This window comes from Methylobacterium sp. yr668, assembly GCF_900116245.1.
Lineage (GTDB): Bacteria > Pseudomonadota > Alphaproteobacteria > Rhizobiales > Beijerinckiaceae > Methylobacterium.
Genome location: NZ_FOZY01000034.1, coordinates 1 through 46,931, shown reverse-complemented (window position 1 = coordinate 46,931; position 46,931 = coordinate 1). Strand labels below are relative to the sequence as shown.

Below are 46,931 nucleotides of genomic sequence, written 5' to 3'. Positions count from 1 at the left end.
GTCGCCGGGCAGCCGATCGAGATGGGCGACGAGCCCTGCATGCTGTTCACCTTCGCGGACCTGGAACTGCGCCGGAAGGCCGAGGCCGCCCTGCGCCAGAGCGAGGAGCGCTTCGCCAAGGCGTTCCGGATGACGCCGATCCCGACCGTGCTGGTGCGGGCCGAGGACGGCCAGGTCACGGGCGTGAACGAGGCGTTCAGCCGGGTCTTCGGCCTGGGCGAGGACCGCGTCGTCGGCCGCTCGCTGGAGGAGGCCGGCCTGTGGGTCGCCGAGAAGCAGCGCCTGCAGGTCGAGGCCGCCCTGGAGCGGCAGGGCTACGTGCTGGGTCTCGAGGTGTGCCTGCGCCACGAGAGCGGCGCGAACCTCGACTGCCTGGTCTCGGCCGAGCGGGTCGAGATCAACGAGACGGCCTTCGTTCTGCTGGTGCTGCAGGACATCACCGAGCGCAAGCACTCGGAGCGGGAGCTGTTCGACGCGATCGAGACGGTGATGGCCGACACGTCGTGGTTCAGCCGCGGGCTGATCGAGAAGCTGGCGAACCTGCGCCGGCCGGCCCGGGAGGGCGGCGACGCGGCGGCGCCGAACCTGACCGTGCGCGAGCGCCAGATCCTCAACCTGATCTGCTCGGGGCTCAGCGACGACGCGATCGCGCGCAAGCTCGGGCTGTCGCGCAACACGGTGCGCAATCACGGCGCCGCACTGTACCGCAAGATCGGCATCCACAAGCGCAGCGAGGCAGTCGTCTGGGGGCGCGAGAACGGCTTTCCCCTGAACATCTCTGACGAATGAATACCGCCATACTGGTACAACCACACCATTGATCCGGCGCGCCCGGCGTACATCTTCTGCTCGGCAAGGGTTTTCTCACGCATGACGAGGCGCCCATGACCGAAGACAGGAAGACACCGTCCGCCGAGCACCTCAAGGGCTCGGTGAAGGAGGCCATCGGCAAGCTGACCGGCGATGCCCGGACGGAGACCGAGGGCCGGCGCCAGAAACGCGACGCGCCCGGATCGAAGGCCGGCTCCGGGCCCGCGGGCTCCGGCCCGCGCTGACGGACGTCACCCGGCGCCTCACGGTGAGGCGCCCCCACCACGAGCGCGATCGCGGAGGCGGTCGCCGACGCGACGACGAAGGAGAACGACATGGTCGATACCAATCGGATCACGGGCGCGGCCCGGGAACTCGGCGGCAAGGTGCAGGGCGCGTTCGGCGACCTGACCGGCTCGCGGCGGGACTCGGTCGAGGGCCGCGCCCGCGAGGCCGCCGGACAGGCCGAGACCCTCTACGGCCAGGCCAAGGACACCGTGCGCGACGCGGCCGACCACGTGGCCGACGCGGCCCGCGACCTCGGTGGTCGGGTCCGCGACGCCGTCGACGATCTCGGGGCCGACGACGTCGAGGCCCGCGCCCGCCGCGCCCAGGGCGCCGCGCAGGATCAGTACGCCCGCGCCGAGCGCGGCGTCCGCCACGCCGCCGAGGAGGCGTACGACTACGCCGAGGACGCCTACGCGCGCGGCAGCCACGCCCTGCGCCGCGGCACCCGCGAGGTCGGCCAGCAGGTCGCCGAGTACCCGCTCGCCGCCCTGCTCATCGCCGGCATCGCGGGCTTCGGCCTCGGCCTGCTCGTCAGCGCCCGCCGCGACTGAGCCGCGTCCCGGCAGCCCCCGGGCCTTCCGGGCCTTCCGGGGGCCGGCGGCCCCACGAATTTCAGCGATCCACCACCGGAGTGACAGCGTGACCACCATCCAGACCGTTGCAACGCCCCTCGCGCCGGACGCGCACGCCGACACGCGCGCCGTCCTGCTCAACCAAGTCTCCTGGGGCGCCATCTTCGCCGGCGCCGTGACCGCGCTGGTCACCCAGGTGATCATCAACCTCGTCGGCGTCGGCGTCGGGCTGGCCTCGGTCGGCACGACCGCCGCCGACAACCCCTCCGCCTCCACCGTCTCCATGGGCGCGGGCGCGTGGTTCGTCGCCTCCGGCCTCGTCGCCTCGCTGGCCGGCGGCCTCATCGCCGGGCGGCTCTCGGGCAAGGCCCTTCCGGGCGCGGCCGCCCTGCACGGGCTGGTCTCCTGGGCGGTCACCACCCTGGTGGTGCTGTACATGCTGACCTCGGCCGCCAGCGGCCTGGTCGGCGGCACGCTCGGCACCGTCTCGAGCGCGCTCGGCGGCGCCGGCAACCTCGTCGGCGGCACGGTGCAGACCGCCGCCCAGGCGGCGGCGCCGTCGCTGTCGAAGATCTCGAACCCGCTCGACGGCATCGAGGACAAGGTCCGTCAGCAGGCCGCCGGCCAGGACCCGCAGGCCGCCAAGGACGCGGCCGTGGCCGCGGTGAAGGCCGTCCTGACCGGTGACCCGGCCCAGAAGGAGCAGGCCAAGACCCGCGCCGCCGACGCCCTGGCCAAGGCGCAGAGCATCACGCCGGATCAGGCCAAGGCGCAGATCGACGACTACCAGAAGCAGTACGAGCAGGCGGTGGCCAGCGCCAAGCAGAAGGCCGAGGCCGCTGCCGTGACGGCGAAGTCGGCGGCCACGCAGGGCGCGTTCTACGCCGCGCTGGCGCTGATCCTGGGTGCGCTGGCGGCGTATGTCGGCGGCCGGATGGGCGCGCCCAAGCCCGCGACCCTGCTGGGCGCCTACGAGACCCGGCGCGTCTGACACCTCCCTCTGACACCTTCACCGGCCCCCGCGCCGATCGCGGGGGCCACCACCGGCCGGGGAGACCGGCCTCACCAGCGAAGCAGGAGCACACGCGATGAGCAGCACGACCGACAAGATCAAGGGCCTGGCCAACGAGGCGGTGGGCAACGTCAAGCAGGCGGCCGGCAAGGCGACGGGCAACGACAAGCTGGTGGCCGAGGGCAAGGCGCAGGAGCTGAAGGGCGAGGCGCAGAAGACCGTCGGCGACGTCAAGGACGGCGCCAAGTCCGTCGCCGACAAGATCACCGGCAAGCACTGATCCGTCCCGCGGCGCCGGCTCCCCGGCGCCGCCGCCCCCGCCGAGGCGGGGCTCCATTCCCCCGACACCAGGAGAGCTGCATGAACCGCGACCAGATCCGCGGCGCGTCCCGCCACCTCAAGGGCCGCGCCCAGACCGCCCTGGGCGGCCTGACCGGTGACCCGGGACGCCAGGTGCGCGGCGCCGTCAACCAAGTGGCCGGCGGCGCGCAGTACGCCTACGGCCGCGCCCGCGACCGCGCCGAGGACCTCACGGAGGACCTGGCGGAGAACGGCCGCCATCTGGCCGAGGCCGCCCGGAGACGGGCCGACCACCTGATCGACGAGGGCCGGGACCGCGCCCGGGATGCGCGCCGCCGCGGCGCCGATTACGGCCGGCAGGCGATCCGCACGGCCGACGCCAACCGCACCAACACCCTGCTGGGCCTGGCCGCCGTCGCTTTCGCGGCGGGATGGCTCGTCCGCCGCACCCGCTGACGGAGGCTTTTCCGATGCTGCGCAAGCTCCTGACGGCCTTCATCGTGCCGAAGCTCATCGCCTATCTCGGGCGCCGCTACGACCGGCGCCGGGGCACCGGCCGCACCTACTGACGCCCGGATCTGGAGCCCGGGATCGCTAGCCCGGGGCCTTCCAGATGCCGGCGGCGATCCGTGTCGTCTCGACGAGCGCGGCGTGGAGCGCCGCGTCCCCGTCGCGCCGGCCGGCGCGGAGCGCCGCGACCAGCTCGGCCGGCGATCCGGCGCCGCCCAGCGCCCGCTCCCAGGCCCCGGCCGCCGCGCCGGCCTGCGCGATCTCCCGCATGACCACGCCCATCGCGTTGGCGGCCATCAGCAGGACGTAGCGCTGGCGCCCCGACAGGGCCGGCGCGACCTCGTCGAGGAGGCTCTGCCGGGCGACCGACAGGAGGGCGGCGCCCGCGGGCGCGTCCGGGAAGGATTCGCTCATCGGGCTCCCCACCGCTCGGGCGCGGTCTCGCGCAGGATCGCGGCCTCGAGTTCGGGGACCATCCGGCCGGTCAGCGCCAGCTCCAGCGACGTCTCCTGACCGGAGACGTGGCGGTGGCCCTGCTCCAGGGCGATCACCGCCCAGCGCAGATGCGCCATGACCTCCCAGTAGCGCACCGCCTCCGGCTCGATCGCGCGCCCGCTCTCGGCCTCGTAGCCGCGGTAGAAGGCGGCCCGCGGGGCGATGCCCCCGGCCTCCAGGTCGGGCCGGCCGAAGCGCCAGCAGGCGGCGCAGAACCAGCCGATATCCTGGACCGGGTCGCCCCAGCCGGCGAATTCCCAGTCGAGGATCGCCGTCAGGCCCTCGGCATCGACCATGTAGTTGCCGGTGCGGAAGTCGCGGTGGACCAGGACCGGCCGGGGACAGGGCGGCGCGTGGAGCTCGGCCCAGCGCAGGCCCCATTCGAGGGCCGGGCGCGCGGCGCCGATCCCGTCGAGACTCGCCCGGAGCGCGCGGATCTCGGCCAGGGCCGGCTCCGGCTCGGGCGCGCCGAGGAAGGCGAGGTCGTCCGCCGGGGCGGTGCCCGGGCCGGCCGCCGGCAGGATGCCGTGCGTCCGGGCGAGCTCGCGGCCGAGCCGCTCGGCCAAGGCCGCGCGGTCGCCGCCGAGGCTCGTGTCCTTGACCACCCGCGGCCCCAACCCGATCCCGGAGACGAGGCCCATCAGCGCGAAGGGCGCCCCGACCACCCCCGGATCCGCGCAGAAGCCGACCGGCTCCGGCACCCGCACGCCGGCCGCGAAGGCGGCGCGCAGGATCCGGAACTCCTCCGCCCGCGAGCGGCTCGACGCGATGGTGGCGGCCGCGTCCTTGCGCAGGACGAAGCTCCGGGGCGCGCCGTCGACCCGGCACGACAGCATCCAGTTCTCCTGGATCGAGCCGCCGGTCAGCGGCCGGGCGTCGTCGAGCGCGACCGACCCGGCCCCCAGGGTCCGGCCGATCCAGGCGCAGAGCGCCGTCCTCTGATCCGCGTCCAGCATGGTGCCTCAGGGCCGCGTCACGGGACGCGCTCGAGGGCCATGGCGATCCCCTGGCCGCCGCCGATGCACATGGTCACGAGCCCGTAGCGGCCGCCGGTCCGGGCCAGCTCGTAGAGGGCCTTGACGGTGATGATCGCCCCCGTGGCGCCGATCGGGTGACCGAGGGCGATGGCGCCGCCGTTCGGGTTGACCCTGTCGGGATCGAGGTCGAGGGCGCGGGAGACCGCGCAGGCCTGCGCCGCGAAGGCCTCGTTCGACTCGACGACGTCGAAATCCGCCGCCCGCAGGCCGGTCCGCTCCAGCAGCCGCCGCACCGCCGGCACCGGGCCCATGCCCATCTCGGACGGGTCCACGCCGGCGTGGGCGTAGCCGACGATGCGGGCGAGGGGCGTCGCGCCGTCGCGCGCGGCCCGCGCGGCGCTCGACAGGACGAGGGCCGCCGCGCCGTCGTTCAGCCCCGAGGCGTTGCCGGCCGTGACGCTGCCGGTCTTGGAGAAGGCCGGGCGCAGCTTGGCGAGGTCCTCGGCGGTCGTGGCCTTCGGGTGCTCGTCGGTGTCGAAGGCCACCGTCTCGCGCTTGCGCTGGATCTCGATCGGCAGGATCTGGTCGCGGAACCGGCCCTCGCGGATCGCCCGCGCGGCGCGGGCCTGGCTCTCGGCCGCGAAGGCGTCCTGCGCGTCGCGGGGGACGGCGTAGCGCGCGGCCACGTTCTCGGCGGTGACGCCCATGTGGCCGTTGCCGAACGGGTCGGTCAGCGCGCCGAGCATGTAGTCGACCAGCACGGCGTCGCCCATGCGCGACCCGGTCCGCCCGGTGGTCAGCAGGTGGGGGGCGCGGCTCATGCTCTCGGCGCCGCCGGCCACGGCCGTCTCGGCGTCGCCGAGCAGGATGGACTGCGCGGCCGAGACGATCGCCTGCAGGCCGCTGCCGCAGAGGCGGTTGACCGTCATGGCCGGCACCTCCTCGGGAATCCCGCCCTCCATCGCCGCGACGCGGGCGATGTAGGCGTCCCGGGGCTCGGTCGGGATGACGTTGCCGAGGACCACGTGCCCGACCGTCTCGGGCGCGGTCCCGGCGCGGCGCAGCGCCTCCGCGACGCAGCGTGCGGCGAGGACGGAGGGCGGCGTGCCGGCCAGCGCGCCGCCGAACGTGCCGATCGCGGTGCGCACCGCGCCTGTGATCACGACCTCGGTCATACTCTCGGCTTCCTCTCGGCTTCCCTGTCTGGCTCGGCCTGCCGACGCGCCCCGCGCGGCGGGCGGACGGTGTCGGCCCCGCTCAGGCCCCGACGCTCAGGCCCCGACGTCCCACGACCAGAAGGCGTCGCCCTCGGCCTCGAGATTGCGGTTCAGGACCATCTTGTGGACCTCGTCGGCCCCGTCCACGAGGCGCGCCTGCCGGGCGTAGCGGTAGATCCACTCGAGGGGCGTGTCGGTGGAGTAGCCCCGCGCGCCGTTGATCTGGATCGCCGTGTCGGCGGCCGCGTGCAGGAGGTTGGCCACGTGGACCTTGGCCATCGACACCTCCTTGCGGGCGAAGCTGCCCCGGTCGAGGGCCCAGGCAGCCTTCATCACCAGGAGGCGCCCGATCTCGATCCGCATCGCGAGGTCGCCCAGCATCAGCTGGATGCTCTCCCGGTCGGCCAGCCGGATCCCGAAGCCGTGCCGCTCGGCCGCGTAGGCCCGGGCGATCTCGACGCAGCGCTTCGACAGGCCGAGCCAGCGCATGCAGTGGGTCAGCCGCGCCGGCCCGAGGCGGATCTGGGTGAGCTTCAGGCCGTCGCCCTCGTTCATCAGGACGTTCTCGGCCGGGATCTCCAGGCCCTCGAACAGCAGCTCGCAATGGCCGCCATGCTCCTCCGGCCCCATGATCGGGATGCGGCGCAGGATCCGCCAGCCGGGCTGGTCCCGGTGGAACAGGAAGGCGGTCAGCCCTTTCCGCGCGTCGTCGGAGGTGCGCGCCATCAGGATGAAGTGCTCGGCCTCCTCGGCCCCGGTGATGTACCACTTGCGGCCGGTGACCACGTAGCTGTCGCCCCGCCGCTCGGCCCGGGTCTGGATCATGCCGGGATCGGAGCCGCCGCCGGGATGCGGCTCGGTCATGGCGAAGGCCGAGCGGACCCGCCCCTCCACGATCGGCGCGAGCCAGCGCGCCTTCTGGTCCGGGGTCGCGACCTTCTCCAGCACCATCATGTTGCCGTCGTCGGGCGCGGCCGAGTTGAACACGACCGGGCCGAAGATCGAGCGGTTCATGGCCTCGTAGCAGACCGCCATGCCGACCTTGTCGAGCCCGGCGCCGCCGGTCTCGGGCCGCAATTGCAGGCACCACAGGCCCTCTGCGCGGGCGAGTCCGCGCAGCCGCGTCAGCTCGGTGAGGCTGATGTTGCCGTGGCCGTCATAGGCCGCCGGATCGGCCTCCAGCGGCAAGATGTACGCGTCCACGAAGGCCGCGATCCGGGCGCGGTAATCCTCGACGCGCGGGGAGATGGTGAAATCCACGGGCCCACCTCCTGGGTCGGTGCCGACGACAAAAATCGAGCGAGCGCTCGCTTTTTATCGCCTGGATTCGCGCCTGGCAACGGGCTAGACCTCGGGAGTCGCTCCCGGTCGTGGCCACCGCGGGCTGGCGCGACGACGAAACGACGACGGCGCGACGACGGAGCGACGATGGATCGATGAGCCCCGCAGACGCTCTTCCGGCGAACTTTCCGGCGCACCTGCCGGCGAAAGACGCCTACGCCACCGAGGCGATCTGTGCGCGGATCCTGGCGCGGCACCGGGACCGAATCAGCGTCCGGAAGGACCACGTCGCCGTCGCCAACCTCGCGCGGATCATCGAGGCGGTACTGAAGCTGTCGAGCCGGCAGGGCTTCCACGAGACGAGCCTGCGCGACCTCGCCCGGGCCTCCGGGCTCAGCATGGGCGGGCTCTACTCGTACTTCGACAACAAGAACACGCTGCTGGTGATGATCCTCACCGAGGTGGCCGAGACGGCGGAGGCGGTCCTGCGGCAGGCCCCGGCGGGGCTCGCGGCGGATCCGGCCGCGCATCTGCGCTGGCTGATCGAGACCCATATCCGCCTGACCGAGGCGATGCAGCCCTGGTTCGTCTTCGCCTTCATGGAGGCGAAGGGCTTCCCGGCCCCCGCCCGGACGATGGCGACGGAGAGCGAGGCCGCCACGGAGCGCATCTTCGCCGAAGTCCTCGCCCGCGGCGCGGCGGCGGGCGTCTTCGCGGTCGCCGACGTCGATCTCACCGCGGCGCTGATCAAGCCGCTCCTGCAGGACTGGTACGTGAAGCGGGCCAAGCACCGGAAGCGCGGGATCCCGATCCAGCGCTACATCGCCGGCGTGACCGCCTTCGTCGAGAAGGCCATCGCGGCGGGCTGAACCGGCGCGGCGGACGAACAACCCCTGGTCGAGGCCGCCGCGCGCCCTTATGCCGGGCCCGGAGGGCATTCCGGAGCGCGGGGAGCATGGCCGGACCGATCGGGCGCCGCGCGGACGCACACGGAACCGCCGGAATCGACGATCCGCTGAGCGGCCTCGCGCCGCTGCTGCGCGTGCGGCCGCACCTGGACGACGTCTGCCGGTTCGGCGGCGCCTGGGCCGCCCCGCACGCGCCGGAGCCGACGCGGCAGGCCTATTTCCACCTCGTGACGCGCGGCCGCGCCACGCTGCGGCGGCCCGGGGGCGCGCCGCTGCAGGTCGCGGCCGGGGACATCCTGCTCCTGCCGCGCGGCGACGCGCACCTGTTCCACGGCGCGGGGCCGCCGCCGTCGACGCCCCTGCCCGTCGCGGTCCGCCACGCGCACGATCTGCGGTTCAAGACCACCGTCGGGGCCGAGCCTGACGTCGAGCTGATCTGCGGCCGCCTGGCCTTCGAGGCGGCGCCCCAGACCCTGATCGTGACCGCCCTGCCCGACCTCCTCGTCCTGAGCGTCGGCACCGAGCCCCTGGCCACTCGGTTCGCGCCGCTCCTGGCGGGCATCCGCGAGGAGCTGAACGACCTCCGCGCCGGGTCGGTCGCGGTCGCCGAGAACCTCGCGAGCGCGCTGTTCATGATGATGCTCCGCGCGCATCTCGAGGCGTCGGCCCCGGCCGAGGGCCTGCTGCGCCTCCTGGGGCAGCCGCTCACCGCCCGGGCGGTGCTCGCGATGGTGCGCGACCCGGTGCATCCCTGGACGCTGGATGAACTGGCCGCGACGGCCGCCGCGTCGCGGGCGAGCCTCGTGCGCGCCTTCCGTGGGGCGGCGGGCGTCGCCCCGCTGGAATTCCTCACCGACCTGCGGCTCGGGCTCGCCCATCACCGCCTGCGCACCGAGACGGTCCCGCTGGACCGTCTGGCCGCAGAGGTCGGCTACCAGTCCGCGCCCGCGCTCAGCCGGGCGTTCCTGCGCAAGTACGGGATCCGCCCCGGACAGGCGCGGCAGGCCGAGGCGCCCCCGCAGGCGGTTTGATCCGCCCGGTCATCGGCCTGCGCCGTGCGGTCATCGAGGGCGCGGCCTGCCCCGACTACCTTCCTCGTCATCACGAAGGAGGTCGTCATGCACATGATCGATTGGAACAGCTACCGCCAGCAGGTCACCGCCGGCGTCGGACACTTCGCCAAGCTCAGCCCCGACACGGTGCGGGGCTACGGCACCCTCAGCACGGCGGGCCAGAAGACCGGCCAGCTCGACGCCAAGACCCGTGAGCTGATCGCGGTGGCGGTGGCGATCTCCCTGCGCTGCGACGGCTGTATCACGGTCCACACCGACGCCGCCCGCAAGCTCGGCGCCACCGAGGCCGAGCTGGCCGAGGCCCTCGGGGTCGCCACCAGCCTCAATGCCGGTGCCGCGGTCGTCTACGCGACCCGCGCGCTCGACGCCTTCGCGGCCTCCGCCGAGGCGTAGCCCCTCCCCCCATCCGATTGAGCAAGGAATCGTGCCATGAACACGCAGGTTCGCCGCGTCCTCGGCCTCGTCTCCGGGCCGGGCTCGAACCGCCTCGGCCTCCAGGCCATGCGGGTCGCCATCGCGGTCATCTTCCTCTGGATCGGCGCGCTCAAGTTCGTGCCCTACGAGGCCGACAGCATCACGCCCTTCGTCGCCAACAGCCCGGTGATGGCGTTCTTCTACGCCCACCCCGACCAGTACGCGCAGCACCTCACCCACGAGGGCGAGCTCAACCTCGCCGCCCGCGCGTGGCAGACGGCCAACCACACCTACGCGTTCTCCCGCGGCCTCGGCACGGTCGAGCTGCTGATCGGCCTGCTCGTCCTCGTCGGGATGGTATCGCGGCGGCTGGGTCTGGCCGGCGCGGTGCTGGCCTTCCTCACCCCGGTGGTGACCCTGTCGTTCCTCGTGACCACCCCCGAGGCCTGGGTCGCCGCGCTCGGCGACGCCGAGCACGGCTTCCCCTACCTCTCGGGCGCCGGCCGTCTCGTCCTCAAGGACGTCACCCTCATGGCCGGCGCGTGGCTCGTCCTCGCCGACAGCGCCCGCGCCGTCCTCGAGCGGCAGGCCCGGGCGCCGGGCGCCCCCGCCCGCCTCGACCTCGCGGCAAGCCGCTAGGAGTCCCCTAGGAGGCCGGGGTGCCGCCCGCGGACAGCGCCCCGATCATCGCCCGCAGGCCGCCGATGTCGTCGAGGACGGCGTCGGCGGTCCGCGCGTCGTCCGGGCGCCCGTAGCCGTAGCGGGCCAGGATGGCGGCGGTGCCGGCGGCGCGGGCGGCCGCGATGTCGTGGTGCATGTCGCCGACCATGACGGCCCGCCCGGGCTCGACCCGCAGGCGACGCAGGGCCTCCCGCAGCGGCGCGGGATCGGGCTTGCGCTCGGGCAGCGTGTCGCCGCCCACGACCGTGTCGATCAGCGGCGCCAGCCCCACCGCGTCGAGGATCAGGCCGGTGGCGCAGGCCGGCTTGTTGGTGACGATCGCCAGCGCGTAGCCCGCCGCCCGGAGGTCGCGGACCGCCGCGGCGGCGTTGGGGAACAGGGCGGTGCCGGCGGCCGCGAGCGGCTCGTACACGGCCAGGAAGGCCGGGAGCAGGTCCGGCGCCCGCTCCGGATCGCCGCCCGAAGCCCGCAGGGCGCGCCGCAGCAGCGCCACCGCGCCGTCGCCCACCATGGCCCGCATCGCGGCGGTCCCGACCGGCGGCAGACCCTCCCGCGCCAGGGTGGCGTTCAGGGCCGTCCGGAGATCGGCCAGGCTGTCGACGAGGGTGCCGTCGAGGTCGAGGAGGACGGCGTCGAAGCGCGACGGGGGCGCGGGCGCGGGCAAGGAACGTCTCCGCGTCGCGGGCGACGCGCGGCGGGACGCCGACGCCTCAATCTCCGGGACGGGCGGTTCCTAGCGGGTCCGGCGCTGCCGGGCCAGGGTCCGGCACGCGCCCCGAGCATCCCCCGGGCAGCCTAGCGCGGCTTGGCGTCGGCCGGCGTCCGGTCGGTGCAGGTGACCGGCGTGCCGGCGCCGTCGGTCCACGTGACCGACCGCCCCTTGCCCCGCAGCTCGTGCGTGGCGTCGGCGTAGCGGAACCCCGACCCGCTGAGCTGCACCGGCAGGGTGACGGCGGCGCCGTTGTCCGGCCGGACAACCGCCCGCTCCGGCCCCGCGGCGTTCAGGAAGGTGACGGCCAGCGTCCGACCGTTCGGACAGGCGAAGGTCACGTCGATCGTCTCGGCCTGCGCGGGCGCGGCGGCCACGAGCAGCCCGCCGACGAGGATCGCCAGCCGGGCGACGCGGACACGGATTCTCATCGGCCTCTCCTGAGCCCCGCGGCCGCGGCCGCGACGACGATCATCGCCGGGATGTCCTGTCCGGGCAATCGGCGCCGACGGCACGCGAGGCGGCCGGCCGACCCCCATCCACCAGTCCCTGGAAGAGCAGATGGAGCAGCGAGGCAATTGTACGATCCTCGATACAAGTCGAACCGGATCACTTCCCGCTCAACTTGGGACGGAATCGGTAAATCGTCGGCTCGCCCGCCCGGCGGATTGTCTCCCGAGCGCCGCGATGCGGCGGTCCGGCGCGGGGAATAGAGCCGTGGACGACCGCCGTGACAGCTCGCGGCTTAAATATCTCTTTAATGTTAGGAGTATAATAATACGGCAATCTCTCAGACGCAGCTTCGATGAACCGTCCGAAATATCCTTTCTCGATATTGATCGGGAGGTCGACCGCATCCGCCCCGGGTCTGACGGCCATGCGTCAGCTCGCGGAACTGCAGAAGCATATCCCGTCCCTCTACGGACTGCTCTCGGTCAATGCCGGCGCCCTCGCGGTGACGCATTACGGTCTGGCGCCCGCCTACCTGACCCTCGGCATCCCGGGGACCGTGATCGCGCTGTGCCTCCTGCGCGCGATCCACTGGTGGCGCTTGAGGCCCGAGACCCTGGACGAGGCGCAGGCCGCCCGCCACCTGCGGCGGACGACGGTGCTCACGGTCTTCTTCTCCGTCGCCTTCGTGATCTGGGCGATGGTCCTGAACACGTTCGGCGGCCCCTACGAGCAGGGCCACGTCGCGATCTTCGTGGCCGTCACGGTGATCGCCTGCATCTTCTGCCTGACCTACCTGCCGCTGGCGGCCTTCCTGGTCACCGGCATCGTCATGGGCGTGTTCCTGTTCTGCTGCGTGACGAGCGGGAACCACGTGTTCCTCGCCATCGCGGCCAATACGGCCTTCGTCACGGCCGTGATGGTCCGCATCCTCAACACCAACTACCGGGCCTTCGTCGCCCTCGTCGCGTCCCAGGCCGTGGCGAGCCGGCTCTCGGAGGAGAACGCGCGCCTCGCCCAGACCGACAGCCTGACCGGCCTCCCCAACCGGCGCTACTTCTTCCAGAAGCTCGACGAGGCGCTCCGGTCGTCCTCCGGGGCGGACACGCCCTTCGCCCTGGCGATCTTCGATCTCGACCGGTTCAAGCCGATCAACGACACCTACGGGCACAATGTCGGCGACCGCGTCCTGGCGGAGGCCGGCCGGCGCCTCGCGGCCTTCGCGGGGGCGGACGTGGTGGTGACGCGGCTGGGGGGCGACGAGTTCGGCGTGATCCTGCGCGCGCCGGCTTCGGCCGCGGCGGCGCTCGCCTTCTGCGACGGCGTCTGCACGGCGCTGCAGCGGCCGATCCGGATCGGCGACATCCAGGTCGTCACCGGCTGCTCGGGCGGGCTGGCGCTGCCCTGCCGGATCTCGCACGACGCCGACGCCCTGTTCGACCGCGCCGACTACGCGCTCTACCACTCCAAGGAGCAGCGGCGCGGCGCGACGACCCTGTTCTCGCAGGAGCACAAGGACGCGATCCGCGCCGAGCAGGCGGTGGAGACGGCCCTGCGGACGGCGGACCTCGCCGCCGAGATGGTGCTGCACTACCAGCCGGTCCTCGACCTCGCCACGGGGCGGACCGCCTTCGTGGAGGGTCTGGCGCGCTGGACGAGCCCGACGCTGGGCCGCGTCGCGCCGGACCGGTTCATCGCGGCCGCCGAGCGCGGCGGCATGATCCACACGGTGACGCTGCTGCTCCTGCGCAAGGCGCTCGCCGACTGCGCGCAGCTCCCGCCCGGGACCGGCCTGTCCTTCAACCTGTCCGCCCACGACCTCGCCTCGCCCGAGACCGTCCTGTCGATCCTGGCGGCGGTGCGGGGCAGCGGCATCGACCCGCGCCGCCTGACGCTCGAGCTGACCGAGACCGCCCTGATGCGCGACTTCGACCACGCCAAGGCGGCCATCACCACCCTGCGCAGCCTGGGCATCAAGATCGCGCTCGACGATTTCGGGACCGGCTATTCCAGCCTGGGCTACGTCCACCGCCTGCCGCTGGACAAGATCAAGATCGACCGCGGCTTCATGGCCGACATCGACACCGACCGGGGCTGCAGCCTCGTCTCCACGATCCTGGACCTGTGCCGCAACCTCGGCCTCGACGGGATCGTCGAGGGGATCGAGACGGAGGCGCAGCTCGACGTGGCGCGGCGGCACGGCAGCCGCTACGCCCAGGGCTACCACATCGGCCGCCCGATGCCCCTCGGCGACCTGCTGGAGCGGCTGGAGCGCGAGGGCGCGGCGGAAGCGAAGGTAGCGGCAGAGGCAGAGGCAGAGGCCGGCACGGTGCGCCGGAGGGCCTGAGGCGGCCCCGGCGCGAGGCGGAGCCGCCTCAGGCGCGCCGGAGGTTCCAGAGGATCGGGAAGCCCGGGAGGCGGCCCGTGAGGTCGCGCCGGTAGGACGTCATCGAGCGGTAGGAGCCGACCGGCACGAACACGACCTCCTCGAGGGCGATCCGCTGCATGTCGGCGCAGATCGCCCGGCGCGCCTCCGCGTCGGGGGCCGCGAACCACGCGGTCCGGAGCGCCTCCAGCCGCGGCACCGACGGCCAGCCGAACCACGCGTTCGGCCCGCTGGCCCGGAGCGGCTGCAGGGCGGCGGGGTCGGCGTTGTCGAAGGACGAGAAGGTGGTGAGCAGCACCGACCAGCCGCCCTTCTCGACGGGCTCGCGGGAGACGCGCCGCTGGATCACCGTGCCCCAGTCGCTCAGGGCCAGGTCGACGTTGAAGCCGATCCGGGGGAGCAGGTCGGCCGCGACCTGGGTCAGCGCCGCGGGCGCCAGCAGGTCCGTGGGGCCGATGAGCCGGATCTTCGCGCCGTCGTAGCCCGAGGCCCTGAGCGCCGCGCGGGCCGCCTCCAGGCTGCGCGGCCCGGTGAGCGCCTCCAGGCCGACCTGGCTCGCCATCGGCGTGCCGGGCGTGAAGATCCCGCAGCGGTCGTCGTAGGCCCCGGGATCGTCGCCGACGATCGCCGCCATGAAGTCGCTCTGGACGATCGCCGGCAGCACCGCCCGGCGCACCGCGACGTCGTCGAAGGGCGGCTGCAGGTGGTTCATCCGCAGGATCGCCGGGTTGGTGAGCCGGTCGAGGCCCTCCACCACGATGTCGCGGTTGCGGGCGAGCAGCTGCTGGAGCTCGGGCGGCGGCTGCTCGTACCAGTCGATCTCGCCGTTCTGCAGGGCCGCCGCCGCGGTGGCGCCGTCGGCGATGATCCGCCACTCGATCCGGTCGAAATGGGCGACCTTGCCGCCGGCCGTCAGGCTCGGTGTGCCGGGCGCCGGCACGTAGCCGGGGTGGCGCTCGTAGACCATCAGGCTGCCCGAGTTGAACTCGTCGGCCTTCCAGCGGAACGGCCCGGAGCCGGTGGCGTCGGTGATCTGCTTGTACGGGTCGGTCCGGGCGACCCGCTCGGGCATGACGAAGGCCGGCTGGCTGACACTCGCCAGCGCCTGCGGCAGGAGCGGGAACGGTGCCTTCAGCCGGAACACGATGTCGGTGTCGCCGTCGTGGGCGAGCTCGTCGGTGGCGGCCATCAGGGTCTGGCCGAAGCCGTTGCGCGCCGCCCAGCGCCGGATGCTGGCGACGCAGTCCCGCGCCAGGACCGGCGTGCCGTCGTGGAAGCGCAGGCCCGCGCGCAGGGGGATCGTCACCCGGCGCCCGTCCTGCTCGACCTTGAGGCCGGCCGCCATCTGCGGCTGCGGCCGCAGGTCGGCGTCGAGGCCGAACAGCGTGTCGTAGACCACGTAGGCGTGGTTGCGGGTCACGATCGCCGTCGTCCAGATCGGATCGATGGAGGTGACGTTCGCCTGGGGGACCATGCGCAGGACCCGGGCGCCCTGCGCCCGCCCGACGGAGGGGGCCGCCAGGGCCGCGGCCCCCGCGGCCAGGAAGGTGCGTCGCCTCATCGTCACTCCCCGAACGGTGAATCCCGGCGTCGCAAACGCCGGACCAGGGGGCGCCCCGCCTCAGCTCAGCGGGACGGCGAAGCCCCGCTGCACGGCGGGGCGCTCCATCATCCGGTCGTACCAGCGCCGGACCTGCGAGTAGTCGGCGAGGTCGACCTGGTGGCGCTCGTGGCGCCACGCCCAGCCGAGGATCGCGAAATCCGCCACCGAGAGCGGCCCCGCGACGTACGCGACCTGCGCGAGGCGCCGGTCCAGCACGCCGTAGAGCCGGTGCGTCTCCTTGCTGTAGCGGGCGAGCCCGTAGGCGCGGTCGGCCTCCGCGACGGACAGGAAGTGGTGGACCTGGCCGGGCATCGGCCCGAAGCCGCCCATCTGCCACATCAGCCATTCCAGGGCGGCGACGCGCTGCCGCCGGTCCTCGGGCAGGAAGCGGCCGGTCTTCTCGGCGAGGTAGAGCAGGATCGCCCCGGACTCGAACACCGGGATCGGGGACCCGTCCGGCCCGTCCGGATCGACGATGGCGGGGATGCGGTTGTTCGGGCTGATCGCCAGGAAGTCCGGCGCGTGCTGCGCCCCTTGCGTGATGTCGACCGGGATGACCCGGTAGGGCAGCGCCATCTCCTCCAGCGCCACGCTGATCTTCCGGCCGTTGGGGGTGTTCCAGGCGTAGAGATCGATCATCGCGGGCGCCTCCGCTGTACCGAGGGAAGCTAGGGCCCGTGACGGGATCCGGCAATTCGGCCGGCGCTCAGGCGGCGACCGGGGCCGGCTCCGGCTCCGGCAGGCCGAGATGCCGGTAGGCGTGTCGGGTGAGGACGCGTCCGCGGGGTGTGCGCTGCACGAAGCCGCGCTGGATCAGGTAGGGCTCGATGATGTCCTCGATCGCGTCCCGCGGCTCCGACAGCGCCGCCCCGATCGTCTCGATGCCCACCGGCCCGCCCCCGAACGAGCGCGCGATCAGGCTCAGGTACTTGCGGTCCATCACGTCGAGACCCGCCCCGTCCACGTCCAAGAGCTGCAGCGCCCGGTCGGCGATCGCCCGCGTCACCGTCTCGGCCTCCGCCACCACCGCGAAGTCCCGCACCCGCCGCAAGAGCCGCCCCGCGATCCGCGGCGTGCCCCGCGCCCGACGGGCGATCTCGTTGGCGCCCTCCGCCGACATGCCCAGACCCAGCACCCGCGCGCCGCGCGCCACGATCTGCTCCAGCTCGTCGATCTCGTAGAACTCCAGCCGGATCGGGATCCCGAACCGGTCGCGCAGCGGCGTCGTCAGCAGCCCCGCCCGCGTCGTGGCGCCGACCAGCGTGAACTTCGGCAGCTCGATCTTGACCGAGCGCGCCGCCGGGCCCTCGCCGATGATCAGGTCGAGCTGGTAATCCTCCATGGCCGGGTAGAGGATCTCCTCGACCGCCGGGTTGAGCCGGTGGATCTCGTCGATGAACAGGACGTCGCGCTCCTCCAGGTTGGTCAGCTGGGCGGCCAGATCCCCGGCCTTGGCGATGACCGGCCCGGAGGTCGAGCGGAAGTTCACGCCGAGCTCGCGCGCCACGATCTGCGCCAGCGTGGTCTTGCCGAGCCCGGGCGGCCCGACGAACAGCACGTGGTCGAGCGCCTGCCCGGTCTTCCTCGCCGCCTCGATGAACACCTGCATGTTCGCCCGCGCCGCGCGCTGACCGATGAACTCGGACAGGCTCAGGGGGCGGATCGTCTGATCCGGCTCCGCGGCCGCCGCACCGGACCCCTGCGCGACCGTCCTGATCGGCGTCGCCATTCAGGCCGCCCTGGCGCGACCCGACGCCTTCTCGAAGGGCTGCACGAAGGGCTGCACCAGGACCCGCCGGCCCGAGAGGTCGTGCACGCTCACCCGCCACTCGGCCCAGTCGGTGCGGTTGGCCAGCGAGCGCCGCACGTCGGAGGCGACCTTGCGGGCGCGGTCGACGAGGCGCGCCGTCGCGCGGACCTCGGTGCCGCGGGCGTCGAACACGCATTCGAGGCCGTTGGTGCAGTGGAACCGGTACTTGGCCATCCCTCGCTCCTCCTCGGCCGCCCCGCGCGGCGCTCACCCTGTGTTCACTATATGTTCTGTTCTCGGCCGGATCCAGCCCCGGCGAAGCGTCGCAGGCGTCCCCGGAACGGACCCGCGCCGGACCCGCGCCAGACCCGCGCCGGAGTCGCGGCTGCGGCCGATGGGACCGGACCGGAACACCGCGCGCCCCGCGGGCTTACCGGGCGAGACGCCTCACCGCCGGACCGGGAACCCACCATGCGCGCCACGCTCCTCGCCCTCCTGCTGGCCGTCGGCCTGGGCACGCCCGGACGCGCCGCCGAGGCGCCGGCCGGGTCCGACACCCTGAAGCCGATGGTGGAGTCGAACGACCTCGTCTTCAACGGCATCACCCGGTCCGCGGACGGCCGGCTGTTCTCGCCGTTCCAGCGGCAGAGCCAAGACAAGGGGATCGAGCTCGGCGAGTGGCGGGACGGCAAGGCGGTCCCGTACCCCGACGCGGCCTGGAACGCCTGGAAGACGGGTGACGACCCGGCCAAGGCCTTCGTGGCGGTCAATGCCATCCGGATCGGGCCGGACGGGGATCTCTGGGTGGTCGACAAGGGCGCGCCCGGCATGGGCGCGGCGCCGCTGCCGGGCGGCCCGAAGCTCGTGCAGATCGACCTCGCCACGAACGCCGTGCGCAGGGTCTACCCGCTGCAGGCGGCGACCACCGAGAAGAGCTTCATCGACGATTTCCGGTTCAACGGCGGCCACATCTACCTGACGGATGCCGGCCAGCCCGGTCTGATCGTCCTCGACCGCGAGACCGGCGGCCTCCGGCGGGTGCTCGACGGACACTGGTCGACGATCGCGCAGCGCCCGCTGACCGGCCAGGGCCGGGTGCTACGGGACGACAAGGACAAGCTGCTCTTCATCCACGCCGACCAGCTGGAAGTCTCGCCGGACGGCAAGACCTTCTACTACCAAGCGTGCACCGGGCCGCTCTACAGCATCGAGACCCGGTACCTCGACGACGCGGCCGTGAGCGAGGACGAGCGCGCCCGGCACGTGAGGCTCCACGCCGCCACGGTGGCGACGGGCGGCACCGCCATCGACGCGGGCGGCACCATCTACGCGAGCGACACGGACGGCCTGCGGATCCTCAAGATCGCGCCGGACGGGACGATGAGCACGCTGGTGCAGGACCCGCGGCTCGTCTGGGTCGACGCGATGTGGATCGACGAGCAGGGCGGCCTGTGGATCCCGGCGGCGCAGATGAACCGCACGCCGGCGATGAGCGGCGGCGCGGCCTCGGCGGTCAAGTTCCCGACGACGATCTACCGGATGCAGATCGACGCCGAGCCGCTGCGCAACTGAGGATGGATCGGCCCGGTCCCAGGGGCAGCCTCGCGTCGGGCGCGCGGCGGCTGACGCCGAACCCGGAACCCGGGTTACAAGTTGGATCGAGGCGGGTGCCGGGCCCGGGACCCTGTACCGGGATCCGGCACCGAGGCCCGGCACGAGGAGAGGATGGACCGACCATGCGCAGGATGCAGTCGTCGCGGTGGGCCGGCGCCTTCCTGGCTGCCGGCCTGGTCGTCGCGTTCGCCCCGCCGGCGCGGGCCGACGCCGCCCTGGTCCTGCGGGAGACCCGGCTGCACACGCCGCCGGACTCGCACGAGCCGCAGCGGGCGATGGTCAACCTGCGCAACACCGGCCCGGACCTCGCGACGAACGTGACCGTGCTCTGCACCTTCACGGGGGCCGGCGGGACGGTGCTCGACACGCAGCAGGCCTCGGTGCCGGAGGTCGTGAGCCTCGCCGACGTGCAGGCCGAGACGATCTACTACGGCTGGCCCCGCGCGAGCAGCGCCACCTGCCGCCTCGCCGAGCCGTAGCCGGCGGCCCCCGTCGCCCGCCGGGCCGGCCGACGCAGCCTTAGCGGTTTCCGCGCGTTATGGTCCGGTCCCGTGGCGTCCCAGGTCCGTTTCCGGCAGAAGGCGCCCACGCCCCGCCCCTCTGTCGCAGCGCCAGCCCCGTGCCCGTATCCCTCGCCCTCCCGATTTCGGCGATCCGCCCCGACCGCCCCGCGCGGCCGGCGGGGGAGTCCATCGCGGCGCACGGGCGCTGAGCGTGGACGAGACGGGGACCGAGGCGCTCCTGCGGCGCGCCCGCGCGCTGGAGGCGGAGGCCGCCGGGCTCCGGGCGCGGGCGGCCGCCACCGGCGCTGAGGCGGACGCCCCGACGCTCCCGCAGCCCCCCGCCGACCTGTCCGGGGCCGGCCTCGCCCTCCGGGAGGCCGAGGCGCGCCTGCTGCGGGCGCAGGAGGCGGGCGGGATCGGCCTGTTCACCGTGGGGGTCGCGGACGGGCTCCTGCACCCGACCCCGCAATTCTGCCGGCTCTACGGCCTGCCGGAGCGCGACACCTACCCGGCCGAGCTGGTCGAGGCGCTGATCCTGCCGGAGGACCGGGCCCTCGTCTCGACGGCGGCGAGCCGGAGCCGCGGCGACGCCCCGCGGGACGTCGCCTACCGGATCCGGCGACCGGATACCGGCGAGATCCGCTGGATCGCCCGGCAGGGGGAGATCGAGCGCGACGCCGCGGGGCGGCCGGTGCGGTTCTCCGGGGTGGCGCGCGACATCACCGAGCAGCGCGAGGCCCGCGACGCCCTGCGCGCCGGCGAGGAGCGCTACCGGACGCTGTTCGAGGCCATCGACGACGGCTTCTGCATCATCGAGTTCTTCGACGGCCCGCACGGCCCGCTCAGCGACTACGTCCATGTCGAGGCCAATCCCGGCTACGAGCGCCACACCGGCATCGCCGGCATCGTCGGGCGGACGCTGCGCGACCTCGTGTCGGCCGAGGACGCGGAGGCCTGGCTCGAGCTCTACGGCGGCGTGCTCCGCACCGGTGTCCCGATCCGGTTCGAGCGCTTCTTCGCCCAGGCCGACCGCTTCATCGACGTCTCGGCCGCCCGGATCGGGCCGGCGAGCCGGCGCCAGGTCTCGGTGCTGTTCCGGGACATCACCGCGCGCCGGCAGGCGGAGGACGCCCTGCGCGCCAGCGAGGCGCTCGCCCGGACCAACATCGAGCGCGTGCAGCTCGCCCTCGCGGCCGGCGCCATCATCGGCACGTGGCACTGGGACCTGCCGAGCGACCGGTTCACGGTCGACGAGGGCTTCGCCCGCAGCTTCGGCCTCGACCCGGCGCTGGGCCGGGACGGCATCCCGCTCGCCCGGATCGTCGCGACCGTGCATCCGGACGACCAGCCCGGGCTGGCCGCGGCCATCAACGCGGCCGTCGCCCGGGGCGGCGCCTACGCGCACCAGTACCGGGTCCGCCGGGCGGACGGGCGCTACTACTGGCTGGAGGCCAACGGCCGCGTCGACCACGCGCCCGACGGCACGCCCCTGAGCTTCCCCGGGGTCCTGATCGACGTGGACGAGCGCCGCGCCGTCGAGGCCGAGCGGGACCGCGTCGCCGCGGCGCTGCGCAGCCTCAACGAGACCCTGGAGCAGCGGGTCGCCGAGCGGACGGCCGAGCTGATGCGCGCCGAGGAGGCCCTCCGCCAGTCGCAGAAGATGGAGGCGGTCGGCCAGCTCACCGGCGGGCTCGCCCACGACTTCAACAACATGCTGGCCGGCATCGTCGGCTCGCTGGAATTGATGCAGACCCGGATGCTGCAGGGCCGGGTCGGCGACCTCGACCGCTACATCGGCGCGGCGCAGGGCGCGGCCAAGCGCGCCGCCGCCCTGACCCACCGCCTGCTGGCCTTCTCCCGCCGCCAGACCCTCGACCCGAAGCCGACGGACGCGAACCGCCTGGTCGAGGGCATGATGGAGCTCGTGCGCCGCACGGTCGGCCCCGCGGTGGCGATCGAGTCGGTCGGGGCCGGCGGCCTGTGGCCGACGCTGGTCGATCCGAGCCAGCTCGAGAACGCGCTGCTCAACCTGTGCATCAACGCCCGGGACGCGATGCCGGCGGGCGGGCGCATCGTCATCGAGACCGCCAACCGCTGGCTCGACCACCGGGCCGCCCAGGAGCGCGAGCTGGAGCCGGGGCAGTACGTGACGCTCTGCGTCTCGGACAACGGCACCGGCATGACCCCCGACGTGGTCGCCAAGGCCTTCGACCCGTTCTTCACCACCAAGCCGATCGGCGAGGGCACGGGCCTCGGCCTGTCGATGATCTACGGCTTCGCCAAGCAGTCCGGGGGGCAGGTCCGGATCTACTCGGAAGTGGGCCAGGGCACGATGGTCTGCCTCTACCTGCCCCGCCATCTCGGCGAGGCGGAGGCCGAGGTGAGCCTGCCGGACCTCGCCCACGCACCCCGCGCCGAGCAGGGCGAGACGGTCCTGGTTGTGGACGACGAGCCGACCGTGCGGATGCTGGTCACCGAGGTGCTGGAGGATCTCGGCTACGCGGCGATCGAGGCGGCGGACGGTGCCTCGGGCCTGAAGGTGCTCCAGTCGGACGTGCGCGTCGACATGCTGATCACCGATGTCGGCCTGCCCGGGGGCATGAACGGCCGCCAGATGGCCGATGCCGGCCGCCAGCACCGCCCGGACCTGAAGGTCCTGTTCATCACCGGCTACGCCGAGAACGCCGCCCTCAACCACGGCCATCTCGGCCCCGGCATGCAGGTGATGACGAAGCCCTTCGCCCTGGAGGCGCTCGCCACCCGCATCCGCGGCATCATCGGCGGCGAGGGCTGAGGCCCGGAGGCCCGGGCGGGCGGTTCGCCTCCGGCACACGGCGTCGCAGGCCCGCGCGGAACGGGTTCTCCGGCCCGGGCGTCATTGCCATACCGCGCCGGCGCGCCCATGAGGGCGACCTCGCGGGCACCATCGCGGGCGTCCTCGGCACGGGGCCCGGCGGGCGGGCGGGCCCGGGAGCGGACCGGCAGGGCCGCGCCGAACGGAGGCGACAGGGAAGCTACCGTGGACACGCAGACCATCCCGGCCGAACTCACGACCTTCTTCGAGAAATCCCACATCGCCCTGGCGCTGGCCGCGGCGGGCGACGACAACGTCCTGCTCCTGGTGAACGAGCGGTTCCACCAGCTCACCGGCTACACGGGCGCGGAGGTCGTCGGGCGCAATTGCCGCCTCCTCCAGCGCGACGCCGACAACCGGGAGGCGCGGGCCAAGATCCACGCCTTCCTGGAGAACGACCGTCAGGACACGGTGCGCACGCCGATCGTGAATTTCCGCAAGGACGGGAAGCCCTTCGTCAACCTTCTGTACATGTCCAAACTGAAGGCGCTCTCGGGCGAGGTGCGCTACCTTTTCGCATCCCAATTCGACGTCAGCCGCTCGCAACCTGAGTTGCTTTCCGCCTACGATGCAGAACTGGGCCGGACCCTGTCCCGGCTGACCCCGACGCTTGCGGAGAGTGGGCTCGTCATCGAGGGCTCGCTGATGACGATCGCCAACACGGTCGCCACGGTCGCGCAGGCCAAGCTCACGCTCGCGGATCTCGATGCACCAGGATTTCCTTAGCGCCCCCGGCGGCGAGGCCTCGGAGGTCCTGGACGGCGCCGGCACGGTGACGGCCCCGCCCTTCGCCGGGCCCGTCGTGGGCATCGGCGCCTCGGCGGGGGGCCTCGAGGCCCTGCGGGAGATGCTGGCGCGCGCCCGGCCGCCGACCGGCATGGCCTTCGTCATCGTCCAGCACCTCGACCCCAACCACGAGAGCATGCTGGCGCAGCTCCTCGACCGGCAGACCGAGCTGGAGGTTCTCCAGTGCGAGGGCGGGGAGCGGATCGCGGGCGACAAGGTCTACATCATCCCGCCCGGGCGCGGCCTCGTCATCCAGAACGGCGTCCTCGAACTCACCCACTTCGTCCAGCCGCGGGGCCTGCGCCGGCCGATCGACGACTTCTTCCTGTCGCTCGCGGTCGACCAGCAGGCCAACGCCGCCTGCGTGATCCTGTCGGGCACGGGGGCCGACGGCACGACCGGCCTGCGGGCCATCAAGGAGCACGGCGGCGTCTGCGTGGTGCAGCAGCCCGACACCGCCCGCTACGACGGCATGCCGCTCTCGGCGGTCGGGACCAGCCTCGTCGACTTCGTGCGGCCGCCGGGCGAGATCGTCGACTGCCTCACCACCTTCTTCCGCCGCCGCGGCACCGACGCCGTCGACGCCGAGTCCCGCCTCGTCGCCGACCACATCGACGACCTCTGCCGGGTCATCCGCGCGGCGGTGGGCCACGACTTCGCCGGCTACAAGCGGACCACCCTGGTCCGGCGGGTCGAGCGGCGCATGCACGTCCTCGGGCTCGAGTCCGGCCGGGCCTATCTCGGCCGCGTCCGGGCCGACAAGACCGAGTGCGAGGCGCTGTTCCGCGACCTCCTGATCAACGTCACCCGCTTCTTCCGCGACGCCGAGATGTTCGAGCTCCTCCGGGAGCGCGTGGTGGAGCCCCTGCTGCGCACCCGCGATCCCGAGGAGGACATCCGGGTCTGGATCCCGGGCTGCTCCAGCGGCGAGGAGGCCTACAGCATCGCCATGCTGTTCGCCGACGCCGCCCGCCGCCTCGGGCTGCCGCCGGCGGTCCAGATCTTCGCCACCGACATCGACGAGCGCATGCTCCAGATCGCCCGGGAGGCGACCTACCCGGCCGCCGCGCTCGCCGACATCCCGGCCCATCTGCGGGAGCGCTACGTCGTCCTCCACGCCGAGCGCTTCACCGTCGCGGCCGAGATCCGCGACCTGATCCGCTTCTCCAGCCACAGCCTGGTCAAGGACCCGCCCTTCTCGCGGGTCGACCTCCTGTCCTGCCGCAACCTGCTGATCTACTTCGACGAGCGCCTCCAGCAATCGGTGGTGCCGCTGTTCCACTACGCGGTCCGGCCGGGGGGCTACCTGTTCCTCGGCCCCTCGGAGAGCGTCAGCCGCTTCGAGCACCTGTTCCCGGTCATCGACCAGCACGCCCGCCTGTTCGAGCGGCCGCCGGGCGCGCCGCAATACCCGATCGACCTGCCCGGGAGCGCCCGCCGGGGCGAGGCCCGGCGCGGCGGGCGCGAGGAGCGGCGCGGCGAGCCCTCGATCGCCGACGAGACCGTGGCGGTGCGCCGCGTCATGGAGCGCTACGCCCCGCCCAGCATGGTGCTCAACGAGGACGGCGGCATCATCGCCGCCTACGGGCGCCTGAGCCGCTACTTCGACTTCCCGGTGACCCGGACCGGCGGCACCAGCGCCATCACCCTGGCGCGCCCGGGCCTGCGCGACGTCATCGGCCCGCTGCTCCGCCAGACCCGCGACGCGCGCAAGCGCGTGGTCGTCCGCGACGTGGAGATCCGCTCGGAATACGGCGTCCAGCCGGTGGAGCTGATCTGCGATCCCCTGCCCGACGGCTCGATGCTCCTGGTGCTGCGCGACACCGGCGCCTTCCGGGCGGCGGACGACCTCGACCTGATCGAGATGGATGCCGGCGGCGACCACGTCGAGGCGCTGGAAGAGGAGCTGCTGCGCACCCGCTACAAGCTGCGCTCGGCGGTCGAGGAACTGGAGACGACGAACGAGGAGCTGAAGAGCTCCAACGAAGAAATGATGTCGATGAACGAGGAGCTCCAGTCGACGAACGAGGAGCTGTCCACGGTCAACGACGAGCTGAAGACCAAGGTCGAGCAGCTCACCATCGCCAATGCCGACCTGCGCAATTTCTTCGAATCCACCGACCTCGCCGTCGTGGTGCTCGACCGCGAGCTGAGGGTGCGCAGCTTCACCACGTCGGCCACCACGATCTTCCCGCTGCAGCCGGGCGATCGCGGCCGCCCCCTCGCCGACGTGTCGAGCCGGCTCGCCGGGCACGAGTACCTGCACGACGCCCAGGAGGTCTGCGCCGGCGGCTCGGTGATCCAGCGGCGCGTCGCCACCCGGGACGGGGAGCGCACGCTCTCGCTGCGGGTGCTGCCCTACCGCCTGCAGAACGGCAGCGTCGACGGCGCCACCCTGGTGCTCACCGACATCACCGAGGCGCTGTCGCTGGAGCGCCAGCTCGCCGCGGAGCGCGAGCGGCTGGAACTGGCCGTGAAGGCCGGGGGCATCGGCGTCTGGGAATACAGCCCGGATGCCGGGACCGTCGTGGTCGACAGCATCGCCGGCACGATGTTCGGCCTCGCTCCCGACACCCCGCACCCCACCGCGTCCCTGGCGGCCAGCGTGCTGCCCGAGGACCGTCCCGGCTTCGAGGCGGCGCTGTCCGAGGCGGCGCACGGGCTAAACGAGTTCGAGGCGCGCATCCGCGTACGCGCCGCCGACCACGCGCCGCGGCACATCCGCAGCTACGGGCGCCTGACCCGGAGCGGCGACCGGAAGCGGATCGTCGGCGTCTGCATCGACGTGTCGCCCGAATACGCGCTCGCCGAGACCCGCGACCTGATGCTGCGGGAGATGAACCACCGGGTGAAGAACCTGTTCGCGATCATCGGCGGCATGATCTCGGCGGGCGCCCGCACGCACCGGGAGATCGGCGTCTTCGCCACCGACATGCGCGACCGCATCTCGGCCCTCGGGCGGGCGCATTCCCTGGCCGACCCGTCCGACGGCCAGGGCATGAGCGACCTCGCGGGCCTGATCGGCGCGACCCTGCGCCCGTACCGCGACCACGTCCCCACGGTGATCGAGGGCCCCCTCGTGGCGATCAACTGGCGGCACGTGTCGTCGCTGGCGATGATCCTGCACGAGTGGGCGACGAACTCGGTGAAGTACGGCGCGCTCGGGGCCGACGACGGCGCGCTGTCGGTCACCTGGGACCGGCAGGAGGCGGGACTCGTCCTGGACTGGTGCGAGCGGATGGCCCGTGTCCCGGAGCCGAGGCCCGGACGAGGTTTCGGGACGATGCTGGTGGAGATGTCCCTGCGCCAGCTCGAAGCGACCGTGACGCGCAGCCACGACGCCGCCGAGTACCGGATCACGCTGCATCTGCCCGAGGCGGCACTCCTGCGGGGCTGACGCGCGCTCAGGGATATCCGTGCGTCGGCCGTCCTTGCGAGCGCAGCGAAGCAATCAAGTCGGCGCCACGCTTGCCGATGCTGCGCGACCCTGGATTGCTTCGCTGCGCTCGCAAAGACGGCGAGGTCTCCCGATCCTTCACCGCGGGTTCGGGAGGAGTCACGATGCCGGAGGGCGCCGGACGAACCGGCGCCCCGCCCCCCTCAGTCGATGACTTCGACGATGCGGTGGCCGCGATCGACCAGGACGGGCTGGTCGTTCACGATGGTGTAGCGGTAGCCCGGACGCACCCGGTACTCGGTGGGCACGTCGTAGTAGGTGACGCTGTCCTCCGGCAGCACGGTGCCGACCCGGACCGGGCCGCCCCAGCTGTAGGAGCGCGCGCCGCGCTCGCGGACGTAGCTGCGGAACCGCGGGCGGTCGTCGACGCCCAGGATGCCGCCGACCGTGCCGGTCGCCGCGCCGACCGCGCCGCCGACGATGCCGCCGACCGGACCGGCCGCGTCGGCGCCGACCGCCGCACCCTCGGCCGCGCCCCGCAGGGTGCCCTGCGCCTGGGCGGCCGCCGGGAGGGCGAGGAGGCCGGCGGTCGCCAGCGACAGAAGAAGCTTGTTGGTCATGCTGAGATCTCCAAGGTCGTCAGGGCGCGGCTGGCCGCCGGGGATCAGTTGCAGCCTTCCTTGTGGACGGTCTTGGAGTTGCCCATGCCGTCCTCCTTATGGACGGTCTTCGAACCGCAATCGACGCTGCCGGTGGTGACCTCGCGCTTCTCGACGACGGTGTCGCGGTGGTCGACGACGGCGGGCCCGTCGCGGCGGATGACGGTGGTCTCCTCGGCGCTCGCCGCGCCGCACAGGGCCGCGAACAGGGCGCCCGAGAGAATGATGGTCCGCATGGTTGGCCTCCTGACTTCAATCGAAGCCAGCAACGGCAGCGGCGGAGAAAGGGTTCCACGCGCATTGATCGGTAGATCACGCGGATATTCGCGATGCGGCACGGTATTGGTTGTGTACAATCGACCGCCCCCGTCCCGCTCAGCTGTTCGGGACGGGAGCGACGCCTCAGCCGGCCAGGGGCGGCACCCGGGACCACCACGCGTGCGCCCGCTCGTACTGGTGGGCGACGCGCAGGATCTCGGCCTCGGCGAAGGGCCGGGCGGCGATCTGGAGGCTGATCGGCAGGCCGCGCCGGTCGAAGCCGCAGGGCAGCGCGATGGCGGGCAGGCCCGCGAGGTTGAACGGGTAGGTCAGGCGCCAGGAGGCCGCCAGCACGCTCTCCGCGCGCCCGCCGAGCGTCACCGCCGACTCGTCCGTCCGCCACGCGGTCAGCGGCGAGGCCGGGCCGACGATCACGTCGGCCTCGGCCAGGACGGCGGCCATCTCGTCCATGATCAGGGCCCGCACCTGCTCGGCCCGCAGGTAGTCCGGCCCGGTCACGAGCCGGCCCATCTCCACGAGGTCGCGGACGTCGGCGGCGAAGCCCGCCACGTGGCCCCGGGCGAGGCTGCGGTCGTGGTAGGCGGTCGAGGAGGCGAGCTCGATGGCGTAGATGGCGCCGAGGCCGTGGCGCAGGGACGGCACCGCGACGTCGCGCACCGCGCAGCCCCAGTCTTCGAGGAAGCGGAGCGCCGCCTCGACGGCGGCGGCGACGTCGTCGTCGATTGCGTCGAAGAAGTGGTTGCGGATCACCGCGACCCGCAGGCCCCGGATCGGCCGGTCGAGACCGGCCGTGTAGTCGGGGACCGGCGCCGCGCTGGCCGCGGGATCGCCGGGATCCGGGCCGGCGAGCGCCTGCAGCATCAGGGCGGCATCGGCCACCGTCAGGGTCAGCGGCCCGGCATGGTCGAGGGACCAGGAATGCGGCACGATCCCCGACCGGCCGACCCGGCCGTAGGTCGGCTTGAGCCCGACGATCCCGCACAGGGCGGCCGGGATCCGGATCGAGCCGCCCGTGTCCGAGCCGAGCGCGGCCGGGCAGAGGCGGGCCGCGACCGCCGCGCCCGAGCCGCCGCTGGAGCCGCCGGGCACCCGGTCGGGGTCCCAGGGGTTGCGGGTCGGCGGCGTGACCATGCCCCAGGCGAATTCGTGCATCCGCGTCTTGCCGAGGATCACCGCGCCGGCCGCCCGCAGCCGCGCCACGGCGTGGCTGTCGGCCGCCGGGAAGGTCAGGGCCTCCACCGCCGTGCCGGCCCGGGTCGGCATGTCGGCGGTGGTGTAGTTGTCCTTGACGGCGATCGGGATGCCGTGGAGCGGGCCGCGCGGCCCCGTCCGGGCGATCTCGGCATCGGCCGCGCGCGCGGCGTCGAGGGCCGCGGGCGCGAGGTGGACCATGCTGTTCAGGGCGCCGTCGAGGCGCGCGATCCGGTCGAGGCTGGCGCCGACGAGCTCGACGCTCGACAGCTCCCGCGCCGCGATCCGCCGCGCGAGCTCGGTGATCGGGGCTTGCCAGAGGGGGTCAGTCGCGGCGGTCGTCATGGGGCACCCGGCGGTAGGGGAGCGTCGGATCGAACACGACCGGCGGGTGGATGTCCGCGAGGTCGAGGTCGCGGAGCCGCGCGATCTCGGCGAGCACCGGCGCGAACTGGGCCAGCAGGTGCGCGACCCGCCGGGGCTCCTGGCGCAGGCCGACGACGTCGCGCAGCAGGTCGGGGGCTACATCCCCGGCGGCGCCCGGCCGCTCGGCGGGGGGCCTGAGCAGCATCGCCACGACGTCGTCCGGCAGGGCGCCGGCCGGGCCGTCCTTCCGGGGCATGCCGGCCACGAACGGCACGAGCTGACGGCGGGCGACCGCGAGGACGCGGCGCAGCTCGGCGACGGGCTCGGCGTGCTCGTCGACCCGCAGGTCGAGGAGCGGGTACTCCTCGCCGGCGACGATCTTGAGCGCCGCCGACTGCTTGCCGCGCCGGTCGCCGCCGGCCGCGTCGCCGGCCTCCAGGCTGCGCATCAGCCGCTCGTCGAGATCCTGGGCGGCGCTCCCCTCGAAGGCCGCCGCCATGGCGTCGACCACGCCCGGCCCGGCGAGCATGTTGCCCTGGACGGCGTAGCCGGGCCCGGTGCGGTGGCCGGCCGCCGGCGTGCATCCGGCGCCGGTCCAGGCGGCGGCCCGCCCCTGCCCGTCGACGAGGCCGAGCTGGCGCAGGTCCGGACGGTCGTCGGTGGCGAGGGCCGCCGCCAGCGCGGCGTCGGGATCCTGCCCGCCGGCCAGCCCGTCGAGGATGCGGGCGGCGAGGTAGGGGTTCACCCAGGACTGGGTGGTGACGGCCCCGATCCCGGCCCTGAGGAACGGGCACAGCCCGCCCACCGCCGGGACGGCGCTCGCCACCGCGACGCCGAGCTGGCCGGTCCGCGGGCAGCGGGCGGCGATCGAGAAGGTGTTGAGTTCTCTCATGCGCTTACGGCTTCCTCCTCCCTGCTCCCGATCCACCGCCGTCTTTGCGAGCGCAGCGAAGCAATCCAGCAGCGCCCCGTCCGGGAGCGTGGCGCGACCCTGGGTCGCTTCGCTGCGCTCGCGATGACGGTGGCGGATCCGGGTCGACCTCACACCGCCAGATGGTCGATGACGCGCGCCCGCGCGTCCGGCGCCTGCGCCGGACCGCTGTCGACGATCTCGCCGAGCTTGAGGACGGCGTAGCGATCGGCGAGCGCCAGCGCGAAGGCGACGTGCTGCTCCACCACCAGCATGGACACGCCCGCGGCCCGCTCGGCCTGGAGCACGCCGCGCAGGCGCTCGACCATGGAGGGCTGCACGCCCTCGGAGATCTCGTCGATCAGCAGGAGGCGCGGGCGCAGCATCAGGGCGCGCCCGAGGATCAGCATCTTCTGCTCGCCCCCGGAGAGGGTGCCGGCCCGCTGGGCCAGCCGGTCCTTCAGGAACGGGAAATGGCCGAACAGACGCTCCAGCGCCTCCGGCAGCATCCGGTCGGAGGGCACCGCGAGGCGCAGGTTGTCGCGGATCGACAGGTCCTGGAACAGGGGCTGCTCCTGCGGCGCGTAGCCGACGCCGAGCGCGTTGAGCTTGGCCGGCGTGAGGCCGGCGAGCGCCTGGCCCCCGACCGTGATGGCGCCGCCGCGCAGGGCCACCATGCCCAGGACGGTCTTGAGCAGCGTGGTCTTGCCCATGCCGTTCTTGCCCAGCAGCGCCACGATCTCCCCCGGCCCGACCGAGAGGGACACGTCCCGCACGATGGCGACGGCGCCGTAGCCGCTCGACACCCCGTCGAGGGCGAGGGCGGCCCCCGCCGGCGCGATCTGCCGTGCTGCCCGCTGTGCTGCCTCACCCATGGGCGCCTCCCGAGTAGATGGTCCGGACCAGTTCGGAGCCCACGACGTCCTCGACCGTGCCGTCCAGGACCAGCCGGCCCTGGTGCAGCACCACGATCCGCGACGAGATCTCGCGCACGAAATCGAGGTCGTGCTCGACCAGCACGGCGGCGATCCGGCCCTCGGCGGTGAGCGCCTTGAGGACGGTCCCGATGGTGGTGCGCTCGGCCTTGGTCAGGCCCGCGGTGGGCTCGTCGAGCAGGATCAGCCGCGGCTCCAGCGCCACCACCATGGCGAGCTCCAGCGCCTGCTTCTGGCCGTGGGACAGGAGGCGCGTCGGCTGCGTCAGCTGGCGGTCGAGGCCGGTCATGCGCAGGACGTCGAGGGCGGGCTGCGGCAGGCCCAGCGTCTCGGCCCGCCCGACCGGGCTCAGGCCGTCGTGGGACGCCCGGGCGAGGCGGAGGCAGTCGGCCACCGACAGGCTCTCGAACACGCTCGCCACCTGGAACTTGCGCCCGACGCCGAGGCCGACGATCCGGTTCGGCGTCAGCCCGGTGATCGGCGTGCCGCCGACGGCGATCGCGCCCTTGAACGGCTCGGTGCCGTCGCTGAGGCAGCGCATCAGCGTGGTCTTGCCGGCGCCGTTGGGCCCGACGAGGCTGACGAGCTCGCCCGCCCGGATCTCGAGGTCGATGCCCTCCAGCACCGTCAGGGCGCCGTAGGCCTTGGCGAGGTTCTCGACCTTGAGGATCGGGGTCCCGGTCGCCTCGGTGCCGGTCACCTCCGGCCCGGCCGCCTCGGTCCCGGCCGCCCGCGCGACGAGGCGCGGCGGCGCCGGCTGCCGCCGGCCCACCGGCAGCGCCCGCCAGAGGCGGCCGACGAGGTCGGCGAGGCCGCCCGGCAGCAGGATGATGATGACCACGAAGGCCGAGCCCAGGAGGAGCTGCCAGAGGAACGGCAGGTCGCCCGAGAGATTCGCCGCGAGGTAGTCGATCGCGACGGTGCCGAGCACCGGGCCGAGCAGCGTGCCGCGGCCGCCGAGCGCCACCCAGATGACCAGCTCGGTGCCGAACAGGAAGCCGGCATTCTCGGGCGCGACCACGCCCGAGGCGTTGGCGAACAGGAAGCCCGCGAGCCCCGCCACCGCGGCGAGGGACGCGGTCAGCCGGATCTGCAGGCGCCGCGGGTTGAGGCCGAGATAGGCGCAGCGCGCCTCGTTGTCCCGGAGCGCCACGAGGGCGCGGCCGGCATCGGCCCGGACCAGGATCCAGGCCGCCAGCGTGACGGCGATCAGGAACAGGGCCGCGAGGCGGAAATAGCCCTCGGTCTCGAAGGGCAGCACGTCGAAGCCGACGAGGCCGCTGCTGGAGCCGGTCCATTCCCCGCCCGCGTAGATGAGCTGCACGACGACGATCGGGACGACGAGCGAGATCACCGAGGCGTAGAGCGGGGTCGAGCGGTGGTAGAAGGACAGCCAGCCGACCGCGAGGCCGAGCAGGGCCGGCGCGACGAGCGCCGCCGCGATGGCCGCGGCGATCCCGAGCGGCGTCGCCCCGTAGGCGGCGAGGATCATCGCGGTGGCGTAGGCGCCGATGCCGAAGAACGCCGCCTGGCCGAAGGTCAGGATCCCCGCGAAGCCCCAGAGCAGGTCCACCGTGACGGCCAGCACCGCGTAGATCATCGAGCGGGTCAGGACGTTGACCGCGAAGGTGTCGAGGACGAGCGGCGCGATCCAGAGGGCCAGCGCCGCCAGGCCCGCGACCACGAAGGGCGCGGCGCGGGACAGGCGGCGTCCGCGGGGCGCCGCGGCGGCGCGCTCGGCGACGGGCAGGGTCTCAAGCACGGGAGAAACCTTTCGGGCTGATCCGCAGCACGAGGGCGGCGAGCACCGCGACGGCGATGCTGCCCAGGATCGGGCTCACGAAGGTACTGATCAGGACCTGCGCGGCCCCGAAGACCAGGCAGGCCGCCGCAAGCGCCAGGTACGAGGCGTCGGCGACCATCACCAGCATGAAGGCGCCGATCAGCCAGGAGACGCCCATGTTCGGATCGACGCTGGTGAGCGGCGTGAGCAGGACGCCGGCGAGGCCGGCGAAGCCGGCGCCGAGCATGAACACGACGAGGCGCACCCGGCCCGTGTCGATGCCGAGGCTGCGCGCCAGGGTCTCGTTCATGATCACCGCCCGGGCCGAGAGGCCGAGCCGGGTCCGCTCGATGGTGAGCGCGAACAGCGTGCCGATCGCCAGCGCGATGCCGAGCGCCACGAGGCGGTAGGCGGAGTAGTCGACGCCGAGGAACGCGACGGTGCCGGCGTAGAGGTTCGGGGTGAGCTGGACGTCCCGGCCGAAGGCCAGGGTGATGAGCTGCCCGACCACGATGCCGAGCCCCCAGGTGGCGAGAATCGCGTCCAGCGGCCGCCGGTAGAGCGGGCGGATGATGAAGTGCTCGGCGAGCCCGCCGAGCGCCGCGCCGACGACGAAGGCGAGCGGCAGGGCGAGCCACGGATTGAGCCCGAGCCGGGCGGTCACCACCGCGCAGTAGGCCCCGACCGTCAGCCACGCCCCGTGGGCGAAGTTGATGATCTTGAGCACGCCGAAGATCGCCAGGAGGCCGATCGCGACGATGAACAGGATCGCCGCCGTGGTCAGGATGTCGAGGGTGAGCAGCATCGGGGATTCCGGGTGCGCGTGTCGTCGCGGGCTGAGGGAGGGATTTGGCGGGTGACGACGGTCCCCTCCCCCTCTGCGGGCTTGCCGAGTCACGTATTGACCACGGCACCGCGGCTTCCGGACCGGGCGCGGGTCCCCTCTCCCGTGCGGGAGAGGGACATGGGTGAGGGGTGTGACCTCTCCGGAGAAGTCTCGTCCAAGACAGCGCGACGACGGCGCGCTCGATCCTGGAGCGTCTAATCCCTCACCCCAACCCTCTCCCGCACGGGAGAGGGGGCACGTGGCGCTCCGTCATCGACGTCGGCGCGAGACGGGTGGATATCGTCGCCCGCCCGGGCGAGGCCTCGTGCCCCGCCCCTCACTGCAGCTTCGGGCACTGCTCGCCGGGATCGACGTCCTTGAAGGTGCCGGCGACCTTCACGGTGCCGTCCTTCTGGATCTGGCCGAGATACATGGTCAGCGGCGCGTGGTGCTGCTTGCTCATGGTGATCGTGCCCCGCGGCCCGGTGAAGCTCACGGTCGGGAGCGCCTCCAGGACCTTGGCGGTCTCGGTCCCGCCCGCCTTCTCGACGGCGGCCTTGTAGAGGTAGATCGCCTCGTATTCCGGCACCGAGAGGTCGTTGGGCGTGCGCAGCTCCGCGCCGAACTTCTTCTGCATCGCCGCCAGGAACGCCTTGTTCTCCGGGCTGTCGATCCCGGTGACGTAGGAGGCCGAGAGGTAGACGCCCGCGGCGTCCGCGCCCATGCTCTTGGCGGTGCCCTCGTCCAGCGCGAGGTTGGCGAAGGGCAGCGACACGCCCGCGCCGCGCAGCTGCTTGGTCAGCGTCACGTTCGGCGCGCCGCCCGCGGTCGAGGTGATCAGCGCGTCGGGCTTGGCCTCCTTCAGCTTGGAGATGATCGCCGTCCAGTCGCTGCCGTCCATCGGCAGGTACTCCTCGCCGACCACCTTGCCACCGGTCTTCTCGACGTAGCTCTTGGCGAAGCCCAGCATGCCGCGGCCGAAGGCGTAGTCGCTGCCGATCAGGAAGTAGGTCTTGGCGCCCTTTGCCTTGAAGGCGTCCACCACCGGCGGCACCTGCTGCTCCGGCACCCAGGCGTCCACGAACATGTTCTTGTTGCAGGAATGGCCCTCGTAGAACGAGGTGTAGATGTACGGCACCTTCCCCTTGGTGACGGCGGGCAGGCCGGCGTTGCGGGCCGCGCTCGTCTCCATCGAGATGAGGACGTCGACCTTCTTCTGGTAGATCAGGCTGTCGAAGGCCTTCTGGGCGCCGGCCGCCCCCGAGGCGTCGTCGGCCACCTCCAGGACGAGCTTGCGGCCGAGCACGCCGCCCTTGGCGTTGATCTCCTCCACGGCGAGCTCGGCCGACTGCACCACCGAGGGGGCGACGACGCTGTTGGCGCCCGACAGGCCGATCGGGATGCCGATGACGATCGGCTTGCCGTCGGCGGCCTGCGCGGCCGTGGCGGCCTGCGCGGCGGCGAGGGCGAGCGCCGCGGCGCCGACGAGGGACCATTTCACCATGAACGAACTCCTTGGATGACGACGGTGCGAAGCGGGCTCAGCCGTAGATGTCGGCGCGGCGGTCGCGCAGGAGCGAGTTGAACGCGTTGAGGTCCTTGCGCCCGGCCGCGTCGAGGTCGACCAGCGCCGAGACGGTCTCGGTGCGGTCGCGGCTCGCCGGGCCGGCGAGCGGCCAGCCCTTGGGGCCGATGATCAGGCTCTGCCCCTCGAAGGGCTGGCCGCGCTCGATTCCGACCCGGTCGGCGCAGGCGATGAAGATCCCGTTCGAGTGCGCGGCGGCCCGGTGCAGGGTGTTGGCCATGGCGGCCTCGCCGTCGGGCTGGTCGGGCATCGGCACCCAGTTGGTCGGGACGCAGACGATCTCGGCGCCGGCGAGCGCCAGCTGCCGGAAGGTCTCGGGGAACCAGCCGTCGTAGCAGATCGCGACGCCGACCTTCCCGAGCGCGGTGTCGAAGACCGGGAAGCCGAGATCGCCCCTGGCGAAGAACACGTTCTCCTGGTCCCAGAGATGCGCCTTGCGGTAGGTGCCGATGTAGCCCTCCGGCCCGACGATCACGGCGGCGTTGTAGAGGGTCTCGCCGGCGGATTCGGCGATGCCCGCCACGATGTGCACGCCGAGCTCCGCGGCCAGCGCCGCCCAGGCGCGGGTGGTCGGGCCGTCCGGCACCGGCTCGGCCAGCGCGGCGGCCTCCGCGGCGGATTCGAACACGTAGCCGGTGCTCGCGAGTTCCGGCAGCACGATCAGCCGGCCGCCCTCGGCGGCGGCCGCGCGGACGAGGTCCGACGCGCGCGCCATATTCGCGTCGACCGCGCCGAATTCCGGCTCGAACTGGATGCACGACACCCGTATCGGCGGGCGCGCGGGATCGTTCGCTTGGACCATGAGAGCTCCGAAACGCAAAAAGCCCCTGGGCGCGGAGACAGATCATCCGCGAACCAGAGGCTTCAAAGCCGTGATGTCGTGCAGCACTGCTGCTGCGGGGCAACCCTGCCCGGTTAGACTACGATACGCACCCCGAAACAGACCGCAAGACCATAAATGCGGCAGGCTGCTGCGATCAAGTCTTTTCCGCCAACGCGATGCGCAGGCCGAGACCGCTCATCGCCTCGTGGGCCGAGACCACGCTCTCGGCCACGCTCGCCATCGGCACGCGGGCGGCGGTGGCCCGGTCCCGGAGCATCTTGTAGGCGGCGTCCTCGTCGATCCGGTTCAGGTCCACGAGCAGCCGGACCGCCTTCTCGACGGTGCGGCGGCCCTTCATGGTCTCCTCCAGCCGGTTGATCTTGCTGGTGAGCCGGCCCTCGTAGCCGCGCCGGTAGCGGGCCAGGGCGAACTGGGTCAGCACGCCCCGCGGGTGGAGCGGCTTGTTGAGCACGCCGTGGGCGTTGACGTCCGCGATCGCCTTGAGCGAGGTCGGGCTCTCGTAGGCCACGATGGCGATGACCGCCGGCTCGATCGCCTCGATCGACGGCAGCAGGTGCATCACCTGGGCGTCGTCGAGCTGGATGAACAGCGTGTCGATGTCGGCCGGCAGGGCGGCGGGCGGCGGCCACGCCAGGGAGACCGCGCAGCCGAGGCGGCGGAGCTGCTCCAGCAAAGCGGCGGCCTCCTCGTCCCGGGGATGGATGACGAGGGCGCGGGCGCGCCGCAGGTCGTCCAGGATCTTGCGGGCGGGGGCGGTCACGCGGCGAGCCCCTCCTCCAGCCAGTTCGTCTCGAATCGGGACCACGCGAGGTACGGGTCGGGCCGCACCGGCCGCCGCGCCCGCCAGACGACGTCGAACTGCCCGTCCGCGCGGGCGACCCCGATGCCGGGGGTGAGCCAGATGTGGCGCGTCTCGCCGTCGAAGGCGAGTTCGCCCTCCGGCGCCGCGAGGCGCTGCCGCAGGGCCGCCGCGCCGAGGCGCTCGGCGTCGAGGGTGCCGGCCTCCGCGAGCGCCCGGGCGAAGAGGTGGACCTGCGCGTAGGCGGTCTCCGACCACATGCTGGTGGGGCGCTCAGGCCCGAACCGGGCCTGGAAGGCGGCGACGAAGCGCCGGTTCTCCTCGCCGGGCAGCGCGCCGAAATACGGCGCCGCGAGGACGTGGCCGGTGCAGTGCTCGGGGCCGATCGCGCGGATCTGGCCCTCCGCCAGGGTGAGGCTGGCGATCGGGCAGCGGGCGCGGTCGATGCCGGACGCGGCGTAGGCGCGGTAGAGCCGCTCGGCGCCGCGCCCGACCACCGTGGAGAAGACCGCGTCCGGGGCAGCGTCGCGGATCGCCGCGATCATGGCGGCGTGGGCTGCGTCGTCCGCGTCGAGGGCCGCGTAGAGCTCGCCCGCGATGGTCCCGCCCTTCGCCTCGATCAGGTCGCGCATGACCCGGTTCGATTCCCGCGGGTAGATGTAGTCGGACCCGATCAGGAAGATCCGCGGCCCGTGCTCCTGCATCAGGTAGTCGGCCAGTGCGAAGACGTTCTGGTTGAGGGTCGCGCCGGTGTAGATGATGTTCTCCGAGTACTCGAAGCCCTCGTAGATCGACGGGTACCAGAGCAGGCCGTTGTGCCGCTCGACGGTGGAGAGCACCGATTTCCGGCTCGCCGAGAGCGAGCAGCCGAACACCACCTCGACCCCGTCCTCGGCGAGCATCCGCCGGGCCAGGGTGCGGTAGGCGTCGTTGTCGCCGGCGGGGTCGTAGCAGACGGGCTCGATCGGGCGCCCGAGCACGCCGCCGGCCCGGTTGATCTCCTCGATCGCCAGGGCGGTGCCGAGGAAGTGCTCGGTCTCGGTGATGCCGCTCACCCCGCTGCGGGAGAACAGGACGCCGACCCGCCACGTCGCTTCATCCTTGGCCGCCATGGTCCCCCCGGGCTCGCCGCAGGCACCCGGAGGGCTGCGCGCCCCGCTGTCCTAGCCGAGGGAGGACCCGCCGCGAAAGCCGTTCCCCGCGCCGTCGTCCGGGGGCGCCGGGGGCGGACCCGGGACGGAGCGGCTCCGGGGCGGCCCTAGCGCCGCTGCGCCCGGGCCAGGCGCGAGACCAGGATCCCGAGCCCGATCGCCGCGCCGGTCAGCGCGAGCTTCGCCGCCAGCCCGGACCGGTTGTGGGCCAGCTCGGCCCGGGCGCCCATCTCGGCCGGGACGTTGGGGACGCGGCCCCGCGCGATGTCGTCGACCACGCCCTCGACCACGTTCACCCGGTCGGCGGCCATCAGCATCAGCCAGTGCGCCCACTGGGACTCGCTGTAGCGGAACGCCTGCCGGCGGATGACGCCGCTCACGCCGCGCGGCGGGGTCGACGTGCCGACGACCGCCGGCCGGGCGTTGTACTCGATCGAGGTGAGGACCTCGACGCGCGCCCGCTGCTGCGGCGGCCGCGTCCAGTTCATGCCCCGGCTGTCGTCGCGCGCGATGTCGCGCATCGGGTAGGTCGGATCGTTCTGCGGATCCGCGTCGACGCCCCAGCCCGGGACCGTCGACGGATCGATCGGACGGTTTCTCATCGCCCCCTCCTCACGCGCGTGCCGTCGGGGGGACCAGGACCGGCTTGATGCAGCCGTCGAGCTTGGCCGAGAAGAGGTGGTAGGCATCCGCGGCCTCCTCGAGGGGCACCTTGTGGGTGATCAGTTCCTTGGGGTTCAGGCGGCCCGCCTCGATATGGGCGATCAGCTTCGGCAGCAGGCGCTTCACCGAGGCCTGGTTGGCCCGGATGGTGATGCCCTTGTTCAGGACGTTGCCGATCGGGATCAGGTTGCCGGTCGGCCCGTAGACCCCGACGATCGAGACGATCCCGCCCTTCTTGACCGCGTTGATCGCCCAGTGGAGCGCCACCGCCGAGCCGCCCTCGAGCTTCAGCTTGGTCCCCATCAGGGTATGCAGGGCGCTCCCCGCCGCGTCGCCGCCGACCGCGTCGATGCAGACGTCGGCACCGAGCGAATCGGTGGTCTTCTTCAGGAAGACCACGGGATCCCCGATCGAGCGGAAATTGTAGACCTCGGCGGGACAGTACCGCCGCGCGAAGTCGAGCCGGTACTCGACGTGGTCGATGACGATCACGCGGCCGGCCCCGAACAGCCACGCGCAGCGCGCCGCCATGATGCCGACCGGTCCGGCGCCGAAGACCACGACGGTGTCGCCGCGCTGGATCCCGCCCATCTCGGCCGCCTGATAGCCGGTCGGCACGACGTCGGTGAGCAGCACCGCGTCGTCGAGGTCCATCGTCTCGGGGATCTTGCAGGGGCCGACATCGGCGTAGGGCACCCGGACGTACTCGGCCTGGCCGCCGTCGTAGCCGCCGGCGGTGTGCGAGTATCCGTAGATGCCGCCGACCGCGGTCGCCTGCGCGTTCGCCTCGTGGCAGTTCCCGAACAGCCCCTGCTTGCAGAAGTGACAGCGGCCGCAGGCGATGTTGAACGGGACCAGCACGTGGTCGCCGACGGCGAGATTGCGCACGCCGGAGCCGACCTCCTCAACAACGCCGGTGAATTCGTGGCCGAACGTCGTGCCGACGCGCGTATCCGGCACCATTCCATGGTACAGGTGAAGATCAGATCCGCAGACGCAGGTCCGCGTAACTCGGATGACCGCATCCTCAACATGCTCGCACACGGGGATCGGCTTGCGATCGACGCGCACGCGGTACGGCCCGCGGTAGTTCATCGCCAGCATGCCGGGGCTCCCTCGTCCACGACCGGGGAACCGCAGGCGGGTGCCCAAGTTCCCGGCGGCCGCGGCGGGGCGCGAGGTGACGCGCGGCGGGCGGCCGCCCTCATCCGGCGGCCGGCCCTGCCTTCCGCGCCGGGCGGCTCACGAACCGGGAGCCGGCGAGCAGGAAGCGCCAGGGCGTCTCGGCGCCGCGGGTGATGCCGATGCGCCGGTCGCTGACCACGTCGACGCCCCCGGAATCGCCCGCGGCGCGCGGCTCGAACCGGAACGGCGCCCGCGCGAGGGGTGCTCCGTCGAGCGCGTCGGTGACGCCGAGGGCCTGGCAGAGGCGGCCGGGGCCGGCGCAGAGGAGGCGCGGATCCTCCAGGCCGCGGCGCGCCCGCATGGCGGGAAGCCCCTCGGTCGGCGCGAGGGCCCGGAGCAGCACGGCGCTGCCGGGCTCGCAGACGAGGTTCAGGCACCAGTGCATCCCGTAGGATCGGTACACGTAGGCGTGGGCCGGCGGGCCGAACATGCTGGCGTTGCGCCGGGTCGGGCCGCGGAAGCTGTGGGAGGCCGGATCGGTGCTGTCGTAGGCCTCGGTCTCGACGATGATCCCGCCGGCCGCGCCGACGAACAGGCGGGCGCCGATCAGGTCGGAGGCCACCGCGGCGGCGCTGCGGGCGAAGAAGGTGTCCAGCATCGGGGCTCCGGCGCGGGCGGCCCCGCGCGATCCGCGTCGCCGGGATCCGGCGAAACGCGGGCGATTAGAAATAAATCGGACGCAACGGAAGTCTTGCTGGTACGAGGGGCCCGTGAATGGCGGGCCCAGAACCGATCCCCTCGGACCTCCAGCATGGTGCGCACAGCCTCGATCGCGACGCTCCGGTCCGCCGAGTCGGGCGCGCAACCCCGGTCGGCCCCGCGCGCCGCGCGGCTGCGCCTGAACCTCCGGCGCCTCCGGCTGGCCAGCGGCCTGATCCTGTTCGGCTACGTGCTGACCCACCTGCTGAACCACGCCCTGGGCAACGTCTCCCTCGACGCCATGGAGGACGGCCTCGACCTCGTCACGGCCGTCTGGCTCAACCCCGTCGGCCTGACGCTGCTCTACGGCGCCCTGGTGGTCCACCTGCTGCTCGGGCTCCAGGCCCTCTACGCGGCCCGCTTCTTCCACTGGCGGCCGTCCGAGACCCTGCAGCTGGTCTCGGGCCTGCTGATCCCGCCGCTGCTCATCAGCCACATCGTCGGGACCCGGGTCTCCTTCGTCACCGAGGGGCTCGACAAGGGCTACGCGCAAGAACTCTACGCCTTCTGGATCGCCTCGCCGATCCTCGGCCTGATGCAGGTCACGGTCCTGGTCGTCGCCTGGATCCACGGCTGCATGGGCCTGTATTTCTGGCTGCGGCTGAAGCCCGGCTTCGACCGCATGGCGCCCTGGCTGCTGGCGCTCGCGGTGCTGGTGCCGGTCCTGTCGCTGCTGGGCTTCGCGCAGGGCGGCCGGATGGTCATGACCCTGGCGCAGGATCCGGCGTGGCGCGCGGCGGCGCTCCAGCCGGTCCATGTCGGGCTGCCGGACCAGGTGGCGCGGCTCGCCGCCGTCCGGGACGGGCTGCTCGGGACCTACGCGGGCCTCGTGGCGGCGGTGATCGCGGCCCGCGGCGCGCGGACGCTCGCCGAGATCAAGCGCGGCACGATCCGGCTCAGCTACCCGGACGGACGGGTGGTGCGGGTACCCCGCGGCACGAGCGTCCTGGAGGCGAGCCGGCGCAACCGGATCCCCCATGCCAGCGTCTGCGGCGGCCGCGGCCGGTGCTCGACCTGCCGGATCCGGGTGACGGACGGCAGCGACGGGGCGCCGGCGCCCGGCCGCACCGAGCGGGCGGTGCTGGAGCGCATCGCGGCCGGCCCGGGGGTGCGCCTCGCCTGCCAGTTCCGGCCGGAGACCGACATGGCCGTGGTGCCGCTGCTGCCGCCGCAGCCGCGGATGCGCCAGGCCGACCTGCTCGACCGGGCGCAGTCGGGCGAGGAGCGCTTCATCGTGGCGATGTTCGTCGACCTGCGCGGCTCGACGCGGCTCGCCGAGGAGCGCCTGCCCTACGACACGGTGTTCATCATCAACCGCTTCCTCGGCGCGGTCGGCGACGCCGTGCGCGAGGCCGGCGGCTCGACCAACCAGTTCCTCGGCGACGGCCTGCTGGCCCTGTTCGGCCTGGAGACGGAGGCCGAGGCGGCCGCCCGGGAGGCCCTGAGGGCGATCGACCTCATCGCCGAGTCGGTCGACACCCTGAACGGGCTCCTGGCGGCCGACCTGGAGCACACCCTCCGGTACGGGATCGGCGTGCATGCCGGCCCGGCGATCGTCGGCGAGATGGGCGACGCCACCGACGCCCGGTTCACGGCGCTCGGCGACACCGTCAACGTCGCGGCCCGGCTCCAGGGCCTGACCAAGGTCCTCGGCTGCGTGGCGGTGGTGTCGGAGGCGGTCTACGCGGCGGCCCGCGTGGCGCCGGCGGAGATCCGGGACGTGGCGGTGGACGGCCGGTCCGAGGCCGTCCGGGTCAGCACCCTCGGAAACGCCTGACGCGAACGTCGTTGCGAGCGGAGCGAAGCAATCCAGAGTGGTACCGCGGTTCTCGGCGTCGCGCATCCCCGGGTCGCTTCGCTGCGCGCGCGATGACGGGTGATCCGAGCGGACGGCGCGCCTCAGGCCCGCTGCCGGTGCGCCGCCCCGAGGCGCGGCGCCAGGGCCAGCATCAGCGGCACCACGGCGAGCGCCGTCCCGGCCGCCGCCACGGCCGCCCAGTGCGGGCCAGCCGCGTCGCCGAGCCGCCCGTAGAGCAGCGGTGCCGCCAGCGCGCTGCCGCCGAGCGTCCAGGTGTAGAACACCGCGAAGGCCCGCTCGACCCGGCCGCCGGGCGCCAGCTCCGGGACGGTCCCGTAGAGGACCGACGAGGTGCCGTTCAGCATCACGCCGAGCAGCGGCAGCAGGATCAGCCCGGGAGCCAGCGGCAGCACGATCACCGCCAGGATCGCCAGTGCCGTCCCGGTCTCGGTGAGGATCACGGTCCGGGTCACGCCGAGGCGTTCCCCGAGGCGCCCGCAGACCGCCTTGCCGAGCGCGCCGCCGACGAAGACCAGCGACAGGGCGAGGCCCACCGTGGTCAGCGCCGCGCCCTTCTCCTGCAGCAGGAACGGCAGGTAGAGCAGGAAGGCCGGCCGCGCGGCGTTGTCGAGCATGCCGATGGCGACGAGCAGCCGGAAGCCCGTGCCGCTCCCCGACCCGGTCGCGGACGCATGGGGCGCCGGCCGCGCAGCGGCGCCGCCGCTGCGTGACGCCGGATCACGCGGCAGCAGGCGCGCGACCGCGAGCGCGACCACGATCCCGGCGCCGGCGATCACCCAGAGCGCGTGCCGCCAGCCCGTCAGGGTCAGCAGCAGGCCGACCAGGGGCGGGACCGCCGCCTTCCCGAGATCGCCGGTGAAATTGTAGGTGCCGAGCGGGCCGCGGGCGCCGGGCCCGTAGGCCCGGGCGATCACCGCGGACGCCAGGGGATGCTGGGTGCTGCTGCCGGCGCCGCCGAGCAGGAGCCCGATTCCGAGCCCGACGAGGCCGCCCGAGGCGCCGGCGATCGCGTAGCCGGCCGCGCTGAGCACAGTACCGAGCACCAGCACGGTGCGGGCACCCCAGGCCTGGGCGAGGCGGCTCGCCGGCATCTGCAGCGCTGCCAGGGCGCCGTTGTAGAGGGAGCGCAGGAATGCCAGGGCCACGTAATCGAGGCCGAACTCCGCCTGCCAGACCGGCAGCAGCACGTAGATCAGGTCCGTGTAGCCGTCGTGCAGCGCGTGGTTCACGCCGGTGGCCACCAGCGTGCGCCGGGCGTCCGGCAGGGACGCGGCCCGGGGGGATGCGGTTTCGGAAGACGCAGTTTCGGAAGACGCGGTCAGATCGGACGCGACGGACATCCAGCCATCCTTCGTGGTGCGGCATCAGGATGGCGCCCTGGCCCGGAGCTGACAAACGACTTATGCTGACGCTCGCGTGAGGAAACCTGACCCGTGCACCGTCGCCTGCCGCCCCTCAACGCCGTGAAGGCCTTCGAGGCGGCCGCGCGGCACGGGAGCTTCACCCGCGCGGCGGACGAGCTGCGGGTCACCCACGGGGCGGTCAGCCGGCACGTCCAGACGCTGGAAGGCTGGCTCGGGCTGCCGCTGTTCGAGCGCCACAACCGGCGGGTGGTCCTCACCGAGGCCGGCACGGCCTACGCCACCGAGATCGGCGCCGCCCTCGACCGCATCGCCCTGGCCACCGCCCGGCAGGCCGAGCGCGGACGGCCGCGCCTGCTGCACGTGAACGCGCTGGCGACCTTCACACTCCGCTGGCTGATCCCGCGCCTGTCGGGCTTCCAGCGGGCCAACCCGTCGATCGAGGTGCGGCTGACCACCTCGAACGTGCCCCTCGCCAGCCTGGCCGAGCCGTTCGACGTGGCGATCCGGGGCGGCCCGGACAGCCGCCCGGGCCACCGCGCGGAGCCGTTCCTGTCCGAGCGGCGCATCCCGGTCTGCAGCCCGGACCTGCTGCGCCGGCTGCCGCTCCGGGTGCCGGAGGATCTCCGGCAGCACACGCTGCTGCACGCCGCGACGCTGCCGCGGGTCTGGCCCGACTGGCTGCGCGCGGCGGGCGTCCCGGACCTGGCGCCGCGGGCCACGGTGACGCTGGAGCATTTCTACCTGACCCTCCAGGCGGCCCTCGACGGGCTCGGCGTCGCCATGGGGCCCGAGCGGCTGATCGCCGACGACGTCGCGGCCGGGCGCCTGACCCTGCCCTTCCCGGGCCCCGCCCTGCCCGCGCGGAGCTACTACACCTACATCCCCGAGCCGCGGGCGGAGGATCCGGCGGTCCGGGCCTTCTGCGGCTGGCTCGCCGAGGCGGCGCGGCATCCGTAACGCTCCGTCATCGCGAGCGCAGCGAAGCGACCCAGGGCGGCGCGCCTTCCGTCCGGATGGCACCGACTGGATTGCTTCGCTGCGCTCGCAAAGACGGCGGAGACGCGCATCAGGGATGGCGTGCCGCCTCCGTCCGGCGCATGGATCGGATCCGGACCGCCCCCGACCGCGTCGGGGTTGGCGTCAGACGCTTCTGCCGAAGGTGACCGCATGGCGCGCAAGCGTCTCCGCCCGACGATCGAGAGCCTGATCGAGTCCCTGGAGCGGCTCGGCGTCGCCCCGGAGGCGGTCGACCTCGACCGGCTGCTCGCCCAGCTCGACCTGCCCGATTACGGCGCCGAGGTCGACGACGACCGCGTCGCCCGGGCGCTCCGGGAGATGCGGGCCGCCCGGGCCTTCGCGGAGACCGGCGTCCCGGCGATCCGGAAGGCGATCCCCAATCTCCGGGCCGTGGTCACCAAGGACCACCGCATCACTTGGCTGATCCGGACCGAGATCCCGCTCCTCGACAACGGCCGCCTGGACCTGCGCCTCGACGTGGCCCCCGAGCCGGAGGCGGCCGAGATCCTCGCCCGCATGGCCGCGCGGAACGACCCGACGCACCGCCTGGAGGCCCTGCGCGATGCCGTGGCGCGCACGGCCATCCAGGCGACCCGCGCCCTGCACAAGCCGGTCGACCGGCTGCGGGCGCAGCTCCTCGTCGACCTGCGCGAGGTCGGGGCGGACGCCGCCGCCTACATCGCCCACATGGACCGCTCGCTCCGGTCCCGGGTCTTCACGTACGGCCCGAAGCTGGCCCGCGGCCTCAACGACACGCTCACCCCCGTCCGCCGCCACGCCAAGGCGGTGGCGCGCGAGGGCTCGCGCCTGCGGCGGCTGCGCGATCAGGTCGGCTTCGGCGCCTATATCGAGCGGTTCACCGCCGCCCGGCGCCTCGACCGGAAGATCGTGTTCCACATGGGGCCGACCAATTCCGGCAAGACCTACGCGGCGCTCCAGCACCTGACCGCGGCCGGGACCGGTGCCTACCTCGCGCCGCTCCGGCTGCTGGCGCTGGAGAACTACGAGACCCTGCGCGAGCGGGGCCTGCGCGCGGGCATGATCACCGGCGAGGAGGTGCTGGGCGAGGCCGACCCGACCCACACCGCCCGCACCATCGAGACCGCCGACCTGACCCGGCCGATCGACGTGGCGGTGATCGACGAGATCCAGATGCTGTCGGACCCCGACCGCGGCTGGGCCTGGACCAACGCGCTGTTCGGCGTCGCGGCGCGGACCGTGATCGTCTGCGGCTCCGACGACGCCCTGTCGTATGTCCGCCGCGCCGCCGAGGCCGCCGACGAGTCCCTGGAGGTGATCCCCTTCACCCGCAAGTCGCCGCTCCTGCTGCTGGAGGAGCCGGTGCCGCTGGAGAAGGTCGAGGCCGGGGACGCGGTCGTCGCCTTCTCGCGCCGGGCCGTGCACGAGAACCGCGAGGTCCTCGTCGCCCGCGGTCACCGTGTGGCGACGATCTACGGCGCCCTGTCGCCGGAGGTCCGCCGGGCCGAGGCCGCGCGCTTCCGCTCCGGCGAGGCCAACGTGCTGGTGACCACCGACGCGATCGGCATGGGGCTGAACCTCGGCCCGCTGAAGCGGATCGTCTTCTCGGCGGTGCGCAAGTGGGACGGGACCGCCGAGCGGGCGCTGACCCATTCCGAGATCCGGCAGATCGCCGGCCGGGCCGGCCGCTACGGCCACCAGGATGTCGGCTACGTGGCGGCGACCGACCCGTACGCCGCCGAGCCGATCCGCACCGCCCTCTCGGGCGCCCCGACGGCTCCGGCGGCCGACACGCGCTTCTTCGTCCGCCCGGATCTCGGGGCGATCCGCTCGGTGGCGGAGGAGATGCGCACCCACAGCCTGCACGAGGTGCTGACCCACTTCGCCCGGGCGACCTTCTACGCGGGCTCGCCGTTCCAGCCCTCGGCCCTGGAGGAGGTGCTGGAGGTCGCCCGGATCGTCGACCGGGCGCGGCTGCCGATCGAGGAGAAGTTCGCCTTCTCGGTCTGCCCGATCGACCGGCGCGACGAGATCGCCATGGGGCTGCTAGAGCGCTGGTGCCAAGCGCGCGCCGCCGGCCTCACGGTCCCGGCTCTGCGCGGCAACCTCTCGGGCGCGCTCGACTACCAGGAGCGGACCGTGAAGCTCGCCAGCGCCTATCTGTGGCTGTCGCGGCGCTTCCCCGAGACCTTCGTGCGCATCCGGCGAAGGCCGCCTTGTTTGGAGGTTTATCGGCGTCCAGCTTTTCGGTGATCTGATCCGGCATCGGTGCTGGCATCGGTGCTGG

The 46,931-nt window shown here is 73.1% G+C and carries 44 protein-coding genes; 19 read left to right on the top strand and 25 right to left on the bottom strand.

The genetic code is table 11. The features are described from left to right. From BM419_RS27055 to BM419_RS27030, 6 genes are all read left to right on the top strand, one after another. Positions 1–789: helix-turn-helix transcriptional regulator (locus BM419_RS27055; RefSeq protein ID WP_139257129.1), on the top strand; the 789-nt coding region annotated here is incomplete at its 5' end. Positions 790–884: 95 nt separating this feature from the next. Beyond that, positions 885–1,055 carry a CsbD family protein gene (locus BM419_RS27050; RefSeq protein WP_020096302.1) on the top strand — a complete coding sequence of 57 codons (171 nt, stop codon included), beginning with the start codon at positions 885–887 and terminating at the stop codon, positions 1,053–1,055. Positions 1,056–1,145: 90 nt separating this feature from the next. Then, positions 1,146–1,649, top strand: coding sequence for a CsbD family protein (locus BM419_RS27045; RefSeq protein ID WP_091683262.1), 504 nt, complete (start codon positions 1,146–1,148; stop codon positions 1,647–1,649). Positions 1,650–1,737: 88 nt separating this feature from the next. After that, the gene (locus tag BM419_RS27040) at positions 1,738–2,661 is read left to right on the top strand and encodes a PhnA-like protein (protein WP_091928244.1); all 924 of its coding nucleotides are present in this window, start codon (positions 1,738–1,740) and stop codon (positions 2,659–2,661) included. Between the two features lie 97 nt (positions 2,662–2,758). Next, complete coding sequence (locus BM419_RS27035; RefSeq protein WP_020096305.1) at positions 2,759–2,962, top strand: CsbD family protein; 204 nt, start codon at positions 2,759–2,761, stop codon at positions 2,960–2,962. Positions 2,963–3,042: 80 nt separating this feature from the next. Then, complete coding sequence (locus BM419_RS27030; protein ID WP_091928243.1) at positions 3,043–3,438, top strand: CsbD family protein; 396 nt, start codon at positions 3,043–3,045, stop codon at positions 3,436–3,438. A gap of 138 nt (positions 3,439–3,576) precedes the next feature. Here the strand turns inward: BM419_RS27030 and BM419_RS27025 are convergent, their stop codons facing one another. The 4 genes from BM419_RS27025 to BM419_RS27010 all read right to left on the bottom strand — a co-directional run bounded on the left by BM419_RS27025 (position 3,577) and on the right by BM419_RS27010 (position 7,441). Then, positions 3,577–3,906, bottom strand: coding sequence for a DUF6285 domain-containing protein (locus BM419_RS27025; RefSeq protein WP_056524493.1), 330 nt, complete (start codon positions 3,904–3,906; stop codon positions 3,577–3,579). Beyond that, positions 3,903–4,943, bottom strand: a complete 1,041-nt coding sequence (locus BM419_RS27020; RefSeq protein ID WP_091928242.1) for a phosphotransferase family protein — start codon at positions 4,941–4,943, stop codon at positions 3,903–3,905. Before BM419_RS27020 ends, BM419_RS27025 begins: the two co-directional genes overlap by 4 nt. Before the next feature lie 17 nt (positions 4,944–4,960). Further along, positions 4,961–6,139: a beta-ketothiolase BktB gene (bktB, locus tag BM419_RS27015; RefSeq protein ID WP_091928241.1), complete on the bottom strand. Its 1,179-nt coding sequence runs from the start codon at positions 6,137–6,139 to the stop codon at positions 4,961–4,963. A gap of 96 nt (positions 6,140–6,235) precedes the next feature. After that, the gene (locus tag BM419_RS27010) at positions 6,236–7,441 is read right to left on the bottom strand and encodes an acyl-CoA dehydrogenase family protein (RefSeq protein WP_091928240.1); all 1,206 of its coding nucleotides are present in this window, start codon (positions 7,439–7,441) and stop codon (positions 6,236–6,238) included. Between the two features lie 176 nt (positions 7,442–7,617). Between BM419_RS27010 and BM419_RS27005 the strand changes: the two genes are divergently transcribed. The 4 genes from BM419_RS27005 to rclC all read left to right on the top strand — a co-directional run bounded on the left by BM419_RS27005 (position 7,618) and on the right by rclC (position 10,496). Continuing rightward, positions 7,618–8,331: a TetR/AcrR family transcriptional regulator gene (locus BM419_RS27005; protein ID WP_091928239.1), complete on the top strand. Its 714-nt coding sequence runs from the start codon at positions 7,618–7,620 to the stop codon at positions 8,329–8,331. Positions 8,332–8,417: 86 nt separating this feature from the next. Continuing rightward, positions 8,418–9,401, top strand: a complete 984-nt coding sequence (locus BM419_RS27000; RefSeq protein ID WP_020096312.1) for a cupin domain-containing protein — start codon at positions 8,418–8,420, stop codon at positions 9,399–9,401. An 87-nt stretch (positions 9,402–9,488) separates the two neighbouring features. Next, positions 9,489–9,836: a carboxymuconolactone decarboxylase family protein gene (locus BM419_RS26995; protein ID WP_020096313.1), complete on the top strand. Its 348-nt coding sequence runs from the start codon at positions 9,489–9,491 to the stop codon at positions 9,834–9,836. Between the two features lie 36 nt (positions 9,837–9,872). Beyond that, complete coding sequence (rclC, locus tag BM419_RS26990) at positions 9,873–10,496, top strand: reactive chlorine resistance membrane protein RclC (protein ID WP_091928238.1); 624 nt, start codon at positions 9,873–9,875, stop codon at positions 10,494–10,496. A gap of 7 nt (positions 10,497–10,503) precedes the next feature. Here the strand turns inward: rclC and gph are convergent, their stop codons facing one another. Next, complete coding sequence (gph, locus tag BM419_RS26985; RefSeq protein WP_091928237.1) at positions 10,504–11,202, bottom strand: phosphoglycolate phosphatase; 699 nt, start codon at positions 11,200–11,202, stop codon at positions 10,504–10,506. Between the two features lie 131 nt (positions 11,203–11,333). Next, positions 11,334–11,678, bottom strand: a complete 345-nt coding sequence (locus tag BM419_RS26980) for an MliC family protein (protein ID WP_091928236.1) — start codon at positions 11,676–11,678, stop codon at positions 11,334–11,336. Between the two features lie 446 nt (positions 11,679–12,124). Between BM419_RS26980 and BM419_RS26975 the strand changes: the two genes are divergently transcribed. Next, complete coding sequence (locus BM419_RS26975; protein WP_244540872.1) at positions 12,125–14,044, top strand: putative bifunctional diguanylate cyclase/phosphodiesterase; 1,920 nt, start codon at positions 12,125–12,127, stop codon at positions 14,042–14,044. Positions 14,045–14,072: 28 nt separating this feature from the next. Here BM419_RS26975 and BM419_RS26970 read toward each other — a convergent pair whose 3' ends face one another. The 4 genes from BM419_RS26970 to BM419_RS26955 form a co-directional block, all read right to left on the bottom strand. Then, complete coding sequence (locus BM419_RS26970) at positions 14,073–15,644, bottom strand: ABC transporter substrate-binding protein (RefSeq protein WP_091683263.1); 1,572 nt, start codon at positions 15,642–15,644, stop codon at positions 14,073–14,075. A gap of 60 nt (positions 15,645–15,704) precedes the next feature. Then, a complete protein-coding gene (locus BM419_RS26965; RefSeq protein WP_091928234.1) occupies positions 15,705–16,325 on the bottom strand; it encodes a glutathione S-transferase N-terminal domain-containing protein in 621 nt (206 codons plus the stop codon). 67 nt (positions 16,326–16,392) lie between these two features. Continuing rightward, on the bottom strand, positions 16,393–17,415 hold the full coding sequence (ruvB, locus tag BM419_RS26960; RefSeq protein ID WP_107684810.1) for a Holliday junction branch migration DNA helicase RuvB: 1,023 nt from the start codon (positions 17,413–17,415) through the stop codon (positions 16,393–16,395). Continuing rightward, positions 17,416–17,670, bottom strand: a complete 255-nt coding sequence (locus BM419_RS26955) for a DUF6894 family protein (protein ID WP_020096048.1) — start codon at positions 17,668–17,670, stop codon at positions 17,416–17,418. Positions 17,671–17,907: 237 nt separating this feature from the next. Here BM419_RS26955 and BM419_RS26950 point away from each other — a divergent pair, with 237 nt between their 5' ends. From BM419_RS26950 to BM419_RS26930, 5 genes are all read left to right on the top strand, one after another. Next, on the top strand, positions 17,908–19,008 hold the full coding sequence (locus tag BM419_RS26950; protein ID WP_091928233.1) for an SMP-30/gluconolactonase/LRE family protein: 1,101 nt from the start codon (positions 17,908–17,910) through the stop codon (positions 19,006–19,008). A 164-nt stretch (positions 19,009–19,172) separates the two neighbouring features. Continuing rightward, positions 19,173–19,529, top strand: a complete 357-nt coding sequence (locus tag BM419_RS26945; protein ID WP_026605381.1) for a hypothetical protein — start codon at positions 19,173–19,175, stop codon at positions 19,527–19,529. A 235-nt stretch (positions 19,530–19,764) separates the two neighbouring features. Continuing rightward, a complete protein-coding gene (locus BM419_RS26940; protein WP_091928232.1) occupies positions 19,765–22,347 on the top strand; it encodes a PAS domain-containing protein in 2,583 nt (860 codons plus the stop codon). A gap of 225 nt (positions 22,348–22,572) precedes the next feature. After that, positions 22,573–23,133, top strand: coding sequence for a PAS domain-containing protein (locus BM419_RS26935; RefSeq protein ID WP_020096052.1), 561 nt, complete (start codon positions 22,573–22,575; stop codon positions 23,131–23,133). After that, positions 23,114–26,590 carry a CheR family methyltransferase gene (locus BM419_RS26930; RefSeq protein WP_091928231.1) on the top strand — a complete coding sequence of 1,159 codons (3,477 nt, stop codon included), beginning with the start codon at positions 23,114–23,116 and terminating at the stop codon, positions 26,588–26,590. Before BM419_RS26935 ends, BM419_RS26930 begins: the two co-directional genes overlap by 20 nt. Positions 26,591–26,793: 203 nt before the next feature. Here BM419_RS26930 and BM419_RS26925 read toward each other — a convergent pair whose 3' ends face one another. The 14 genes from BM419_RS26925 to BM419_RS26860 all read right to left on the bottom strand — a co-directional run bounded on the left by BM419_RS26925 (position 26,794) and on the right by BM419_RS26860 (position 40,364). Further along, positions 26,794–27,210: a DUF1236 domain-containing protein gene (locus BM419_RS26925; RefSeq protein WP_020096054.1), complete on the bottom strand. Its 417-nt coding sequence runs from the start codon at positions 27,208–27,210 to the stop codon at positions 26,794–26,796. A gap of 44 nt (positions 27,211–27,254) precedes the next feature. Next, entirely contained in the window at positions 27,255–27,485 is a 231-nt protein-coding gene (locus BM419_RS26920) for a hypothetical protein (RefSeq protein ID WP_020096055.1), read from the bottom strand. Positions 27,486–27,651: 166 nt separating this feature from the next. Then, the gene (locus BM419_RS26915; protein ID WP_091928230.1) at positions 27,652–29,064 is read right to left on the bottom strand and encodes an amidase; all 1,413 of its coding nucleotides are present in this window, start codon (positions 29,062–29,064) and stop codon (positions 27,652–27,654) included. Next, complete coding sequence (locus BM419_RS26910; protein WP_091928229.1) at positions 29,045–29,977, bottom strand: DUF1028 domain-containing protein; 933 nt, start codon at positions 29,975–29,977, stop codon at positions 29,045–29,047. Before BM419_RS26910 ends, BM419_RS26915 begins: the two co-directional genes overlap by 20 nt. A 149-nt stretch (positions 29,978–30,126) precedes the next feature. Beyond that, positions 30,127–30,870: an ABC transporter ATP-binding protein gene (locus BM419_RS26905; protein WP_091928228.1), complete on the bottom strand. Its 744-nt coding sequence runs from the start codon at positions 30,868–30,870 to the stop codon at positions 30,127–30,129. Further along, the gene (locus BM419_RS26900) at positions 30,863–32,692 is read right to left on the bottom strand and encodes a branched-chain amino acid ABC transporter ATP-binding protein/permease (RefSeq protein WP_091928227.1); all 1,830 of its coding nucleotides are present in this window, start codon (positions 32,690–32,692) and stop codon (positions 30,863–30,865) included. Before BM419_RS26900 ends, BM419_RS26905 begins: the two co-directional genes overlap by 8 nt. Then, positions 32,685–33,518, bottom strand: a complete 834-nt coding sequence (locus tag BM419_RS26895) for a branched-chain amino acid ABC transporter permease (RefSeq protein ID WP_020096060.1) — start codon at positions 33,516–33,518, stop codon at positions 32,685–32,687. Before BM419_RS26895 ends, BM419_RS26900 begins: the two co-directional genes overlap by 8 nt. A gap of 358 nt (positions 33,519–33,876) precedes the next feature. Then, positions 33,877–35,043, bottom strand: coding sequence for a substrate-binding protein (locus BM419_RS26890; RefSeq protein ID WP_091928226.1), 1,167 nt, complete (start codon positions 35,041–35,043; stop codon positions 33,877–33,879). A 37-nt stretch (positions 35,044–35,080) separates the two neighbouring features. Next, complete coding sequence (locus BM419_RS26885) at positions 35,081–35,926, bottom strand: nitrilase family protein (RefSeq protein WP_091928225.1); 846 nt, start codon at positions 35,924–35,926, stop codon at positions 35,081–35,083. A gap of 175 nt (positions 35,927–36,101) precedes the next feature. Then, entirely contained in the window at positions 36,102–36,728 is a 627-nt protein-coding gene (locus tag BM419_RS26880; protein WP_020096063.1) for an ANTAR domain-containing response regulator, read from the bottom strand. Continuing rightward, positions 36,725–37,879: a transporter substrate-binding domain-containing protein gene (locus tag BM419_RS26875; RefSeq protein ID WP_091928224.1), complete on the bottom strand. Its 1,155-nt coding sequence runs from the start codon at positions 37,877–37,879 to the stop codon at positions 36,725–36,727. The genes BM419_RS26880 and BM419_RS26875 overlap by 4 nt, the downstream gene beginning before the upstream one ends. A 146-nt stretch (positions 37,880–38,025) precedes the next feature. Next, positions 38,026–38,520, bottom strand: a complete 495-nt coding sequence (locus BM419_RS26870; protein WP_091928223.1) for a hypothetical protein — start codon at positions 38,518–38,520, stop codon at positions 38,026–38,028. A 10-nt stretch (positions 38,521–38,530) separates the two neighbouring features. Further along, a complete protein-coding gene (locus tag BM419_RS26865; RefSeq protein ID WP_244540873.1) occupies positions 38,531–39,676 on the bottom strand; it encodes a zinc-dependent alcohol dehydrogenase in 1,146 nt (381 codons plus the stop codon). Between the two features lie 109 nt (positions 39,677–39,785). After that, the gene (locus BM419_RS26860; RefSeq protein WP_020096067.1) at positions 39,786–40,364 is read right to left on the bottom strand and encodes a DNA-3-methyladenine glycosylase; all 579 of its coding nucleotides are present in this window, start codon (positions 40,362–40,364) and stop codon (positions 39,786–39,788) included. Between the two features lie 153 nt (positions 40,365–40,517). Here BM419_RS26860 and BM419_RS26855 point away from each other — a divergent pair, with 153 nt between their 5' ends. Further along, positions 40,518–42,242 (top strand): adenylate/guanylate cyclase domain-containing protein, encoded by a 1,725-nt coding sequence (locus tag BM419_RS26855; RefSeq protein WP_056524564.1) that lies wholly within the window; start codon positions 40,518–40,520, stop codon positions 42,240–42,242. 122 nt (positions 42,243–42,364) lie between these two features. Here the strand turns inward: BM419_RS26855 and BM419_RS26850 are convergent, their stop codons facing one another. Next, positions 42,365–43,624 (bottom strand): MFS transporter, encoded by a 1,260-nt coding sequence (locus tag BM419_RS26850; RefSeq protein WP_091928222.1) that lies wholly within the window; start codon positions 43,622–43,624, stop codon positions 42,365–42,367. Between the two features lie 93 nt (positions 43,625–43,717). On the opposite strand from BM419_RS26850, the gene gcvA reads away from it, so the two are divergent. Then, a complete protein-coding gene (gene gcvA / locus BM419_RS26845; RefSeq protein WP_091928221.1) occupies positions 43,718–44,605 on the top strand; it encodes a transcriptional regulator GcvA in 888 nt (295 codons plus the stop codon). A gap of 210 nt (positions 44,606–44,815) precedes the next feature. Then, the gene (locus tag BM419_RS26840) at positions 44,816–46,897 is read left to right on the top strand and encodes a helicase-related protein (protein ID WP_091928220.1); all 2,082 of its coding nucleotides are present in this window, start codon (positions 44,816–44,818) and stop codon (positions 46,895–46,897) included. Positions 46,898–46,931: the final 34 nt, after the last annotated feature.

Bases quoted from the DNA above. Each gene is read 5' to 3' on its own strand.
- BM419_RS27005 (WP_091928239.1), top strand. From the start codon at position 7,618: ATGAGCCCCGCAGACGCTCTTCCGGCGAACTTTCCGGCGCACCTGCCG.
- rclC (WP_091928238.1), top strand. From the start codon at position 9,873: ATGAACACGCAGGTTCGCCGCGTCCTCGGCCTCGTCTCCGGGCCGGGC.
- BM419_RS27035 (WP_020096305.1), top strand. From the start codon at position 2,759: ATGAGCAGCACGACCGACAAGATCAAGGGCCTGGCCAACGAGGCGGTG.
- BM419_RS26930 (WP_091928231.1), top strand. From the start codon at position 23,114: ATGCACCAGGATTTCCTTAGCGCCCCCGGCGGCGAGGCCTCGGAGGTC.
- BM419_RS26915 (WP_091928230.1), bottom strand. From the start codon at position 29,064: ATGACGACCGCCGCGACTGACCCCCTCTGGCAAGCCCCGATCACCGAG.
- BM419_RS26850 (WP_091928222.1), bottom strand. From the start codon at position 43,624: ATGTCCGTCGCGTCCGATCTGACCGCGTCTTCCGAAACTGCGTCTTCC.
- ruvB (WP_107684810.1), bottom strand. From the start codon at position 17,415: ATGGCGACGCCGATCAGGACGGTCGCGCAGGGGTCCGGTGCGGCGGCC.
- BM419_RS26965 (WP_091928234.1), bottom strand. From the start codon at position 16,325: ATGATCGATCTCTACGCCTGGAACACCCCCAACGGCCGGAAGATCAGC.
- BM419_RS26865 (WP_244540873.1), bottom strand. From the start codon at position 39,676: ATGAACTACCGCGGGCCGTACCGCGTGCGCGTCGATCGCAAGCCGATC.
- BM419_RS26875 (WP_091928224.1), bottom strand. From the start codon at position 37,879: ATGGCGGCCAAGGATGAAGCGACGTGGCGGGTCGGCGTCCTGTTCTCC.
- BM419_RS27050 (WP_020096302.1), top strand. From the start codon at position 885: ATGACCGAAGACAGGAAGACACCGTCCGCCGAGCACCTCAAGGGCTCG.
- bktB (WP_091928241.1), bottom strand. From the start codon at position 6,139: ATGACCGAGGTCGTGATCACAGGCGCGGTGCGCACCGCGATCGGCACG.
- BM419_RS27030 (WP_091928243.1), top strand. From the start codon at position 3,043: ATGAACCGCGACCAGATCCGCGGCGCGTCCCGCCACCTCAAGGGCCGC.
- BM419_RS27025 (WP_056524493.1), bottom strand. From the start codon at position 3,906: ATGAGCGAATCCTTCCCGGACGCGCCCGCGGGCGCCGCCCTCCTGTCG.
- BM419_RS26890 (WP_091928226.1), bottom strand. From the start codon at position 35,043: ATGGTGAAATGGTCCCTCGTCGGCGCCGCGGCGCTCGCCCTCGCCGCC.
- BM419_RS26870 (WP_091928223.1), bottom strand. From the start codon at position 38,520: ATGAGAAACCGTCCGATCGATCCGTCGACGGTCCCGGGCTGGGGCGTC.
- BM419_RS26905 (WP_091928228.1), bottom strand. From the start codon at position 30,870: ATGGGTGAGGCAGCACAGCGGGCAGCACGGCAGATCGCGCCGGCGGGG.
- BM419_RS26950 (WP_091928233.1), top strand. From the start codon at position 17,908: ATGCGCGCCACGCTCCTCGCCCTCCTGCTGGCCGTCGGCCTGGGCACG.
- BM419_RS27045 (WP_091683262.1), top strand. From the start codon at position 1,146: ATGGTCGATACCAATCGGATCACGGGCGCGGCCCGGGAACTCGGCGGC.
- BM419_RS26855 (WP_056524564.1), top strand. From the start codon at position 40,518: ATGGTGCGCACAGCCTCGATCGCGACGCTCCGGTCCGCCGAGTCGGGC.
- BM419_RS26920 (WP_020096055.1), bottom strand. From the start codon at position 27,485: ATGCGGACCATCATTCTCTCGGGCGCCCTGTTCGCGGCCCTGTGCGGC.
- BM419_RS27020 (WP_091928242.1), bottom strand. From the start codon at position 4,943: ATGCTGGACGCGGATCAGAGGACGGCGCTCTGCGCCTGGATCGGCCGG.
- BM419_RS26910 (WP_091928229.1), bottom strand. From the start codon at position 29,977: ATGAGAGAACTCAACACCTTCTCGATCGCCGCCCGCTGCCCGCGGACC.
- BM419_RS26945 (WP_026605381.1), top strand. From the start codon at position 19,173: ATGCGCAGGATGCAGTCGTCGCGGTGGGCCGGCGCCTTCCTGGCTGCC.
- BM419_RS26975 (WP_244540872.1), top strand. From the start codon at position 12,125: ATGCGTCAGCTCGCGGAACTGCAGAAGCATATCCCGTCCCTCTACGGA.
- BM419_RS26860 (WP_020096067.1), bottom strand. From the start codon at position 40,364: ATGCTGGACACCTTCTTCGCCCGCAGCGCCGCCGCGGTGGCCTCCGAC.
- BM419_RS26995 (WP_020096313.1), top strand. From the start codon at position 9,489: ATGCACATGATCGATTGGAACAGCTACCGCCAGCAGGTCACCGCCGGC.
- BM419_RS26970 (WP_091683263.1), bottom strand. From the start codon at position 15,644: ATGAGGCGACGCACCTTCCTGGCCGCGGGGGCCGCGGCCCTGGCGGCC.
- BM419_RS26840 (WP_091928220.1), top strand. From the start codon at position 44,816: ATGGCGCGCAAGCGTCTCCGCCCGACGATCGAGAGCCTGATCGAGTCC.
- BM419_RS26885 (WP_091928225.1), bottom strand. From the start codon at position 35,926: ATGGTCCAAGCGAACGATCCCGCGCGCCCGCCGATACGGGTGTCGTGC.
- BM419_RS26925 (WP_020096054.1), bottom strand. From the start codon at position 27,210: ATGACCAACAAGCTTCTTCTGTCGCTGGCGACCGCCGGCCTCCTCGCC.
- BM419_RS26980 (WP_091928236.1), bottom strand. From the start codon at position 11,678: ATGAGAATCCGTGTCCGCGTCGCCCGGCTGGCGATCCTCGTCGGCGGG.
- BM419_RS26895 (WP_020096060.1), bottom strand. From the start codon at position 33,518: ATGCTGCTCACCCTCGACATCCTGACCACGGCGGCGATCCTGTTCATC.
- BM419_RS27000 (WP_020096312.1), top strand. From the start codon at position 8,418: ATGGCCGGACCGATCGGGCGCCGCGCGGACGCACACGGAACCGCCGGA.
- BM419_RS26955 (WP_020096048.1), bottom strand. From the start codon at position 17,670: ATGGCCAAGTACCGGTTCCACTGCACCAACGGCCTCGAATGCGTGTTC.